Genomic DNA, 57,671 nt, shown 5'->3' on the forward strand with positions numbered 1-57,671 from the left:
GCTCGCTCATTCTCGAAACGCTTCACGCAGACGAGCGACGCCGAGTTGGCGGCAGCACTCGTGCAGATGGGCGAGCAGGTGCGTCAGTCGCTCGTCGACGATGGCGTCGCGAATGCTGAGATTGAGATTCGATTCGAGGCGGATGTTCGCTATCACGGCCAGGCGTTTGAGGTGCCGATGCCAATCGAGGTCGAGCAGTTTGCGTCGAACCTCGGCCTTGCCGATCTGGCCGAACGTTTCGACATTTCCCACAAGCGTCTTTTTACCTTCAGCATGGACACCGAGCGAGAGCTCGTGAATTTGCGTGCTGTTGCTTTGGGCCGGGCAGAAGAGCTACCCGCCCTCGAACTTGTGTCCGGTGACGGTGATCCTGTAGCCGCGAAGCTACGCGATCACGAGATGTGGAACGACGGGAAGTTTGTTCCGGCCGTGATCTACGATCGCAGCAAACTGCGCGCGGGCGATCGCGTTGAGGGGCCCGCTGTGGTCTGCGAGATGGATTCGACCACCGTCATTCTGGCCGGCTTTGTCGGCAACGTGGATCGTTTCGGCAACATCCTGATCAATCCGGTTTGAGCATTGGAGAGTTAAATGGCTGCAACCATCATCCAGACTAACGCGACGCCTTTCCAGCCCGCGAGCGTTGATCCAGTCACGCTCGATATTCTTGAGAACGCCTTGCGCAACGCGCGTGTAGAAATGGACGCGACGCTATTTCGCACGGCGCTCTCCCCGGGCATCCGTGAGCAAGGAGATGCGTTTCCCTTGATCGCCGACCGGCTTGGCCGGATGGTCGTGGGTCAATTTGGCTCGTTTATCGGCGGCTTCCTGAAGGCGTATGCCGGAGAGATTGAAGAGGGTGACATCATCCTCCTTAATGACCCGTATTCGTGCGAAGGTGCGATCAGTCATTTGAACGATCAACTGGTGATCCTGCCTATTTACCGTCATGGCCGTCTCGTCGCCTGGTCGGCGATGTTCGGTCATATGACAGATGTGGGCGGCAAAGTTCCGGGGTCACTGCCAACGGACGCCGGCTCAATATTTGAGGAAGGGTTCCGGATTCTTCCCGTGAAGCTTTATCGGCGTGGCGAGTTGCAAAGCGATTTGCTCGCACTTGCTGCTAACCAGTCCCGTATGCCTGAATGGTACAAGGCGGACCTGCATGCGTTGGTCGCTGCATGCCGGGTTGCTGCACGACGTGTGGATGAACTATGCGAACGCTTCGGCGACGACGTGTTCGACGCCGCACTGGGTAACTTGCTCGAGCGCAATCATCGCGCAATGAAGCACCTGATTACGACTTCGATCGGTGAAACTCCGGTTAGCTTCGAGGACTTCATCTGCGACGACGGCAAGGGTGTCGGGCCATTCCGGATCAAATGCACGATGTGGCGAGAGGCTGACAGGGTCATTCTCGATTTTGAAGGAACAGATCCGCAATCTACGTCTTCAATCAATTTTTATCTGAATGAAAACATGTTCAAGATGTTTTTTGGCATCTACATGATCATGGTTTTCGATCCTCAGATTCTTTTCAACGATGGGTTTTACGATCTGGTCGACGTTCGTATTCCGCAGGGCTCGTTGCTCAAGCCTGATTTTCCCGCGGCGCTGTCTTGCCGTACCCACGCGCTGGGCCGTATTTTTGATGTGTTGGGCGCGTTGCTTGGGCAGAAGACGCCGGACTTTCTGAACGCCGCGGGCTTCTCGTCCTCCCCCCATCTCATGTTCTCCGGATACGACAGCGCCGGCAAATGGTTCCAGTTGTTCCAGATCGGTTTCGGCGGCATTCCGGGCCGTCCGTTTGGCGATGGTCCTGATGGTCACTCACTCTGGCCTGGTTTTACGAACGTACCCAATGAGTTTCTAGAGCGCTATTTCCCCATGCGTATCGACCGCTACGAGACCATAGCGGATTCGGGTGGCGCCGGAAAGTTTCGCGGCGGTAACGGCATTCTGATGACCTATACCTTCCTGGCGGAAGGGGATATATCGATCCATGACGATCGCTGGTTTATTCCACCTTGGGGCGTCAATGGAGGGGAACCGGCAAAGCGTTCATCGAAGGTGCTCGAACGGGCGAACGGTGATCGCATTTCTTTACCGTCCAAGTGTGACGCGGTGCGCGTCAACGTCGGCGACCAGCTTCACTTTGTGACGTGGGGCGCTGGCGGATGGGGTGACCCGCTGGAGCGCGATCCTGAACTCGTTGCCCGTGAGGTGCGCCGCGGGCTCGTGACGCGGGACGGAGCGCGAGCGTATGGTGTCGCGCTCAACTCGACAGGCGACTGTGATGAGGTGGAAACGCGGCGCTTGCGGGAATCGTTGCGAAGCAGTCGCGCTCCGCTGCCGCTCTTTAACCGTGGACCGGATATCGAACAGTTGCGGGAACGCTGTCTTGAAGAGACTGGGCTGCCGGCGCCGGTGGCGCCATCGTGGTCGAGTAAAGAGAAACGCGCCTGATGGACATGGCCGATTTGGCCGCGCAACTTGCACGGATCGTCGGGGTGCAACACGTTCTCTCGGGCGACGCCGTGCGGCCGTTCGCGCATGATATTTATCGGTCGAAGGAATTACCTTGGCTGGTCGTGGCGCCCGGGACTGTCCACGAGTTGTGCGAGGTCGTTCGAGAAGCGGCCTCGGCTGGCCGGCCGGTATGTGTTCGTGCAGGCGGCAGTTCTTATACCGACGGCTATCTCCCCGCGCAAGTGGGCACGATCATGCTCGACATGCGCCGGCTGGATCGCATTGTCGAGATCAATCGGACCGATGCCTATGTCACCGTGGAAGCAGGCGTGACGTGGTCGAAACTTGCCGTCGTGCTCGAGGCGCAGGGTCTGCGCACGCCGTTTCAAGGCCCCTTCTCCGGACTTGTTTCGAGCGTCGGCGGGGCCATGTCGCAACACGCGATCAGTCATGGGACGGGGGCTCATGGCACTTCTGCCTCGTCGGCGCAGGCGTTCGATATCGTGATGGCCGATGGCAGCCTGCTGCGGACTGGTTCGGCAATGCGAGGTCTCTCCCCATTTGCGCGTGAGTATGGCCCGGATCTGACCGGCCTCTTTACTGGCGACTGTGGCGCTTTTGGCGTTAAAGCGCGCGTCACGTTGCCTCTTCTCGCCAACTCTGCAGCATCAGGCGGGGCATCATTTGCCTTCAACTCGTTCGATGCCATGCATCGGGCAATGCAGGCAGCCGCATGGATCGGCGTCGATGAAACGAATTTTTCGTTCGACTCCGCTATGCTGCGCGGCCAAATGGAACGGGTTCGTGGATTGCCTGCTCGCTTCGTCGCGCTAGCCGACGTGTTGCGCGGCGCAAGATCGCCGGGGGGACGGGTGGCAAACATACTCAGGTTCGGCCTATCAGGCAGACGTGCATTTCGACACTCGCCCTATATGTCGCATTTCATTGTTCATGGGGACGATGCTCGCGAAGTACGTGGGCGTCTTTGTCGCCTGCGTCAAGTGGCCAGGCCATTCGGATCGGAAATACCGCCGGCTGTGCCGTTCATTGTTCGGGCTAGGCCTTTCGAAAAGATGTTCAATGTAGTTGGCCCCGCCGGAGAGCGATGGGTGCCGCTTCATGGTGTATTGCCGCACTCTGGCGTGGCCGACTTCCATGCAGCAGTTCTGTCCTTCTTTACCGACCGGGCCGACGACATGCAACGTCTTGGTGTATGGAGTGGGGCGATGTTCGAGGCAATTGGCCGTGGCGCGATGAGTTATGAAATCGCGTTGTACTGGCCCGATTGCCTATCCGACTATCACCTCCAGGAAATTCAGCCCACAGTACTCGCGCGTCTTGGTCGCCACCCATCCAATCCTGAGGCCCGTGCTTTCGTCGATTCGCTGAAGCAAGACCTGATGACGCTCTACGACAAGCATGGCGCCACGCACTTTCAGCTTGGGAAGGCCTACTGCTATGCATCGTTACTTACGAGAGATGCATTTCGCACTGTTGTTCAAATCAAGCAAGCGCTCGATCCAGACAACGTAATGAATCCTGGTGCACTGGGCCTCTGACGCCTCTTGACGACGCCAGTTGGCAGCAGTCGAACATTCTTCTGACTTTAAATATACAGAGATCCATGATACCCACCTTCCAGTTTCGGAGTGTTCCCACGCTGATCGTTGAATGGGGCGTCACGGGCAAGCTAGGCGAACTCTTGCGTAAGCACTATCCCCGTGTCAGCTGCGTCGGGGTCGTCACAGATGGTTTCCTGCATGGAAGTGGATTGCTGGATCCCGCACTCGAAAGCGTCCAAGCAAGCGGTTTGCGCGTCATCATGATCAACACCGTCATAGCCGACCCGCCGGAACACGTGGTCCTGGACGCTGCAGATCTCGCCCGGAGCGAAGGTGTTGAAATTGTTGTAGGAATGGGCGGCGGATCGTCGCTTGATGTCGCAAAGCTCGTAGCGGTGCTGCTAGGTTCACATCAGACACTCGACACAATGTACGGAGTCGACTGCATTGAAGGCGTCCGACTGCCGCTGGTGCAGATACCCACGACCGCTGGTACCGGAGCAGAGGTCACCTCGGTCGCGATCGTGACGACAGGGCAGACAACCAAGGCGGGAGTCGTTTCACCAAAACTCTACGCGGACATCGCGATCCTCGACGCAGAACTTACCATTGGCCTTCCCTCGCATGTGACGGCGGCGACGGGAGTCGATGCGATGGTGCACGCGATAGAGGCTTTCACAAGCGCTCGCATGAAGAATCCATTGTCCGACATGCTCGCGCGTCGCGCCCTCGAACTGCTGTCCAGGAACATCATTGCCGCCTGTCGTGACGGTGCCGATCGCGGCGCGCGAGAGGCGATGCTACTCGGAGCGAGTCTGGCAGGACAGGCGTTCTCCAACGCGCCGGTGGCCGCCATACACGCGTTGGCATACCCGCTTGGCAGTGTGTTTCACATACCGCACGGTGTGTCGAATGCGCTGCTTCTGCCGCATGTGTTGCGTTTCAACGCGTCCCATGCGGCGCATCTCTACGCAGACGTTGCAAGTTGGATTGTTGTCCCCTATACGCATGACGGAGACACATCTTCGAAGACAAATGCGTTGATCGATTTCCTGGAAAGAATACTGGAAGAGATCGGTTTGCCGCGCACGTTGAAAGCGGTCGGCGTCACGCGCGACGATTTGCCAGGACTTGTCAACGACGCGATGAAGCAACAACGACTCTTGATAAACAATCCGCGCGCTGTGAGTAGAGAAGACGCACTCGCCATTTACGAGGCCGCCTTCTGAAATGGCTCGAACCTACTATTCAAACTGAACGATTGATCACCAGGCGAAGATGAAGTTCGTTATCGAAACGGCTAGGTAATTTTAAAACTGGTGACGCAGCCCAGCCTGAACAATCGTTTGCAACCTTCCGGACGAGGCTGTGGCAAAGGTCAGGGCGGCGACAGCAGCTCTCCCTGTCGCATCGGTGCCCGCTGCGCGCTCGTGCATCGCAAAAGCATAGACGTCTGTTCGTTTCGAGAGATGATAGTCAAGGCCCAGGTTGATCTGGTTGTAGTGGGCTGATGCCACGTTGTCGGCATTCCCGTTGTGTGTATACACATAAGACGCCATGGCCTGAAGTGAAGGCGTGATGTAGTACGCAGCGTTCAACTCGTAGCTATCGAGGGTAGCCGTCCCACGAAAACTGTTTTGCAATGCCGTAAGTCCAGTCACTGCTACACTTCCTAGTCCTTTGTACTGCGTGTTGCTATACAGTGCCTTCAAAACGGCGTCGCCGAGCGTGTAGGAAGCCGCTGCCACAATAATCTGCTGTGTTTTTGCGCTCGCGTATCCGCCGGTTGCCACGCTTGTAATGTTGGTGGCAGTCGCGCTGCTGCTTGTCGAATCGCCATAGACCGAGAAATTGGGATCATTAGCGCGTTCGTATCCAACCGCGAGAGCGATAGGACCCGTGGTGTATGAGGCGCCGGCGTCATACACAGAGTTGCGCGAGAAGTCCCCTGCGATGTTACCGAAGGCATAGGATCCGCCGAATTTGAAACCACGGTAAGACACACTTTGAAATTTGACCGAGTTGATCATTCGATTGAAGTTGTCAAGATTGTCGGCGTCGCCCGGGTGAGTCGCAAAGCCAGAACCGGCCGAGATGAGGGAGCTACCGGCTGCGAAGGGATAGACAAAGTCGTATTCGCTTGAGCTTTGGCGACCCATTGTCACGCTGCCGTACGGACTGGAAAGACCCACATAGGCATTGCGACCAAAGAATGTCCCACCTTGTCCGATCGAACCGTTGGTGCTGCTAAAACCGTTTTCCAATTTGAAGATCGCGGCCAAGCCTCCGCCGAGGTCTTCAGTGCCCGTCAACCCCCATCGATTTCCCCCCGCATTTCCACTATTGAGGAACCATTGGCTGCTGCCTTTGGCATTGGTGTTGTACGAAATGGCCGTATCGACGACCCCATATAACGTCACTGAGCTTTGCGCATACGATTGCTCAGCAATGACGCTGGTCCCGCTCACGATCAACACAGACAGTAGAAATTTGTTCATTTGTTCATCGCCCAAAAGCTTGTGGATAGAGATACACCTTGAATTGATCAGCGTTCCAGCCGCTCCAGACGTCGTGGGTCTGGATTCGTGTGAATGTGTGAGACAGGCTTATTCAATCGCAGGCGATATTTTTTACAAACTAGAAGAAATGAATTCCTACCAGACGGAATTCACTCGCCTAAATTCGACCGCCACGCATGCCAGTACGCGGGCCCGAAACGAGATTGCGCATCGAGAAGATTCAACAATTGCCAACGAGTGAAACGGACGCCGCTCTTGTCCGGCAGCCTGTCGCGATCCAGATTGACTCAGGCAGAGAAAAGTTGGCCGCCAAGCGCCAAAAGTTCTACCTGGTGAGCATGATTAAAGAAATCATAAGAGGGGGTTTCGAAAGCCCTGAGAATGAGATTTGGACACGCGCTGCAGCGCGTTGACGCGCAGATGCTGCGATGAACCGAACTTTGATCATCGACACCGAACGCGGCACGACATGCCCTGTTGTATAGCCTGTGAAGGCTGATTCTGCCGGCGAGGGAGAAAGTTTTGGGACGAGATATTCCAGGCGATGCTGTTCTCTGCGACGTCTTGACAGGCTACCTCGGGAGCGGGAAGACGACGCTGCTCAACCGCTATTTGCGCGGTTCTGAGGCATCAGGAACGGCTGTTATCGTCAACGAGATAGGTGCAATTGGTGTCGACCATCTAATCCTTGGTGAAGTATCCGACAACGTTGTCCTGCTTGATTCCGGGTGTCTCTGCTGCTCGCTCACTGGATCGTTGCGCGAGACCCTGCTTGACCTCTATCTTCAAGCGGAACGCATAAACATTTCGCTAAAAAAGGTGGTGATCGAGACAACTGGGCTTGCAGAACCTTTGCCAATTTTGCATGCCTTAATCGGTGACCGCATGCTCAAGGAACGATTCGCTCTGCGATGCGTCATCGTTACCGTAGACGGACAACAGGCACTAGAACAACTTGCTAACCGGAAAGAAACGGCAAGACAGGTTGCTGTTGCTGACGTCCTCGTGATCACGAAAGCGGATCTGGCAAGTCCGACAACCCTCGAAGCACTTAAGGTGGCGCTGTCTGCCATCAACGGATGTGCAGCTCAGATCGATTCATCCTCGCCCGGTGCGGTCAACGAGGCATTTGATACCAGTTTGGAGAACCACAATTTCATCCGTCAAACCCTCCAGATTGGTCAAGGCCCCTATCTCGAGCGGTCTCACCGAGTCAGTCTGGGAGGCCAACCTATTGGTGCTGAAAGTTTTTGGATTTCCGAGCCTACGACATGGCCGGGTATCGCAGCGTGGTGGAATCTCCTTGTCACGCATTATGGAAAGAACTTACTCAGGTGCAAGGGACTTCTTAGCCTAGCCGATCAACCGTCAATTGTATTGCTTCAAGGGGTGGGCACTTATTTGCACAAACCAGAGATGCTCGGTGCATGGCCCGGAGGCGACGATCGAGCGAGGTTGACCGTCATTGGTGAGGGGCTGGATCGACAGTGGCTCGCATCGAGCTTGCGAGCGCTGCGGCTAGTGGAACCCGGGCTTTTACCCACCACGCTTGCTGAACTTGATCAGCTAGGGACTTGAAATCTTATTCGAGCACCGGGCTAGTTTGCTTTCTAGGGGAATACTCAAATGGGCACTGACTATGTAATCCGTGGCGCCTCCGTCGTCGACGCAGCGTGCGATCCGAAGTTAATGGATTTGCTGATAAAAGACGGAAAGATTGCTGGCCGTTTGGCTCCTGGAACATCAGTTGACGCCTCCTTTGAGGTGCTGAATGCTGTTGGCCTTCATGCGTTCCCGGGGCTTATCGACACCCACGTTCATTTTGGCTTCGGAGAAAAAATCACCGAGTATGAAACGGAGACAAGTTACGCGGCGCAGGGCGGTTTCACTTCAATTCTTGGCTATTTTCTGAACAACGAAGCTTATGGGGATGTCTTTGAGCGCGAACAGGGGTACGCGCATCCCCGTGCTCACGTTGACTACGGTTTTCATTTCAGCGTCGCGAATGAACAGCACGTGAGAGATATGGCCTCGTATGTGAAGAACTATGGGGTCACCTCCTTCAAGTACTTCATGAACTTCAAAGGTGAAGAGGGGCGATATCTTGGGCTTGACGGCACCGATGACGGATACCTTTTCAATTTGCTCAGGACATCGGGCCAGATTGAGGGTGTCACAGTCGTCTGCCACACCGAAAATATAGAAATAGTGAATCGGTTACGAAAGGCTCTTCAGGAGGAAGGCAACAATGCGCCAACGCTCGCCGACTGGGCTGCGGTAAAACCTCCGTTTACCGAAGCGGAGAGCTGCATTCGGGCGATGTACTTTGCCGAGCAGTTTGGTGCGCGTATTTACATTCCGCATTTGAGCACCCGTATGGCGCTCAACGAAGTCCGTCGCTGGCGCAAGCGCTACCCGAATGTGCATGTTGAGACGTGCCCTCACTATCTAACCCACGATGACAGCTCGGAGTTGGGTGCGCTTGGGCGCGCAAATCCTCCGTTTCGCAGCAAGGACGATGTCGCGGCGATGTGGGAAGGATTGGAAGACGGAACAATCGACGTCGTTGCCTCTGACCATGTTCCTCGAAAGCGTGCAACGAAAGAACGTCCTTTTTGGCTTGCTTCGCAGGGCTTCCCCGGTACTGCGACCATCTTGCCGGTCCTGCTAAGCGAGGGTTATCACAAAGGCCGAATGAGCCTCGGGCGCATAGCACAAGTTTTAACCGAGGCACCGGCGCGCATCTTCAATATGGCTCCAACGAAGGGATCTTTGGAGATAGGTGCCGACGCGGACGTTACGCTCGTGGATCTCAACCGCTCACGGGTAGTTGTTGCCGCCGAACTCGGATCTTATTCCGACTACAGTTTGTACGACGGGTGGAACCTAAAGGGTTGGCCGGTACGTACGATTGTACGTGGAGAGACCGTCATGCTAGATGGAAAGATCGTCGGGCAGCCCGGTTATGGGCGATATCTTCCGCGCCATTTCAAGCCAGCGCTGATTTAAAAAAGTTCGCTTTCCATACGTGTCAACAAGGAATGGCCATGAGCACGCAACCTGTGTCTGATTTAGCGTCGACTGACCAAGCAGCGGTCGCTTCGCTCCCAAGTAGGGTGTCGGCCCGCGTGGTAATCGCGGGTGCTGTGGGATCTGTTGTCGAATACTTCGATTTTGGTGTGTATGGATATGTTGCAACGATACTTGCAACGCAGTTCTTTGCTGCGGGCGATTCAACATCAGCGCTGTTGAGCACGCTCGCCGCCTTTGCTGTCGCGTTCGTCCTTAGGCCGGTCGGCGGGCTGATCTTTAGCCATTTCGGCGATAGGTACGGTCGCAAGAACACGCTTGGCGCTACCGTATTGATGATGTCGGCTGCGAGCGGCCTGATCGGTGTCTTACCGACATACGCCGCTATCGGGGTGGGCGCTAGCGTTTTGCTCGTCTTGGCTCGCTGCTTGCAGGGCATTGCAGCAGGAGGGGAACTGGGCGGTGCAATTGCGTTTGTCGCGGAACACTCGCCCGCGGGTAAGCGAGGACTGCTTTGCTCGATGACGCAAACAGGCGCGCTAGCCGGCGTTTTGCTGGCATCGATCTGCGTTGCTTTGCTGAATCAATTTCTATCTAAGGAAAGCATGACGCAATGGGGATGGCGTGTTCCCTTTTTGGTTGCGATACCGGTAGGGCTCTTCGGCCTCTGGATTCGCACTGAGCTCAGCGAAGCGACCAGCTTCAAGATCCTCGAAAAGACGCAGGGTGTAGAGGCGGCCCCATTCGTTGAGCTATTCCGGTCTCATCTTCCCGCATTGTTAAAGAGTATCGGCTTGTCAGTACTACTTTTTTCGCTTTACTACATCGCGTATGTCTATGTGAACATTCACCTGCAACGGGTCGTCGGACTGAGCTCGAAGCTGGCATTTTGGTCTACAACTGTGACCCTGGCGGTCTCGGTGCTGTGTATGCCGTTATTCGGCACACTGTCAGATCGCATCGGTCGAAAACCTGTGTTCGTCTTTGCAAGCTTAGCGGCAGCTATTGCCGCGGCTCCGTGTTTCATATTGATGAATGACGGTGGCATGACCGCTGTCGCGATGCAGCTCATCCTGGGCGTTATCGAATCCGCGCTGATGGGCGTGGCATTCTCGACCTTCGCCGAGCTGTTCCCAACCCGTGTTCGATACACAGGAATTGCGCTTGGCTTCAATATCGGAGGTGTGGTCGCGGGCGGAAGCGCACCATTTATATGTACATGGCTTGTCGGGGCGTTGGGGTCTTCGATTGCTCCCTCATATTTCTTATGCTTTACAGCATTGGTTACGCTGTTAAGCGCCCTGACGCTCAAGGAAACTGCGGGATCCGCCTTGACGATTTAAACGAATTTGAACTTCAGCCAGGAGCTTCGTATGAAACCGTGGGACAACATCATTTCTGATGATGAACAGAACAAGTACCGCGCGGCGGGGTTCGGTCGACCGTCGGGACTGGGGATTCGTCCGGCTCTGCTTATCATTGATGTTCAATATCGGACGGTCGGGACAAAACGCGCGCCATTCTGGGAGTCGATCAAAGAGTTTCCGACAAGCTGCGGCGACGTGGGTTGGGCTGCGGTCGATAACATTGCCGTGCTCCTGTCGACGTTTCGCGCAAAAAACTGGCCGGTGCTGTATCCGCATGTAGCTCCGAAAAGGTCTACGGAAGGCGGCCGACTCGCCGACAAGGTGCCGGCTATTATGAATATTCCCGCGCGAGGCTATGATTTTGTCGAAGAAGTTGCCCCTGTTGATGGTGACATCTTGTTGCCAAAGAAACACCCCAGTGCTTTTTTCGGAACGGCGCTCGCGAGCCATCTCATTGATGCTCAGGCTGATACATTGATCGTAACGGGTTGTACCACCAGCGGATGTGTACGCGGCAGCGTGGTTGATGCATTCTCGCTTAACTTTAGAGTCTTCGTCCCACAGGATTGCGTCTACGACCGTAGCCAGACGTCACACGCGGTAAACCTGTTCGACATGTCGGAGAAGTACGCTGATGTTGGTGCGACAGCGGATTTGCTGGCGAAGCTGGCGGAAATACCGGGACGCGCCTAGTCGCCTGGCGACTCTTCAGCATTAGCTATTTCAGCGGAACCGCTTGATCTCGCGTCCTCGTCAGCTATTGCATCAGCTTTGCCGGCGAGCTCCTCAGAAATTTTTATTGACACAGCCTTCATGTCCGCTAAGAACCTTTCGACGGCCTGGGCGCGATGTCATTGCGGTTGCAAAATAGCTTAGCGTCATTTCAGCGATGTTGATGCCGCCATCAAAAATGGGTACCGATATTGACGAGGTCTTGCCTGGGTTGGCGGTCCTGACTGTCCGATCGAACAACGCAAATCCGTCATCGCGAATGCGCTCAACTAACTTGCCTGAGCGAAACAGGTCCAGGGTGACGCTAACTGCACCGAGGCGCTCCAATACCGACAACAACTGCTCTCGTGTTTGCGTATTCGAGAACGCGATATGCGCATGACCCGACGCACATTCGAGCACCGGGAAAGTGTATCCCGGATAATAGTTATTAAAGGCGAGGGGAGATTGGCCATAGGTGCTTTCTCGCAGCATCATTGACGTGCCAACTGCGGTCGAAATTGTCATCGGCCACCCGTGTTTTCGGGTGAGTTCGACCAGGTGCAGGCGACTGGTGGAGACAAGCGCACCGTGATCACGATAGCCCAAGGAAAGGGTCTGTGTGAGGCTGGTCGCCCGATAACTTTTACGCGCCTGTTCGCGCTCCACTAGCTGCTCGAAGACTAGCGTTTGTACAATGCGAGAAGCCGTAGGATAGGGAAGCCCCAAATCACGCGCAATCGCCATGATCGAGCACGAGCCTGCGCGATTGATATGTTGCAGGACTGCGATCGTTCTACTTACAGCTCGTATTGGGACGCCTTTTTCCATACGCTTTTTATTTCGGTCAGTGTTCGGCAATCATAGGAGGGTACGCCCGCAACGACAACAAGACAAATTCGAACATTGTCACGGGCTACATCTCCCGGTCCAGGAACGAACAAAACATTTCGACCGTTGCCTCCAATGCTTCAGGGGTGCTTGTGCCTGGAGTGACCAACGATTCAGCTTGAGGAACTAGCGCGCGTACGGCGTCAAAATATTCGAGGAACATGTCGGTCCTTGCACATGCCACGAGCATGGGTACCGTGATCGTCGAGAGGATGGGTTCCTTCTCGTAGGCAATCGCAGCTTGGTAGGCGATGTGGTACGTGCGCGCGGCCTTCAGAACTTCAACGACTTTGTCATGCAGTTCTTCAGCATTTGGCAAGCCAACTTTTCTTGCGTGCTCCGCGGATCGTTTGTACCAAGGCCAGAATAGGTAGACGTCACGTACAAAAGTCCATATCCATTGGAATTGAGATCCATTCAAGTCGATTTTAACGCCGGGGGCATAGTTTTCAAGCATATCCGCTCGCTCGTCTCTCGTGTAAAGCGAGATGCCATCCAACAAGAGACTGCGAACGCGATCCGGGTACTGATGAGCAATTGCACACGCGATATTCGCTCCAGTATGGCTCCCATAGAGATCGAATTCCACGATCCCAAGTGCCTCCAGGGCACGGACATGAGCGTCGGCGAAGTAATCAATCGTCAGGCGCTGACCGGGGAGCAATCCTCCAGTATCCGGGCCGATGGAGTCACCATTGCCCAGCGTATCGAGTGCGATCACCCGCCGGGTGCGACCGAACAACCCGATATAAGGCTCAAGCATCTTTGCCGATCCAGGTGACGCGTGCAGCATCACTAGCGGCGGGAGACCGCTCTCCTTATTCGCCTCACGATAATGCACTTGCCCTTCTTCAATCTCACAAAAACCACGGCGTATTTTGGCCACTGGAAACGTAAGTGTCATATGATTTTAAGTAGGTCGTTCATCCAGGCAGGTGCTCTTTATTTGCCTTACGACGGCATAGGCGGATCGAGCGACCTCTTTGAATCGCAAAATAGATCTGAAGCAACAGCACGGTCGCAGTGATTCCCATGAACACCGCGCTGATTGGCTTCTCCACAAAAACGCTGATTTCTCCGTTAGAGAGCAGGACGGCGCGCCGGAAGTTTTCCTCAACCATCGGTCCAAGGACATAGCCCAAAAGGATGGGTGACACCGGGAATTTCAACGAAACGAATACAACTCCGATGAGCCCGAAAAACAGCACCTCGCCGACTTCGAAGAGGCTGTTGTTTGTGCTGTAGACGCCCACGGCAATGAAGAACAAGGCTGACGGAAGCAAGAAGCGATACGGTACGCGTAGTAGCTTTACCCAAAGGCCGATGAGTGGCACGTTCAAGATGACGAGCAAGATGTTACCGATCCAGAAACTTGCAATAAGGCCCCAAAACAGGTCCGCATGCTGGGTGACGAGTTCCGGGCCAGGTGTTATGCCGTGGATGAGCAGGGCCCCAAGAATCAATGCCATGACTGCGTCGCCCGGGATACCGAGACTCATCGTTGGAATGAAGTCGACCTGTGTTTTCGAATGTGACGCGGCTTCCGGGCTTGCAACGCCAGCAATCGCGCCTTTTCCAAAACTCTCTGGGTTTTTCGATATCTTTCGTTCAAGTGCGTATGCGAGGAAGGTGGTAATGGTCGGACCTGTGCCGGGCATCGCGCCAAAGAGGGTGCCGACCAGGGTACCTCGCACCATCGGCCAAAATGCTTCTTTCATCTCGCCTCGACTAGGGCGCATGTCGCGCCACTTTAATGTCGGACCCGCGATGACAGCGTCCATGCGGTTGATGTTGATCAAAAATTCGGTGACACCGAACAGGCCCAAGGCGAGCGCAACTAATTCGAGCTTGTCGGTGAGCTCTGGAAATCCGAATGTGAAGCGCGCCACGCCGCTGTTGACATCTGTGCCGACAGCACCGGCAAGCAGACCGAACAAGGTCATGGATATGCCTTTCAACGCGGACCCTCGTGAAAGGGTGCCGCCGCATACCAGCCCAAGCAGCATGATTGAGAAGATTTCCGTGGGGCCAAACTTGAACGCAACCTTAAGCAAGAGAGGTGATGCAAACACCATCACCAAAATACCAAATGACGCAGCAAAGAATGACGAAATCATCGTTATTCCGAGCGCTGTCCCGCCCCGCCCCTGTTTGGTTAGTGGATAACCGTCCAGGCAGGTAACCGCATGGGGTGGATGACACGGTAAATTGAGCAGAATTGCGCCGATCGCCCCCCCATACTGTGACCCATAAAAGATGCCGGCAAGCATGAGCACGGCAGGTACGACGTGCAAGCCGTAAGTGAGGGGCAAGAGCATGGAAATCGCGGAAAGGGCGCCCATGCCGGGCAGTACGCCGATCAAATTACCTATCAGGACACCAATGAACGACCACATGAGGTTGTGCGGTTCACCGGCGACGGCGAAGCCATGCCAGAGATCAACAAGGGCTTGCTCGATCATCGAATGCTCCATTGGAACAGGGGTAGCTGTACCCGCAAAAGCAGTGAGAAAACGACAAAACAAACACAACACATAAGCGCTGCCAGAATTAAAGCCGATTTCCAGGTGTTTTCACGATCGCCCAAGGCCGATAGGAACACGATCGCGAAGGTGGCGGGCAGGAGTCCGCCGAAATGTCCGAGAACGACAAAAGCGACGATGCTCAAGCAGATGCAGATCAAACCCCGCCACTCGAAGACAAATGACTTCTCCGCTATCAAGTCCTTCGCGGGATGTCTTGCCCCGAGGGCGATTGTGATCCCCGTGATTGCCATCAAGGCGCCGATCGCAAACGGAAAATAGCCTGGCCCCATATCATCAAGCGTCCCGATTTGGTACGTTTGCGCTTGCATCATCGTTGCTCCACCAATGACTATCATCAGTATGCCTGCGTAATAGTCTTGAGGAATTTTCCTAAATACGATCATGATCGTCTGACTCGTCGGAATCGTCACGCTCTGTAACACTGAGCATTTAAAGAAGCGGCTTAGACTATCCGCATTGCGATATCAATTTGATTGAATGCCAGACGCTTTGATGACTTCGCCCCATTTCATATAGTCTTTTTGAATCTGAGCGGCAAACTGTGATGGCGATGAACCGACCGGTTCCAGGCCGTTGTCGTGCAGGCGTTTGACGATTTTTGGGTCTTTAAGAACATCTGATACTACCTTGTAGAGCTTGTCGATAATGGGTTGCGGTGTGCCCGCCGGCGCCGCTAGTCCATACCATGAGTTCACCTCGAACCCGGGAAGCGTCTCGGCTACCGTCGGTAGATCGGGAAGCAATGTTGATCGCTTCAGCGTACTTACCGCGATGCCGCGCAATTGGCCGGACTTTATGTATGGTGCCGCACCGGCAATGTTGATGAACGCCATGGAAATCTGACCACCAAGCAGGTCAGTCAAGATCGGCGCGTTTCCTTTGTACGGAACGTGAACCATCTTTGTGTCGCTCATTTTTGCGAGTAACTCGCCAGCAAGGTGTGTCGTGCTGCCAACGCCGATCGACCCATATTTCAATTGATTGGGATGCGCCTTGGCGTAGGCGACCAATTCAGAAACCGACTTTACCGGGATGTCATTGCGGATCACGAGGACCGTGGGTCCTGAAACGAGCTGCGTAATGGGTGAAAATGATTTTGTTGGGTCGTAGCTGAGCTTCATGATCCACGGGCTGATTGCGACCGGCCCGACCTGGTTGAAGTACAGCTGGTATCCGTTGGGTGGAGCGTTTGCCACCAGCGCGGCCCCGATAGTTCCGTTCGCGCCCGGCCGATTGTCGATCACGATTGACTGTCCAAGCTTGTCGGAAACCTCTTGCATGATGGGCCTCACGATGATGTCGCCGGCGCCGCCTGGTGCCCATGGGTTAACTACGTGGATTGTTGTGTCTGGGTAGCTGTCCGCAGCAGAAACCGGCTGGACTGATGTAACCAGAGCGAGGAACGCCAGGGCTCTGAAAATTTGGCTCGCAGTTCCCGACTTGTTCAATTTCATCAACATATTGCTCTCCAGCGATGGTCGCTTGCTTTAGCGGGATAGATGCAGACGCTTGTACAACCCAGCACGTAGTGCGTCGACAAGAGCCGTGCGCTGTCTGGACGTTCGGACGGCACTGGCTGGTCCGGCTCACTTCAATCGCTCGCTGTTCGTCTCAGTTCGCTACCTATTCGAGCGCAGCCGGAAAAACAAACCAAACCGATTAAATAAAGTTCTACCAGTCGGAATTTTTGGATCCAGGGATGCGGATGGACTGTGCCACCGGCACGAACGCAGGACCAATAAGATCGTCTATCGATACTGTTCTACCTGGCGGTTACGCGTTTTTTGGCGATTGACCGATGACCGATCGGGAAAGCACGATGGTCTGTGATCAACATCCCTCTCTGGCAGGCTACAGAATGAATATCTCCCACACTCTTCACCATCACGCGGCAACACGCGCCGACCATCCGGCGTTGATCCGCGGCGAAGAGAGGGTCACCTACGGCGAGCTCGACGCTCTAGTGAGCCAGACGTCAAGGCATCTTGGGGAACTGGGTTTGGAAAGGGGGGAGGTAGTGGGAGTCGCGCTATCTGACAGTATTGATCACGTCGTGATCATGTTCGCACTTGCTCGCGCGGGTATGGTGATGCTGCCGCTTGACTGGCGGTGGACGGCGGGAGAGCAGGCCCGTGCTGCAGTCTTCTTTGAAGCGCGGTTGGTTCTTGCTGAGCCGGGAGCCGAGCCGTTACCGCAGCCTTCACCTGTCGTCACGACCGTCGACATTGACTGGCATTCAAATGTGGCACTGTGTCCAACCGAAGATGTGTGGCCGAATGAAGGAGGTCCTCTCCTGATGTCGTTGTCGTCGGGTACGACGGGGGCGCCGAAAGGACCGTGCCTCACCCACGAACAATTCTGGCGGCGCTTCTTTGGACACTGGATTAACTTGGGATTTAACGCTCAAGACGTTTATATATCTGCTACGCCCCTCTATTACGGCGGAGGACGAACCTTCGCGATGCTCCTTCTGTACTCCGGAGCAACGGTTGTCCTATTTTCGCCGCCTTACAAGCCTGATGAATTATGCGCGGAAATCGCGAAGCGCAATGCGTCATCAACCTTCCTCGTCCCGACGCTCTTGAGACGATTGCTTACCCTCGACGACGCCACCCTCGAGCCCATGAAACGAATGCGGCTGGTGCTGTCTTCAGGGGCCGCCTTGTATCCCGAGGAGGGCAAAGTGATGAGAGACCGGATCTGCCCCGGTTTGGTCGGCTACTACAGTTCTTCTGAGGGCGGAGGCGTCAGTTACATGACGGGAAAGGATGCTGATTTGCGCCCGGATTCCGTAGGTCGACCCGTGTTTGGCGTGGAAGTCCAGTGCGTTGACGAGAACCACGCGCCCGTCGATCACGGGCAAGTCGGGAAAATTCGCTACCGCGGACCGGCGGTGGCCAGCGGATATCACAACGACGCAATCGCAAGTGCCGAGGCATTTCGCGACGGTTGGTACTATCCCGGGGATTTGGGGTCGATGGACCAGAGCGGCTACTTGTCGCTTAAGGGGCGCTCGAAGGACATGATCATCAGGGGTGGAGTCAACGTCTATCCCGGCGAGATAGAGGCCTTTCTGAACGCACATCCGGCCGTGCGTGAGAGTGCGGTCGTCGGATGGCCATCGCGAGAGTTCAATGAAGAGGTTGCGGCATTCGTCATCCTCGCGGGCGAAGTGGGCCCGGCGGATCTGAAGACCCATTGTCGAAAGGGGCTGGCTCCCTACAAAGTGCCGAAAGAGGTGTTCATCGTTGATGACTTGCCGCGCAGTGCATTGGGCAAGGTCTTAAAAGCGGAGCTCACTGCATCTCTGCCGCAGTTGTAGTTCGATCGCAGAAGCCACTAACACTCTACCGTCGTGGCGCGGGGAAACCCGCTCCCGCAAATCCTATGATCGATTTTTCGTTGACTGACGACCAGCTTCAGATGATGGAGGCCGTTGATCGCTATCTGAGTCATCGCCTGCCGCCGTCAGAAGTGCTCAGACGCGACGCAACGCATACGCCGCCCTATGACCTGCTCCCTGAACTAGGCGATCTCGGCATTCTCGGCATACCCTTCAATCCCGAACACGGCGGTTTGGGCGAGAATTGGATGACGCTCGCGCTTGTTCAGGAGCGCATGGCACGCCATGCCTACTTTGCGGCGTCAATTGTGTCTCGGGTGGTGGCGTTTGGGGGCATGTCGTTAATGACCTACGGCAGTGAAGAGCAACGCGCCAAGTATCTTCCTGAACTGATTGGGGGCCGCGCACTATTTGCTTTGGCGCTATCCGAGCCTCAGGCAGGTAGCGACGCGACGGGAATCACGACCCGCGCAGAAAGAGTCGATGGAGGCTGGCACATCATCGGCCGCAAGACATGGATTAGCGACGCAGACCGGGCAACTCATCTGGTGCTTCCTGCCCGTACCGAAAAGGGTGCGACGGGTTCGCGTGGCGTCAGTGTTTTCTTGGTGCCGAGACACTCTGCTGGCATCAACATGACCACGCTGAACAAAGTGGGCAATCACTGCATGCCAAGTTATGACGTTGGCCTTGACGATGTGTTTGTTTCGGATGACGCGATGCTGGGTACCGAAGGTGATGGCTTTAAGCATATTCTTTCGACGCTTCATTTCTCCCGTTCCAGCATGGCAGCCGCCGCCACAGGGTGTGCTCAGTCGGTCGTTGAGATGGCACTGGCTCACGCAAAGGAACGAATACAGTTCGGCAAGCCACTGTTCGCTAACCAGGTAATCAGGCACCGGCTTGCAGATATGCAAATGCGGGTTGATCAGTCAAGGCTGAGTGTTTATCACCTTGCGTGGATGCTATCGGAGGGGATGGACTGCAAGCGACAAGCGGCGCAAGCGAAAATCATCGCGACCGAGACGCTCCAGTTCGTGACCGATCACGGCATGCAGATTCTGGCAAGCGCTGGCTACTCAATGGACTCCCCTATGCAACGTATCTGGCGTGACGCTCGTTTGTATTCCTATGGAGAGGGGAGCAACGAAATTCAGCGTGAGCTTGTGTCCCGTGAACTTTAAACCGTAACTACGAACAGTGATAACTGAGTGAAATCTATCAATGACCCAATCTAACGGTATCGCTGCGATTGACATCGTTGTAAACATTTGGACTGAAGAGGCGAACCGCATCAGGCCGCGGCGCGACGACTTCTTTGGTGGAAAGATGAAAGTGCGAGACGATACGCTTGCCTTTATTTCCCACGAGGAAATGCTCAGACGCATGGATGCAGCGGGAATTGAACGATCTTTCCTGATAGCCAGCCGAGTTGGAAGAAAAGGTCATCCCGCCTGCTATCACATGCCGTACGAAATTGTCGCGGAAGCGATTAATCAATATCCGGATCGATTCTATGGACTTGCCGGAATTGATCCTTATGAAGGTATGCGGGGCGTCGCCGAGTTTGAACGGTCCGTAAAGGAATACGGGTTTATCGGCGCGCACACCTATCCTCACTGGTACGAGTTGGCGCCGGATCACGCAAAGTGGTACCCCTATTATGCGAAATGTGTTGAGCTAGATGTTCCCGTCCAGATGCAGGTCGGACAATCGATGATTTACGATCCGAACTATCCTCTGAAAAGTGTTGGGCGGCCGATTACTCTCGATGCCGTTGCATGCGATTTCCCTGAACTGAAGCTGGTCGGAATACATGTCGGGATTCCATGGACGGACGAGATGATCGCGATGGCATGGAAGCATAAAAATGTCTTCATTGGCACCGACGCTCATAGCCCGAAATATTGGCCTGAGGCGTTTCTTCATTACATCAATACATTTGGCCAGGACAAAGTCATGTTCGGGACGGACTTCCCGATTTTGGACTTTGAACGAACAGTGAGCGAGATCGAAGCGCTGAATTTCAGACCGGAAGCGAAGCGCAAAATGCTTCGCGATAACGCCGTACGGATTTACAAGTTGCCGATTCCGAGGGCGGACGGGTGCGGTTTGTGAAGATTTGGGTACCGGTCAAACCGCGGCCGGAAATTCTTGAGCGATCCACGTTGCCTCGAATGTCGGACATTGCCGCAGGGTCTCAAACCTGCCCGCCTTCGGAGCGGGAGTAACGTGGGGGCACAGCGACTACTCAAGGTTGCACGACTGTCGCTGTACACGTACGAAATTGATTGATAACGATATTCAATGCGGCGATCCTGCGCTCCATACCTTCAGGGTATGAAAGTAGTCGGAAGCGGTGTTGGACTTCCCGGTTCGTTTGTTTCTACCATGTGTGCTCCTGGAGGGAACGCACGATGGTGACAACAGTAAAAGCAGCGGTAAGAATAGAAAGCGTGGAAACGCTGCTGATAGACGTTCCAACGATCCGGCCGCACCGCCTGTCGGTCGCGACCATGAACTGCCAGACTTTGGTTCTGGTCAGGATTCGCTGCTCGGACGGTGTAAGCGGCGTAGGCGAGGGCACGACCATCGGTGGTCTCGCGTATGGCGAGGAGAGTCCCGAGAGCATCAAGGTCAATATCGATACCTACTTCGCACCCTTGCTCAAAGGGTTGGATGCAACGCGGCCGGGTGCCGCCATGGCGAAGCTGCGCAAGCTGTTTCAGGGCAATCGTTTTGCGAAGTGCGCGGTGGAAACGGCACTCTTCGACGCCCAGGCTCAACGGATCGGCGTGCCGCTGTCGGAGTTGTTCGGCGGCCGCGTGACCGACTCGGTTGAAGTGGCATGGACGCTGGCGAGCGGCGATACGCGGCGTGACATCGATGAAGCCGAGCAGATGCTGGACCTGCGGCGGCATCGCGTGTTCAAGCTGAAGATTGGTTCGGGAGCGGTAGCCGACGATGTGGCGCATGTCGTAGCAATCAAGAAAGCGCTCGACGAGCGTGGCGACGTTCGCGTGGATGTGAACCAGGCGTGGAGCGAGTCGGATGCCATCTGGGCGTTGCCGCGATTCGCCGATGCCGGCGTCAGTCTTGTCGAGCAACCCATCGCCGCCACGAACCACGCGGGCCTCAAGCGCCTCACCGACCTGGCCCGCGTGCCGATCATGGCTGACGAAGCACTGCATGGCCCCGCCGATGCATTCGCACTGGCGAGCGACCGTTGCGCCGATGTCTTCGCCGTCAAGATTGCTCAGTCCGGCGGACTGCTGGGCGCGGCAAGCGTTGCATCGATCGCGCTCGCGGCCAATATCGATTTGTATGGCGGCACGATGCTCGAGGGGGCAATCGGCACGATTGCATCGGCGCAACTATTCAGTACGTTCAGCGCGTTGAAGTGGGGGACGGAATTGTTCGGCCCGCTCCTGCTGACCGAGGAAATTCTCACCGAGCCCCTGCGTTATGAAGACTTTTCGCTGCACCTGCCACAAGGTCCGGGCCTGGGCATCACGCTCGACTGGGAACGTATCGAACGGCTGCGACGCTGACCCGCACTGATTCGCACTAACTGCACCGACCCCACACAACACACGGAGACAAACATGGACCACCAAGCTATTGATGCACTGCTCAAGACCATTAACGACAGCGCCACCAGCGAGGGCAATGCGCGCACGAAGGCGATCGTGAACCGCGTTATACGAGACCTGTTTTATACGATAGAAGACCTGGACGTACAGCCTGATGAGTTCTGGACCGCGCTCAACTATCTTGGCGAAGCGGGCAAGAGCGGTGAGCTCGGACTGCTTGCTGCGGGCTTGGGCTTCGAACATTTCCTCGACTTGCGAATGGACGAGGCGGAAGCAAAGGCAGGACTTGAAGGCGGTACGCCGCGCACGATCGAGGGACCGTTGTATGTGGCCGGCGCGCCGGAGTCGGTCGGGCATGCACGTCTGGATGACGGCACGGATCCGGGCGAACCGCTCGTGATGCGCGGTCGCGTGATTGGCGAAGACGGCGCGCCGCTGAAGGATGCGCTGGTTGAGGTATGGCATGCCAATCATCTGGGTAACTACTCATACTTCGACGCGTCGCAACCGGCGTTCAATCTGCGTCGAACCATTCGTACCGATGGCGCGGGTAACTACAGCTTCACGAGCGTCGTGCCGGTGGGCTACAGCGTGCCGCCCGCCGGCAAGACCCAGCAATTACTCGATCAGTTGGGACGTCATGGTCATCGTCCGGCGCATATCCATTTCTTTATCTCGGCGCCGGGTTATCGCAAGCTGACGACGCAGATCAATATCGACGGTGATCCGTATCTGTGGGACGACTTCGCGTTTGCCACGCGTGATGGTCTTGTCCCCGCGCTTAAAAAGGCGGAAGGGGCGCAAGGCAAACCGTATGGAGTGGAGGGTCAGTTCGTGCTGATCGATTTCGACTTCACACTCTTTAAGCAACGCGATGATATGAGGAGCACGGAGGTTGAACGCGCGCGCGTGGGAGCCTGAGCCTGATAGTCAGAGGCAACACACGTTGATGCTTGGTTCGCTGCCTACCGCTGCGATGCGGCGCAGCGAACGCTTCTCTTAGATGACTTCATGCATGCACGCTAAGTGCCGGCTGCGTCCGTAAAAGACTGGCCCAATCAACAGAACAGCCTGGCAATCAATTTATTCCACGCTGGCCACAATAAACGACCTCGAGCCAGAGGCCACGTTTGCCGATGCCAGGGCGGCAGTGACCGGCAACGAGGTTTCACGGCCGAACAGCGTGGCGGTTCCGCCTGCCGATATCTGCTTGCCAAGCGCCGTCAGGTCGACACCTTCCGGCTGACCGATCAGCGCATAGCCCAACTCGGCCTGCCGCCATGTGACAACGGTCATGGAGGCGACCCGCTGGTCAGCTACCCCAGCATCGGGCTTGACCTCCTTCATCACGCACAGCGCAATGGGCGCGCCTTTTTCGGGCAGGTAGACAATTTGCACGAGCGGTTTGTTGTTGAACCGCAGGCGCTGCACGCGCTTGAACGTGAGTCCGGCCGCGCTCAGGTCGGGAATGCGCAGCGCGAGGCCATCGTCCTGGCGAATTTCCTTGACGGTCTTGATCGACAGGTTGGCGTCGGTATCGACGTACGCCAGCGTATCGCGGGAATAGAGTTGCTGATAGCTGGCCGCCGCCATCACCCAAGGCGATACGCCCATGCCGACCGACGCTAGTGAAGCGCCTGCATTCGATGCCGGACTCACGCCGGGGCCTAGCCGAAGTACCAAGCCGCAGGCAAACGCACCAGCCAGGAAGGCGACGCCGAGCCACGCCGGTGCTACGCGTAGTCGCGAGCGGATGGGTGAAGAAGACGGACTGCCTGGAGCGCGAGGAACGACAGGGTCGTTGACGCTAACGTCGGGAGTGGCGACGGACTCGACGGTTTTTGCCTTCGCAGCACGCGCCATCTCTTCGATCTTCGCGCTAAGGCTACTCGGCACCGGTGGCAGCTTTTGCGCGGCGAACGCATCGCTGTACGGCAGCCGCGATGCCTGCAACAGCGCGACGCGTTCCGCCACGTCGGGAGACGTGCGAAGTTCGCGCTCGACTTCCTCGCGTTGGTGCGGCGGCAGTTCGCCGTCCACGTAGGCCATCAGCAGGATATCGTCCGATTTCATAAATTGGCTTAGGCGGCTGGCGGGAACAACGGTGAACTCGCTTTGCTAAACAACTGCTCCACCTCGCGATTCGAAATACGCTTGCCGAGTGCGTCCAGATCGACGCCTTCCGTCTTTCCGATCAACGCGTAGCTAAGCTCCGCTTGCCGCCATGTGACCACGTGCATTGTGTCGACCACCTGGGCGCTAACCGCTTGATCAGACTTCATGCCTTTCATGACGCATAGCGCAATGGGCGGTCCTTTCTCAGGCAGATAAACGATCTGCACGAGTGGCTTGTTGTTGAAACTCAAGCGGCGCACGGACTTGAAAGTCAGGCCGGCGCTGCTTAGGTCGGGAATACGCAGCGCGAGTTTGTCCTCACGACGAATGTCATCGATTATTTTTGTTGTCGCTGCCGGATTCTCGTCGGCGTAAGCCAGCGTGTCGCGCGTGTAAAGCTGCTGATAGCCAACCGCCGCGGTTACCCATGGCGAGAGGCCGGAGCTTGCCATTGTTGCGCTGCCGGAACTCAGCGTGCCCGGGCTGAGAAGAGGAAACATCCCGGGCCGCAAAAAGAGTCCGCCGCAAAACGCGCCGGCAACACAGGCCGCTGCGAGCCACGTGGGAACCGTGCGCAAACGGGAGCGAACCGGTGCGGAGGCGGGCGCAACGGAGGACAACGCAACCGAAGGATCGTTTGCGCCGAGAGCCGCGCTTTTAGCGCTGTGTGCGCGAGCCATCGCTTCGATCTTCTGTGTCAGCGAGTCCGGCACAGGCGGTAATTTTTGCGCAGCGAACGCCTGCTTGTAGTCAAGACGCGACGCTTGCAGCAGCGCTACTAACTCCGCGGCTTCCGCAGAAGCGCGGATGTGCTCCTCGACTTCCCGGCTCTGTTGCGCAGAAAGTTCGCCGTCCACATAGGCCATCAGGATGAGGTCATCGGTTTTCATGCGATGGAGTCCTTGCGCGTGACCGACGCCTTCGCTTTCGAATCAGGCGTGCCCAATAATGCCCCGACGGTCTGACGCGCGCGCGACAGGCGGCTCATGACGGTGCCAATGGGTACTTCCAGAACATCCGCCGCTTCCTGATAGCTCAAGCCTTCCACCGCGACCAGCAGCATGACGACACGCTGCGCTTCGGGCAGCCGTTCAACGGCGCTGATGATCTGGCCGTGCATGAGTTGGGCTTCCGGGCCTTTGTCGACCGGGTCGGCAACGTTTTCCAGGAAGTCATCGTCCCAATCCATGCTGGAGCGCTTGCGTACGCTGCGCGCTCGCAACTCGTTGATCCAGGTGGAATGGACGATTGAAAACATCCAGCTTAGCGGGGAAGTATCGGGCTGTAATTGATGCGCCCGTTCGAGCGCACGCACGCAGGCTCTCTGAACGAGATCCTCCGCGTCGTGCCGATCACCGGAAATGCGAAGCGCGAACGTCCAAAGTCGCGGCAGCATCTCGGGAAGCATGCCTGGTAAGTCTGCGCCGTTCATTGAACGAATGTCTCCCATGATCCCTGTGTCTACTCAAGTGCTGTTGAGCGCATACATGTGCGTGCTGCATCGCGTTAAATTCGCTCGTATTTTAGCGTGATGCGGCACATGTCGCTGGACGTGATGGGAGGCTTGAATGCTGCCGTTTGGGGGGCGTATGTTGAGCCAACCTCGATGGGTCGGTAAGCATTCGCAGGGCGATCCGCGCTCGCTGTAAGGTCAGAGTAATCAGGCGCTAACCATCGAGCGAGTGCGGCGGTCGCTGCCTGATTAACTGAAAATTCCTGCAACCGCGCTTGATTACCGGATCACAAGCGTGACGCAAGGCATCAGACGCCGTGCGCTTCCAGCCGCGTCGCGTACCAGCGTGAAAATCGTTCGAGATACGACTCGGTGAACGGCGAAAAAGGTCCGGGCCGGTAGCCGGGGTCTTGCGTACCCTGGTGATTGATTGCAACAAGGCGGGCGTCCTGAGCATTGGTCGCTTGCCATACCTCGATCAGATCGGACAGCGCATAGTCAACGCCCTCGATTGCATCCTCATGAACGAGCCATTTGGTTCTGACCAGCGTTCGATCCGGTGCAAGCGGGATGAGGTACGAGATGACCGCGTGGTCGCTCATGACATGCGACCACGAGTTGTGCGTCCACAAATGGGTGTCGCCGAGATCGCGGCGCGTGTTGTCGCCGAGCAGCCTGGTGCTGGCGACCTTTGTGTTCATCGTTTGCGATTCACCGTTGCCGGCAATGACCAGGCGCTGTGTCCGGAACAGCGTGGCTACGTCATCCAATCGTTCTACGGCTTCGCTGAGCAGTCCCTCCTTATGCCAGCTCGCAAGCGAAGCCGCATTGCGCGCCCGATATTCAGCGAGCGCGCGCTCCGATTCCTCACTCAAGCCGTCGGGGCAGAAGCCGAAATCTTCGGCCAGGAACGATACAGTAAGCTCAGGATGCGTCGCGCTGCAGTGGTAACACTCGCGGTTGTTTTCGATTGCCAGCTTCCAGTTGCCGTTTTCAATGATGTCCGTTTCGTAGGCGATCTTCGTGCGAGCCAGATCGAACGGTGCGAGGCGTGGTGTCATGGTCTCGTCAAGCGCGGCAATGTCCACGGGCGCTTCGTCGTTCAGGCACACGAAGATCAACCCGCCTATTACACGTAAGGGGACAGGCATCAGGCTGCGGCAGGACGGATCGAAATGCTGTCCCATATGCGCGGCGTGTTTAAGACCGCCGTCGAGGCCGTACGTCCACTGATGGTAGGGACAGACAAGCATTCCCACGGAACCCTTGCCTTGCTCGCGCAGGCGCGCGCCGCGATGACGGCACACGTTTCTATACGCTCGAACGAAGTTGTCATCGTCGCGAACAATGATGATCGAGGCGCGGCCGATATCGACCGCCGAGACATCGCCGGGCTCGCGTACGTCGGCGGTGACACCCGCCATGATCCAGTGCTTGTGGAAGAAGATATCGACGTCGTTCTCAAAGACGTCCTGCCGGCCGAACAGGGCGCCGGGCATGCCGTGACCTGAAGCCCGACTGCGAAACAAAGCGCCGTGCGTAGTGCCATTGATGCTCGACATCCGCTGGTCCTTATCAGATTCCCTACATTGCCAGGCGCGACCTGAGTCGCGGATTGAACGGAGTATCGATAGGCCAATTCGAAGCGTCAACGCGCTTTATTTTCTCGCTCGCATAACAATAGGTAATGTCAACGGCGGGTCGGCGAGACGCATCAGACTCACGCCACCGTCTCCTCACGAAGCCATTCGATGACGGCATCCACCGCCGGCGTGACGGCGTGTCCGTGCGGCACTACGGCGTAATACGCATCGGTCATTTTCACGCAGGCCTCGCCGAGCGGCACCAGGCGTCCCGACGTCAGCATGTCGCCCAGCATCCGCCGCCAGCCGAGCACAACGCCCTGGCCCTGCAACGCGGCGTGAATGGCATCGGTGTACAGGCTGCAACGCAGGACATAATTCAGGCGGCGGCGCTTGATGCCCACTGCGTCGAACCAGTCTTCCCAGCCCATCCAGCCCTCCGACGTGGAGTCGTAGGCAATCAGCGGGGCATCGCTCAGGTCATGCGGCGACTGCGGTTCGCCATGCGCCTCGAGCCATGATGGCGAGCAGACCGGCACCACCTCCTCATTGAAGAGCAGCGTTGAGTGACCGTCGCGCCAGTTGCCCGAGCCATAGCGAATGGCAATATCGACTTCGTTGTGACGCAGGTCCGCGGTGAACATCTGCGTGGTCAGGCGAAGCTTCAGTTGCGGCTGCGAGCGCTTGAGCAGCGGCAGCCTGGGCAAGATCCGGAATTGTGAAAACGCGGCAGTCGCCAGGATCGCGAACTCCTGTTCCCGTGTGTTGCTGCTGAGACTGTCGAAGGTGCCCGCGATCTTCTGGAGCGATTCCGACGTGACGAAAAAGAGGGCTTCCCCTTCTTTCGTGAGCGCGATCGAGCGATGCAGCCGATGAAACAACTGCAGCTTCATGGCGTCCTCGAGAAAGCGGATTTGCCGGCTGACGGCGGCCTGTGTGACGCCGAGTTCGTCGGCTGCAAGCGTGAAACTCTTGAGCCGCGCAACGGCTTCAAAGTCGACCAATGCGTTAAGCGACGGAATCAGGCGACGGTATCCTTTCATTTCTCGCGCTTCCAGTTTTCTTCGGGGGCCCGCTTGAGTTGCTCGCATGGCAACTTGCGTCCAAATGGCTGGCGTTCATATTACCTGTTGTTATGCGAGCGTGAAAATAAAGTGCGTTGACCGCGTAGTTTTGCCTACGGATACTCGCCGCGAGGTCGCTGCTCTGACCCTGTTGTCCGATAAGGGGGCGCCCGGATTCACCAAGCCGGCGCGAATCCTGATCCGACGCGTTGACACCATGAGGAGAAGCTCAAGCATGAAGCCGTTCGACGATCAAGGGGACTTGTTTGACCTGCCGCTGCATAAGAATCCGGATCGTCAGTCAAGTCACATAAGTCAGTCAAGTCACATAAGCCGCCGGCAGTTTCTGCAAGGCGCTGCAGCGCTGGGTGCAAGCGCGGGGCTTGGCCTCATCGTCCCGGCTAGCGCGTTCGCGGCGCCGCAGCCCAAGCGCGGTGGCCTGCTCAAGCTCGGCATGGGCGGCGGCAATACGACAGACTCGATCGATCCAACGCTGCTGCCGGATTGGGTGCCGCTCAACCAGGCGTACATGCTCATGAACGGCCTGGTCGAGATCGATGCAAAAATGCATGCACAGCCCGAGTTGCTTGAAAGCTGGGAGGCAAAACCCGGCGCTGCTGAATGGATTCTCAAGGTACGCAAGGGCGTGGTGTTTCATAACGGCAAGACGCTCGATGCAGACGACGTGATCTATTCGATCAACCTGCATCGTGGCGATGCGTCGAAGTCGGCGATCAAGTCGAGTCTCGCGGACGTGACCGAGATCACGAAGATCGACCCGCTGCAGATATCGATGAAACTGAAAAGCGGCAATGCGGATCTGCCATACCTGCTGTCTGATTATCACCTGCTGGTGGTGCCGAATGGCTTCAAGGACTGGAGCCATCCAATAGGCACCGGTCCCTTTGTATTCGGCGAGTTCACGCCTGGGGTACGGTCACTCTTCAAACGCAATCCGCGCTACTGGAAGAGCGATGGCCCCTATGTGGATGCAGTCGAGCTGATCGTGATCAACGACGCCACGGCGCGCACGAACGCGCTTATCTCAGGCCAGGTCCACGCGATCAACCGGGTCGACTTCAAGACAGTCGACCTGCTCAAGCGCAGCCCGGCTGTCAGTATCGTGCGCTCATCGGGTGGCCAGCACTTCACGTTCTTGATGGACTGCGCAGCATCGCCGTTCGCCGACAACAACGTGCGGCTCGCGGTCAAATACGGCATTGATCGCCAGAAACAATTGACGACCATCCTGCGCGGTTACGGGTCGGTCGGCAACGACCATCCCATTCCGAAGACCGACCGCTTTTACGCCGCGGATCTGCCGCAGCATGCGTACGACCCCGACAAGTCGAAGTTCTATCTGAAAAAGGCTGGCTTGTCGGAACTGAAGGTCGAGTTGTCAACGTCCGACGCAGCCTTCGCCGGTGCGGTCGATTCGGCTGCGCTGTTCCAGGGCGAGTGCGCGCCTGCGGGCATTCAGCTTTCCATCCGCCGTCAGCCTGCCGACAGTTACTGGGACAAAGTGTGGATGCAGGCGCCTTTTTGCATGGGCTATTGGGGCGGTCGACCGACGGCGGACCAGATGCTCTCGACCGCATACAAGTCCGACGCGAAATGGAACGACACGCACTGGCGCGATCCGAAGTTCGACGCATTGCTGCTCCAAGCGCGCGCGATGCTCGACGACACCAGGCGTCGCGAGTTGTACCGCGAGATGCAGCTTATGGTGAGCGACGACGGCGGCGCGATGATCCCGCTCTTCGCCGACTATATCGATGCGACCAGCAGCAAGCTTCAAGGCGCCACGCCGCATCCGCTGTTCAACTTCATGGGTGGCCGACTCGCGGAACACGTCTGGCTGGAGTCGTAATGAAGCGGCTTGTCTTGCAGCGGGTGCTGGCGGGTGTGTTGACGCTGTGGCTTGTTTCCGTGCTGATCTTCGTGGGCACCGAGTTGCTTCCCGGTGACGTGGCTTCTGCCATCCTAGGTCAGTCGGCGACGCCGGAAACGGTCGCGGCACTACGGGCGTCGCTCGGTCTCGACCACCCGGCGCTGCAACGTTACGGGCTATGGTTGCTGCATTTCCTGCATGGGGACCTCGGGACGTCGCTGACGAACGGACGTCCGGTCAGCGAGGACTTGCTGCCTCGGCTGTACAACACGCTGTTTCTCGCAGGCTATGCGGCGCTTGTCGCGGTGCCGCTGTCGGTGCTCGTTGGCATCGCGTCCGCAATATGGCAGGACAGTCTCTTCGATCGGGCGGCCAGCGTGCTGTCGCTTGCGAGCGTATCGATGCCGGAGTTCTTCGTCGGTTATGTTCTGCTGCTCTTGCTCGCGGTCAAGTTTCCACTGCTGCCGAGTCTGGCCGCCGTGTCGCCCGACATGGCTTTCTCCGAGCGACTCTATGCCACCACCTTGCCAACGCTCACCCTCTTGTTCGTCGTGGCCGCCCACATGCTGCGCACCACGCGAGCGTCCGTGCTCGCCGTGATGGGCAGCGCCTACACCGAAACAGCCATTCTCAAGGGCCTGCCCAAGTCATGGATCGTCGTGCGTCACGCGCTGCCCAATGCACTCGCGCCGATCATCAACGCGGTGTCGTTCAACCTGGCGTACCTGATCGTTGGCGTCATCATGGTCGAGGTGGTGTTCGTCTATCCGGGTGTCGGGCAGTTGATGGTGGACGCGGTATCAAAGCGTGACCTCCCGGTGGTGCAGGCTTGCGGGATGTTGTTTGCCACGGCTTATGTCGGGCTCAATACCGTGTCCGACGTGCTCGCTGTCTGGGCCAATCCACGCTTGCGGCATGCGAGGTAAGAGCCAATGAAAGTGTTCGGCAAAGAAGTGCCCATGAGCGCGGCGATCGGGATGTTGCTTGTCGCGGTCATTGCGATGGCCTCGTTGTGCGCCTCGTTGATCGCGCCGCATGGCGAAACCGAAACGGTCGGCGACGTATGGATGATGCCCGGTGCTGGCCACTGGTTGGGCACCGACAGCATTGGACGTGACATGTTTTCGCGCCTGTTGTACGGCGGGCGTACAACGCTCGGCCTGGCGCTCGCGATCACGCTGATCTCCTTCTCGCTTGGCATTGTGACGGGGTTCGCGGCCGCGGTGCTGGGACGCAAGGTGGACCAGGTGCTGTCGCGGATCGTCGACACCCTCATGGCGATGCCCGTCCTGATCTTCGCGCTGATGATCCTGTCAGTGTTGGGAACGTCGATGCCGGTGCTGATCGGCACGATTGCGATTCTCGATTCAACGCGCGTGTTCCGGCTCGCGCGACTGGTCGCACAGGGCATTGCCGTACAAGAGTATGTGGAAGCGGCGCGGCTGCGCGGAGAAGGGCTCGCGTGGATCATCCGCCGCGAAATCCTGCCGAATGCGGTGCCACCGCTGTTGGCAGAATTCGGCATGCGCTTTGGGTTCACGATCCTGTTCGTCGCGGGTTTGAGCTTCCTCGGGCTGGGCATCCAGCCGCCCTACGCAGACTGGGGGGGCATGGTCCGCGACAACGCGCAGGTGATCAACTTCGGCGGCATCGCGCCTCTGGTCCCGGCCGCGGCGATTGCGTTGCTGACGATTGGAATCAACCTGATCGTCGACTGGCTGTTGTCGGTGCGGGCAGTCGGGCAGGCGGGAGTGATCGCATGAACCCAGTCTTGAGAATATGCGCGTTGCGGGTCGAGGCACCCAACGCTCAGGTGCTGGTCGACAACGTCGATATCACGCTTGCTCAAGGAGAAGTGCTCGGGCTGATCGGCGAATCCGGCGCAGGTAAATCGACTATCGGCCTCGCCGCGCTCGGTTATGCGCGCGGCCGCTGCCGGATCACAGGTGGCGAAGTGTGGCTCGCCGGCGAAAACATCCTGGGCGCGACGCCGAAACGGCAACGTGCGCTGCGCGCAACCAAGGTGGCTTACGTGGCCCAGAGCGCAGCCGCTGCATTCAACCCGGCGTTGACCATTGGCGAGCAGGTCTGCGAAGGGCCAGTGCGACACGGATTGATGGGCCGCGACGAAGCGCGAACGTGGGCGCGCGAGTTGTTCGCGTCACTCGACCTTCCAGACCCGGATACGTTTGGGCGACGTTATCCGCATCAGGTCTCCGGTGGGCAGTTGCAACGGGCGATGGTGGCCATGGCGATGTCTTGCAAGCCGGAAATCCTGGTGCTGGATGAGCCGACTACGGCGCTTGATGTGACCACGCAGATCGAAGTGCTGGTCGTGCTGCGCAGGATCGTGCGTGAGTTCGGCGCTGCCGCGCTCTACATCACACACGATCTGGCGGTCGTCGCACAGGTCGCCGACCGTATCATGGTGCTGCGTGGCGGCCGGATGGTCGAGGAGGGGTCAACGGACGCGGTGCTCAACGCCCCGCGCGATGACTACACCCGGCGTCTGGTCGCTGAACGAAGCGCCGCGGACACCTTGCGAGCCAGTCCTGCGCATGCGGCGGAGCCGCTGCTGAGTATCGAAGGACTGAACGCGGGTTATCACGGCAAGGCGATCGTTCGCAATATCGCCCTGCAGCTTGCACGTGGTGAAACATTGGCGCTGGTTGGCGAGTCGGGTAGTGGCAAGAGCACGGTCGCGCGAGCGATCGTTGGTTTGATCGAGCAGCAGAGCGGTACGCTGCGGTTCGACGGCAAGCCCTTGCCTCATAGGCTGACTGAACGTTCGCGTGAACTGAAACGGCGTATCCAGCTCGTCTACCAGTCGCCTGACGTCGCCCTCAATCCGACGCACAGCGTCGGCGAGATCATCGGGCGTCCGGTGGAATTTTACTTCGGTATCCATAAGGATAAGATCCGCGAGCGCGTACTGGAGTTGTTATGCCTGACGGAGTTGCCGGAAACGTTAATTGACCGGAAACCGGCCGAGCTGTCCGGTGGCCAGAAGCAGCGCGTTTGCATTGCACGGGCGCTGGCGGCGCAACCTGACCTGATGATTTGCGACGAGGTCACGTCAGCCCTCGATCCCCTCGTCGCCGACGGCATTCTCTCGTTGCTGGAGTCGCTGCAAAAACGCATCGGGCTGTCATACCTGTTCATTACCCACGACTTGGGCACGGTAAGGCGTATTGCGCAGCGCGTGGCGGTAATGCTGCGAGGCGAGATCATTGCGCAAGGCGCTACGGCTGACGTGTTTAACGCGCCGAGTCATGCCTATATAAAACGGTTGTTGTCGTCGGTGCCCGAATTGCGGATCGGATGGCTCGACGAAAATCTCTTGCAGAGCGAACGGCCGGTTGAATCGAACACTTTGACGGGAGAGTTGAAGTATGCAGCGCAACAATGAGCGAGCGGTGCGCGTGATCGAGCACGTCTGGATTCCACTCGCTGACGGTACACGGCTCGCGGCGCGTATCTGGCTGCCTGACAATGCCGGGACCGATGCTTCCCCCGTACCTGCGATCCTCGAATACATTCCCTATCGCAAGCGCGACGGTACTCGTTCGCGCGACGAGCCGATGCATCACTACTTCGCATCGAACGGATTTGCGGCGGTGCGCGTCGATATGCGCGGCAGCGGCGAGTCCGACGGTCTGATGGCCGATGAATACGTGCTGCAGGAGCAGGATGACGGGTTGGAGGTGATTGAATGGATCGCCCGGCAACCCTGGTGCAGCGGCGCGGTCGGCTTGATGGGGAAATCGTGGGGAGGTTTCAATGCGCTGCAGATCGCGGCACGCAGGCCGCCGGCGCTTAAAGCAATCATCACGGTCTATTCAACCGACGACCGTTACGCGGACGATATTCATTACAAAGGCGGCTGTCTGCTCAACGACAACCTGTGGTGGGGCAGCATCATGCTCGCCTATCAGGGGCGTCCGCCTGACCCGTTACTGTACGGCGCCGAATGGCGGTCCGCATGGATCGAGCGGCTCGACAAGCTGCCGTTCTTCCCCGCATTGTGGATGGAACATCAGCACCGTGACAACTACTGGCGCCACGGCTCGATATGCGAGGACTGGTCTGCAATCCAGTGCCCCGTGTTTGCGGTCGGCGGCTGGGCCGACAGTTATACGAATGCCGTGTTCCGACTGATGGCGGGCTTGCAGGTGCCACGGCAAGGCCTGATCGGACCGTGGGCGCATATCTATCCGCACGACGGCGTACCCGGGCCTGCGGTCGGTTTCTTGCAGGAAGCCGTGGAGTGGTGGAACCGATGGCTGCGTCCGGAGCATAACGACAGTTCACGCTCGATGTCGAAGCGTCCAGCGTTGCGGGTGTGGATGGAAAGCGCTCGCGCTCCGCAGACCACCTACGCCATGACGCCGGGCAGATGGATCTCGGAGGCTGCATGGCCGAGCCCCTCAGTCGCCATGCAGCCGCTCTTTCTGGGCGATGCGACATTGACACGTACTGCGCCTGACACGGCGGCCCGTGTGCTGGTTCACACGCCTCAGGGCCACGGCGTGGCGGCCGGCGAATGGATGGGTACTGGCGTTGCAGGCGAGTCACCGGCCGACCAGCGTATCGACGATGGTCTCGCCCAGGTGTTCGACAGTGCGCCGTTGAGCGAACCGTTGGCGCTGCTCGGTATGCCGGAACTCGAGATCGATGTGTCGAGTGACCGACCCGTTGGGTATCTGTGTGCGCGGATTTCCGAGGTGATGCCGGACGGCTCGGCAACGCGTGTTTCTTATGGCGTATTCAACCTGACGCATCGTGACGGTTCCGCCGAACCCGTTGCCTTGATGCCGGGCGAGAGGATTCGCGTACGGCTGACGCTCGATGCGTGCGCGCATGAATTCGGCGTCGGCAACCGGGTCAGGTTGTCGTTGTCGACCACCTATTGGCCACTGATCTGGCCCGCGCCGGAGGACGTGACGCTTGAGCTGACGCTTGGCAACACAGCGCTTCATCTGCCGGTGCGCGAGACGAAAGGCGCTGATCTCCCGGTTGAGTTTCACGCTCCGGAGCGAGGTCCCGCAACGCCCACCGAGCAGGTGCGCGGCGGCAGCATGACACGCACTTCGTCCTATGATTTGACGGCCGGCGAATGGACGTACATTACCGAAGGGATCGGCGGCCTCTTTGGGGAAGGCGTGCAGCGGTTTACGGAAATCGATACGACTGTCGAGCACAATCTGAAACGCTCTCTAAAAATCCAGGGCAACGATCCGCTTAGCGCCCGCTATACGCTCACGCAATCGCTGCGCATGGGACGAGAAGGTTGGGACATTCTTGTGCGCAGCGAAGTACATATGTCAGCAGACAAGGAACACTTCTATCTGACGGGTTCGTTACAGGCCGAGGAGAATGGCGAGAGGGTGCGCGAGCGAAGCTGGGATGAAACTATCCCACGCCTGTTACTTTAGTTGCGGCCACCGAGCGGGGAAAGTCCTTGACCAAGCCCCGTTACAGATTTCTAACCCCAAGGGCAGGCTTAGCTCGACGTTTCGCAGGCTTCGGCTTGGGCGGCACGCGCGGCGGGAGTTCGGAGAGACGCATCAGATGGCGCAACGCCATCATCGCGCCGATCGCCTCAAGCACTCCGGCCGGTACCCACATGATCAGTCCGCCCAGGCTCTGGTCGAGCGTCGCCGGAACTGACGTGAACGCACGGCCGCAAAGCGAAAAGATCGGATAGAGGTCGTGCGTCGAAAAGGTAATGATAGCGCCGACCAGGATCTGAGGCGTCATGGTGATGACCGGCGACAACACCCGCAAGCCCGGCCGGGTAAGACTCGGCGGATGCGGCCGATGATCCAGCAGCATCCACCAATACAGCAGCCCGCTCACCGCGACCGACCAGTTCATGAACGTGTAGATGCGCCAGTCCAGCATGGCGACGAACTGCACGGATGGAATCAGCCAGAAGACAACCGAGATGACGAACGCCGCCGAGATGAACATCGGATTCAGCACAACGGTAGCGACTACACGCGCTGGCCTCCGGTATTGCCAACGCCGCAGCGCGCTACGCCAACGCAATGGCAGGCCGGTCCGAAGTGCGCTTCCCGGATAAGACGACATCAGGATCAGTGGGGCGAGATGGTGCAGCACCAGATGCTGGAGCCGATGCACAAAGAACTCGTGCTCGGCGTAATAGTCGAGTCGCGTGTGAAGCGCTATGTAGAAGAGTGCGAGACCCACCCAAAACGCTATGCGCCGGGCAATGCCGATACGAACATGGCGCGACCCTCGCGCATACAGCAGGGCTGTTATAACGAAGACTGCCACGAGCCCGAAAGAAGGTTCCCATGGGACGAGCAGGTTGAGCAGAGACATGGCAGGTCGGAGTATGTAAGAAAGGCTTGACGCGCCCGCGTCTGCGCCTCAGCGACCCGCATGTTAGCAGGTGCGTGGAGCGCTTGCTGGTGGTGGCAAGGGCTTGGTCACGGTAGCGTAGCGCTCACGTAAGATCGGGTGATGAAGCATTCTGAATCACGGTCATCGTTTTCCAGCCGCAGTGATCAGATGTGCCGTGCACTGATATTTCCAATGTCAACTGAGCCTGCGCGACATCGAGTAGTTGTTGTTCGAGTTCGGGGTTGTAGTCAGCTACGCCCCAAAGTAAGTCCCGTGCACTGATTGCAATAAATTCGGTGCGAGCTTCGCGGATCGTTTTGTTCCTGGGGGAAACGCGGCGATGGTTTCAAGATGTGTCTATCGGCGAAACGGCGGATCTGTCCAACGAGGTGCTTTTGACACATTCGGCGAAATATTCTGCCGCCGCGCCGAACACGCGATCCTTCCGGTACATGAGACTCAGCGTGAGTTGAGGCGGCTTGGCATCAGCCTCGATGCGCGTCAGGATTGCGCGTTCTATCTGCTCGTTCAGTAGAAAGTCCGGCCATACGCTCACTATGCCCGGTTCCTGCGCCAGTTCTGTGTAGAGCCGCTGCAGGGCGGTGTGTGCATCCACCACCCAGAATTCGATTTCAACGACGACGTCTTGCCGCTCGGAGTACGTTTGTTCGGCACGCTGACACTCGCACGTCTATCCGCCTGATTTCAACGAACCGGTCTCATCCGATATTTGTCATGCGACAAATATCGGATGACGCTCCCGCAGTGGCGTCTATCAATTTTTGCTTAAATCATGAGTCAACCGTTTTCATATCGAAAACTGGGTCGACGCAATACAGCAACTTGGCAAGCAATGAGCGTCACTTCAGCAGTAGGCTGCCGGCGTGGTGCCTGGAATCCGGCAGTGCTATCAAGATCCCCAATCAGGAACCGCCCTGCGCTTTTTTCGATGGCGCCCGGATTTCATCGATGAAAAACCGCAAGCCGCCCAGTTGCTGGGCGAAGTAGCCACCGCTTGCCATCGACTCAGGCGCGCGCCGATCTCCGGTAGGAAGGTACTCCGCCGAGAAGTCGGCCGTGCGAAACACGATGTCCCAGATCGGGAAAACGGCGCCGTAATTGCACGAGTTGCGGCCAGCGGCGCGCAGCCCATGATGCAGACGGTGAAAGCGTGGCGAGACAAGCAGCCTGTCGCCAAGCCAGCCAAAGGACATGCGGATATTGGCGTGACTCAGGCTTTCGATGAAACGCATGAACAGGAACAGCAGCGGAAATTGCAGTGGCGGAATGCCGATTGCCAGACCGACCACGCCAAACCAGATTGCCGCGATAAGATCGTCCAGCAGGTGATTCCGGTCGTCTGACCAGAAGCTCATCTGCCGTTGTGCGTGGTGCAGCGCGTGCAATGCGTACCAGCCGCGCCATGAGTGCGACAGGCGATGACGCCAGTAGTCTGCGCAATCGAGAATCAGCGCGTACGCCAAGAACGTGATGATCGGGTGTCCGAGCAGCGCCGGTATGACAGTCTCCAGCGTTGGCGGGATATAGCCGTGAGCGACCACAAAACCGTTCACCCACACCTGCACCTGATAAAACAGCAAGAAGCTGACGACGGGCAATAGACCGACGCGATTGAGCACCGTATAAAACGCGTCCGTCACCACTGTTTTTCGATCTTTCCAGTGTTCGATCGGGAACAGCGCTTCCAGCGGCCAGCAGACGGCATAGGTGACGATGACCGCGAACATTCCATACACGCACACGAGTACCCAGTCGAAAGACAGCTCCTCCCACTGCATCCAGCCGAAGTGATAAAGCAACGGCAGGACGAGGTATTGATCGATTTCGCCGGCCAGGGCGTTAAACAATCTGTCGAGGAATATCAGCATGGCGTTCTTTACAAGGTTTCCGCGGTGATCGGGCCCTTACGGCTCAATTCTGAACTAAGGAAAATGCCATGCGGCGAGCGCCCCACATCAATAGTCTCGTAAGCACCGCTCTTTGGGTCCAGCACCGCGACCTGTTCACGAAAGCGCAACGTAACCCATAGCTTGCCATCGGGCGCGACGCCGATGTCGTCCGGTCCTGCGGCGTGGAACGGATACGTGCGTTGTATGGCGAGGGTAGTGGGATCCATGGCGACCAGGGAGCCGCCGATGCGGTTGGATACGTAGAGCGTGCTGCCATCCGGTGAAAGGAAAATGTTGTGCGGACCGACTCCCGTCTTGACTCGCCGCAGCACGTCACCCGTGACCGGGTCGACCTCTGCCACGTGATCGCTACCCATGACGCAGACGAGCACCTTGCCGTTGTGCCATAGCACGCCGGCCGGGGTCGAACCCACCTTCGACTTCCAGCGTATCGCCATGGTGGTCAGATCGAACGAAACAAGCGTTCCCGAGCCTTGCATGGAGTTGAAGCTCCAGCGGGAGTCCGGCGAGAAGTCCAGATGGCTTGGCATGGAGCCGGGCGAGAAACGCTTGGCGAGGCTCAGGTCCTCAGTGTGATAGACATCGACATAGTCGAGCCGAAGCGCATTCACGACGAGGTATCGATGATCTGGCGTGAAGCCAAGTTGGTAGGGATCGGCAATGACTTTGTGGCCGAGCGCGGTACCGGTATGCGGATCGACGATGAACAACGCGTTGCCGCTCGCATCGGCGATATAGAGCTTGTTGCGGTCCTGCGAAAGTGCCCAGTGACTCGGCTCACGCAGCGTAGGTAAGCTACGAACGACTTTGCGCGATGCCATGTCGATGACCGAGACACTGGCTTCGCCGGAATTCATCACGATCGCCAGCGACGATGTGGCGGCGTTAGCGATTTCAGACCGGAGAGCCATAAATGGCGACAGACTCAGGCTTAGGGGAATGGCGAGGCTGCGGCCAAGTACTGCGCGACGTGAAAGCTTCATGGGAGTAGGCATTTCGTAAATCAGCTTTCTATTTTACGGGAAGGGGTACCGGCGAGCTCAGGTGGAATCATGCACGGAGGAAGATCGGCAAACTAACGACGCCCCAGATACTTTCAGTTCCGTAATCGAACTCGTGGATTCAGGCGAATGATGTGTGATTGTCGCATTTTTGCTTGAAACCATAGTGCGTCGACTATGTTGCTGACGCAGTCTTTGTTCGCGGTCGTCGTTCGGTGGACGACCGGGTCGAACCAGCGGGCACTGGGCGCCCGCATTTGGTTTATCAATGAAATTGCACCTACCTGTGCGGAGCCGACGCAGGTCCGCTCACCGGCTTTCCGTTACCCCGGACCAGCCCGGCAGATACCGAGCCTCTGGCGTGTGCGCGACAGCTTTGGCCTGATCGAGCGCCTTCGTAAAGCTCTTGCGGATCTTGCTCTGCGCGACGCGCGGACGCAGGAAATCGGCCCACAGGAATTCGCTGAACGGCGTCGCGTCCTTTGCGAAGCCACCCACCCGGCGCAGTTCGCCAGCGAGGCTTCTATACGGATCGTCCGCCAGCCCGGTTACCATCTTGGGGAGATGTTCGTAGTCGTATCGCGAGCCGTCCGCACCGAACGGATGCACCCACTGGTTGTGCTCCATCATGCGCCAGAAGATTGCCTCGTCCAGCCACGAGAGGTCCTTGAGCATTGCCACCTTCACTTCCTTCACGCCCTCTTCGAGCAACGCCAGCCCGAGGTGATGATGATCCACGATGTAATAGAGCTTCTCCGGACCGAGTACCGCGGGGAACCAGTGCGAAGCAATGGCCTCGCTGCGCGCCTTCTTGCCGAGCGTCTTCCAATGCTCGCGCTTCTCGATGACTTCGCGATAACCCACTGTCATCTGTGTGGGCCGCAATGCGGCGAGTTTCGCGGGGATCAAGTGATTGTCGGGATGCTGGACCATGTTCGCCTCATAAATTTGAGTTGCCGCAACAATAGCGCGGTTCCCTTACGCCGACAATTTGTATGCCACGCGGGCGAAGGGCAGTGTCAGCGGCGGCGATTGCGCAAGATCAAGCCATAAAAAATGCGATGTGCGTTATCAAGGTCATGGGTTGGTCGGAAGCGACTGATCGGTTTCACTCTACGTTATTCATCAATGTTTTAATTCGGTATGCGAATCAAATAGGTGAGACAACGTGGTTTTACGTTTCAACACCGGTGCTAAACGAGTGAATGGCGCCCGTCACGGGTAAGAATAGTCGGGAAACGTACCCTCACAGGGCTGTTGGGGTTCGCACACGGCGACACTAAACGCAACCGGCGCCTGACCACCAAGGGCGAACGTTGACCTACGCCGGGCCACCCACGACGAGTCCCCTTCCTCTATTTCCAGACCGGTGCGGACTGGGCGTCACGTGTGAAGGAGAGGGGGCTCGTTCATTGCGGACCTTGTGGCGTTGTTCCCACGCGGCGTACCGGCTGAGCGCAGCGTCGAAGTCGATCAAGTAGTCGTGATCCTTGACCGCGCCCAATTCGTTTTCTTCGCGCAGTTCAACCGCCATGAGCCATGCTCGTCGCCCGAATTCAGCGCAATGCCCTTTGATGGTTGCGGCGAACTCGTCAACATCTGAGCATCGATCGTTTGTCTGGATCCGCTCGGCGTTATGCGTTTGATCAGCGCTGAAGGCCCGAAGGTAAGACGCCTTTCCGGCTTCGAGATCACGCCATTGGATGTCATTTGAAAATGCAAAAGGGGGTATCTCTATGTCGCCCATCTGCACGTGCCGCTGCTCTGACAGATCTCTGCGTTCTGCGCGATCGATGGTTACCTGACAGCGATGGGCAAACTCTTCGAGGGTGATGGCTGCGGCCAATGCAGTATGACGACCGGCATGGACACGCTCGGTGGCGTTGCGCGCTGAGTTGCGCTTGCGCGCAATCGTATTGCAAGCCACGTTGACGACCGCGCTGAAAACTCCAGCGCCCAAGGCGACGGCTAACCAAGGCGACATAGTGCTCTCGCTAGATTTGACCGGCGCGTTGTCGGCCGATCTTTACAGATGCCAATGCATAACGAGACGACTCCCTGCGCGCGGTGCAAGTCCGGTCACATCGGAAGCGGCCCAGTCAATTTAATCATTTTGCTGTGAACCATGTCACTTTATTTCACGAATGACGCTTGCAGTGTTGTGAAGTTTTGACACAGTGGAAACCCGCTCGTGCGGTCAAGGCAATGGCTTATGGGTGGCGCGGCGAGTCTGCCAGGCGGCCGTCAAGAAAAAAGACAGGTCTTTCTGTTCACGCCCTCTTTAATTTTGGCATCGGGTCCGCTGCGCCAGATTTAAGGCGCTCGAGCCGCTCGCTGGCTGCACCGAGTGCGCCCAACGGAGCGTTGTGGAGTTGCGCATCGTGCACGCATACGACGCGTGCGAGCTGCTCGCAGCTTTCCTCGTCGAGTTTCCAGACCCCCGTGGCGTGGCCTTGCGCAAACGCGGCGTTAATCGCACTCTCGCTTTCCAGCCACGCCTCGCGGGTGATTTGTCCATATCCGGCCTCGGCGACGTACGCCGTCAGGATCAGGACTTCTGCAAGGGATTGGGTTCCGGCCATCCATCCGGTGCCGTCGCGCAGCGCCTGCAGTGCGCAATGAGCGTGCAATGAAAGTGTGTCCGCGTCCGACTTGGGCATCGGAAGAAGCTGCATTTTGGACAAGCGGACGCGCGTTGCTTGCGCGCTGCGGTCAAACGGTAGGGTGCGGGCCATGGAGTCGTCGGGAGAGTTGTCCCCAGGTTAACGTACAGGTCGCGGTTATTCTGAAGGGCTCGCAGCCCGGCGATTTTGTTCGAATTGCTCTATTACGCCGACTGCCGCCCTGCATTGCTCCAGGTCCAGCAAATTGATGTTGCAAGCTTTGGGCTCTATTTTCAGTTCCCCTGCCAGCCACTTATAGCCCTTTGATCTTGCTTCGAAGATGCTTACGCCGTCGCGTCTGGCCTTCGCCTCGGCCATGGGTTCCAGCGCGGCGTGGAGTTTCGCTTTCCATTCCCGCAGTTCGGCATTCGCCAGCCGTCCGAGCGGGAGGTTGCGCGTACTGCGCGCGAATATCCCGATCCAGGCCTCGCACGGCACGCATAACCACAGCGGCCCGTGTCCGTCTTGATACGGGTAAGCCGCTTCTGCGGGCCGCACAAGCGTTGCCTTTGCGCCGCAATAGTCGCAATCTGGATGGGGTAGGGCTTGAACCGGACGGCCGACTCGCATGAGTTAGAGGTTGCCAGAGAAAACACGAAATATAGCAAACTCCTGTTCGTACATAACGAGATTGGGGGCAAGGCGGCTGGAATGTCGGCGCGAGCCGGGATCGAGTTTCTATACGGCGGCCGCGGAGGTTTCAACGCCCGGGTGAAGCCGGCGCCGCGATTGAAGCCAGCAGCGAGGAAGCTGAACATTCGATCACGAGTTCCGCAATCTGGTCGCTGCGGTGGGGTTACTCCCTCGGACTTCCTCGAATTCTTACGGGCAGAAAGAAACTCGGCTGACGTAGTGACATGCATTGTCTTGCGGCATCGATCCGGCAGAACAGCGGGAACGATGCCGCAAAGAGCGCGCGTTTGGCTCAGACCACCTTGATCACAATATCAATGTTGCCGCGTAAGGCTTTGGAATAAGGACAGGTCTGGTGAGCGGCATCAGCGAGAGACTGGGCGACTTCCGGGGCCAGCCCGGGAAGGCTGACATTCAGCCGTGCCTGAAGGAAATAGGCGCCCGCAGTCGTACCAAGATCCACTTCGGCGTCGACTGCCATGGCGGTGGGCACGGCAATCTTCAGTTTGGCTGCCGCAAGACCCATTGCCCCAATAAAGCAGGCAGACCAGCCTGCAGCGAGTAGTTGCTCGGGATTGGTGCCGGCGCCTTTGCTCCCGGGAACGGAGAGGGCGATGTCCAGATGGCCGTCATCGCTGTGGGACGCGCCGTCACGGCCGCCCGTAGTGTGGGTCTTGCCCGTGTAAAGGACTTTTTCAAGCTGTGTCATGGTTGACTCCGTATTTGGTTGTGTTGAGCACCGATGTTCCTTGCGAACCTTGTTGCAGTAATCTCATTGCGCTATGTTGTACTAACTGAAGTAGCTCAATGATGAACGCGAAATCACATGCCTCCTCTGTAAAGCGTGCTGTTAAGGTAAGCGAGCTGTCCGTCCCGTTTCGCTTCAACCAGTTCCTGACGAATTTGAGAGCGGGTCTTGGGGGCAATGCCATTGGGGGACGCTGACCAATTTTTTGTCTGAACGACGCTGGTCGCGTCTCCGGCCGCGTTAACCGTACCGGCTGCATGAGCCCATCCGGAGACTGCGCAGACAGCCAAAGCCAAGGTAATCATCGAACGTTTCATATCACTCTCCTGAGAAGGTTTGATCAGTGCCGGCGAATCCGGCGTTGATGCATTAGAACCTCCACAGGTATCCGGTTTGTGTCTCTAGAACCGGGAAAATACCGTGTTTTGTATCGATGCGACTCCTGGATACCTTGGGATACAAATCTGCCAGGTGATGCCCGACGAGGCGAGGTCGCACATCTCCCGCACCGGATGGTCGCGGCTCATGCGATGGTCGAGAATGTCTATCCAGTACTGGGGGGGCGAAGCCAGATATAAGAAAGACAACGCTAAAACAAGCAAGGCCTTGACCCATGGGAGCGCGAACTCCGACGGGTCAAGGCCTTGCAGTGGTCACGTTATTTCGCGCAGACAGATAAGTTGTTTCTTTGTCGGTTTCGCCTCGAAGACAGCGGGCGACAGATCGCCAAAAGTCGGGTACAAGCCCGCCTCATCCCAGATGGCGTGACTCGCCAACCGGGACGGCGTTGATTAGAAATTTACGAATTTTTTCTCGGTGAGTGCCGAGTTCTTGAATAGGAATACCACATGAAGTTGACCGGAGGCGCCACCGACGTAATCCCATCGGCTCAGGTCACCAGCGGAACGGGTGGCGAATGGACTTCCAAGCTTCTCGAACACTTGCGTCTCTGAAGTCCCCACGGGAAACCGTTGATCGAAGCTCTCATGCGTCCAGCCACGTACATGTACTTCGTCATAGGTGTACATTGGGGTGACGCAGCCCCCCAGTCCTGCTAAGCACGCCGTGCTCATCGCCAGAATGGCAAACGCTTTCATGTTGCTCTCACTTCAATTTGGATGCGTTCACGATCTCATGTGCAGGGTTGCAGGACGATCAGACACATCTCAATCCGTCGTAGCCGCGGCGAATTGCTGCATTGCAGGTTCAGGCGCAGCCGATATCTCTCCATCAACGACTTGAGTGACTACGCCCGCTTCCGCCACGCCGCAGCGCGACACTGATGGATGGTTGTGACTGATCGAGCAACGCGGCAGTTCGTGACACACTCGACTCCATCAGCAGCGTAAGTAAAACCTTGATCAGGTAGGAGTCCATTGTTTCTTGGCCAGACATGCGCACACACTGTAATTTGCACGGAAGCTGACAGTATTTTCTCCCCAGGCCTGCTTTTTCCGAAGGACGTTTAGGGACGTTTAAGGACGTTGATGACGATGACGTTCAAGATATATGTTCGAATATAACGCCCGTCAATTTTGGCGTTCGTTCGAAAATTCATGCAATCCCGCCAGCATTGACTCATGCGGTGAATGACATGCTTCGTATGCGTGCGACGCTATGTTGCGTAACCCTCAAAGTTGTCATCATCGTCGAGCATTGACGCTGGCCGTGCGTGTGCGATGTTAGCCACGTGTGGTCAGACCAATTCGAACCGCAGGGCGAATGTCAGCCATGGCGACCGACGGTGGCCCGTAGCGACGGATGTTGTCCGCATAACATCCTGGAAAGACGCGTCGGCCTACCTCCAGCCCTTCCCACCGCCCGTCACTTATCGCCGCAACGATATGACGCGCATATCTCCCCCGCTATGGGTTCAAAATCTTGACAGTGATACTTTTCGAAGCGTCACTGCGGCGGCGGTCAGGCCAGCCGGTAAAAGCCGTGGAACGACACTACAACGACACTGCAACGACCCGAAAAGCAGCAACGCAAACCAACGCGAGCAACGAGACATGAGCCAGCCCATCCGCTTCTACCACCGCAACGCGATCCGCGAAGTCAGCGACGCATCCGTCACGCGCACCGTCCTCCAGTACCTGCGCGAAGACGCGCTCTGCACCGGCACGAAAGAAGGCTGCGCCGAGGGTGATTGCGGCGCGTGCACGGTCGTTCTCGGCGAACGAGACGAAGCGGGCGGTGTCAAGTTCAAGGCGGTCAACGCGTGCATTCAGTTCCTGCCGACGCTCGACGGCAAAGCGCTGTTCACCGTCGAAGATCTGCGTCAACCTGACGGTTCGCTGCATCCAGTGCAGGAAGCGATGGTCGAATGCCACGGCTCTCAGTGCGGCTTCTGCACGCCCGGCTTCGTGATGTCGATGTGGTCGTTGTACGAAAAACACGGCCACGAACATTCATGCGCGAACAAAACCGTGCCGTCACGCGCAGATATATCCGACGCGCTGACCGGCAACCTGTGCCGCTGTACCGGCTACCGGCCTATCGTCGATGCGGCGGTGCGGATGTTCGAAGTTCCAGCGCCAAAGGCGCCGGTCGATATCGCCGCGTTGTCGCGCACGCTCGCCACGCTCGAACGCGACGACACGTTCCGTTACGAACACGCGGGCCAGCGCTTCGATGCACCGCGCACCGTTGAAGAACTCGCGCGTATCAAGGCCGCGAAACCGTCGACACGTATTCTGTCCGGCAGTACCGATATCGGCCTGTGGGTCACGAAACTGATGCGCGATCTCGGCGATATCGTCTACGTCGGGCGAATCAGCGCGCTGCAGAAGATCGAAACGTCGGCCGACTGGATTGAAATCGGCGCGGGCGTCACGGTGGAACGAGCCTACGAAGAACTCGCGAAGCACTATCCCGAACTGAAGGAAATGTGGAAACGCTTTGCGTCGCTGCCGATCCGCAACGCGGGTACGCTCGGAGGCAACATTGCGAACGGTTCACCGATTGGCGACTCCATGCCCGGCCTGATCGCGCTCCGCGCACACGTGATAGTTCGCGGAAACGACATCGAGCGCGTGATGCCGCTCGAAGACCTGTACCTGGCGTATCAGAAGAAGGACATGGCCGAGCACGAATTCGTCCTCGGGTTGAAAGTGCCGACGCGCACCGGCGTGCGCGCGAATCTGCAGTTCCGAACCTATAAGTTATCGAAGCGTTTCGACTCGGATATCTCGGCGGTGTGCGCGGCGCTTTCTTTTATCGCTGACGGCAACACGATTCGCGATCCACGCATCGCGTTCGGTGGAATGGCCGCAACGCCCAAGCGCGCGACGCACGTTGAAGCCGTACTGCGCGATGCCGACTGGCACGAAGCTACCGCGCAGGCAGCGATGCTGGCGCTCGCGAAAGATTACGCGCCATTGTCCGACATGCGCGCGTCGAGCGACTACCGGCTCGAAGCTGCGAAGAACACGTTGCATCGCTTTTGGCTCGAGACACGTCCAGATAATCCGTTGCCGAAATCGGCGCTCGACGTACGCGCAGTGACTGCTTCCTGAACCTTGAAGGACACGGAGAACAACAGAATGAATCAGCAAGCAGAACCGTTCCTGAAGGACATGAAGGAAGCGAAGGATCTTCTGGAAGCAGACTTCACACAGGTCCATGTTTCGCGTCCGCACGAATCCGCACATTTGCACGTCAGCGGCCGCGCGAGCTACACCGACGACATTCCAGTGGTTGCCGGCACGCTGCATGCGGCGCTCGGAATGTCGGCGAAGGCGCATGCAAAGATCGTATCGATGTCGTTCGATGCCGTGCGGGCCACGCCCGGCGTTGTCGCCGTCCTCACCGCCGAGGACATCCCCGGCGTGAACGATGTCGGCCCCATCATTCATGGTGACGACCCGATCCTCGCCGATGGCGTCGTGCAGTTCGTCGGTCAGCCGATGTTCATTGTCGTCGCGATGTCGCACGACATCGCCCGCCGCGCCGCCCGCCTGGCGGAGGTCGTGTATGAGGAGTTGCCGGCGATCCTCACGCCGCAACAGGCGCGTGCGGCGAACGCCCACGTGCTGCCGCCAATGAAGCTCGCGCGTGGCGACGCCGGGGCGAAGATCGCATGGGCCGCGCATCGCGAAACCGGCGAAATGCTGCTCGGCGGCCAGGAACAGTTTTACCTGGAAGGTCAGATTTCGTACGCCGTGCCGAAGGACGACGATGGCATGCACGTGTGGTGCTCGACGCAGCATCCGTCGGAAATGCAGCACATGGTCGCGCATATGCTCAACGTCGCGTCGCACAACGTGCTGGTCGAATGCAGGCGGATGGGTGGCGGTTTCGGCGGCAAGGAGTCGCAATCGGGACTGTTCGCGTGTTGCGCGGCGCTCGCCGCATGGAAGCTTCTGTGCCCCGTGAAACTGCGTCCGGATCGCGACGACGACATGATGATCACCGGCAAGCGGCACGATTTTCACTACACATACGAAGTCGGCTATGACGACACCGGCCTGATCGACGGCGTGTCTGTCGACATGACGTCGCGTTGCGGTTTTTCGGCCGACCTTTCAGGTCCCGTGATGACACGCGCGTTGTGCCATTTCGACAATGCGTACTGGTTGCCGCACGTTTCTATCGACGGGTTCTGCGGCAAGACCAACACGCAGTCGAACACAGCGTTTCGCGGCTTTGGCGGACCGCAGGGCGCGTTCGCGATCGAATACATTGTCGATAACATCGCGCGTTCAGTGGGGCTCGATTCGCTCGATGTGCGCCGCCGGAATTTGTACGGAAAGACTGACCACAACGTGACACCGTACGGGCAGGCGGTCGAAGACAACGTGATTCACGAACTGCTCGACGAGCTTGAAGCCACCAGCAATTACCGCGCTCGTCGCGAGGCTGTGCGCGAATTCAACGCGAACAACGACGTGCTGAAAAAGGGACTCGCGCTGACGCCGGTGAAGTTCGGCATCGCGTTCAATGTGACTCACTTCAACCAGGCCGGCGCGCTGGTGCACATTTATACCGACGGCTCGGTACTCGTGAATCACGGCGGCACGGAGATGGGCCAGGGGCTCAATACGAAGGTTGCGCAGGTAGTCGCGCACGAGCTCGGCATCCGTTTCAACCGTGTCCGCGTCACAGCAACCGACACGAGCAAAGTCGCGAACACGTCGGCGACCGCGGCATCGACCGGCAGCGATCTGAACGGCAAGGCGGCACAGGACGCCGCTCGCCAATTGCGCGAACGGCTTGCCGCGCTGGCCGCCGAGCACTATGGCGAGGACCAAGTCGATGCGCGCGACGTGCGTTTCGTGGACGACCGGATTGTGGTTGGCGACAAGGCGATCCCGTTTGACGAAGTGATCATGCAGGCGTATCGCGCGCGGGTGCAGTTGTGGTCCGACGGTTTCTACAAGACGCCGAAGCTCTACTGGGACCAGGCGAAGATGCAGGGTCGACCGTTCTCTTACTACTCCTATGGCGCGGCGGTTTCTGAAGTGGTGATCGACACGCTGACCGGCGAAATGCGCGTGTTGCGCGCTGATGCATTGCACGACGTGGGCGCGTCGCTCAATCCGGCTTTGGATGTGGGGCAGGTCGAAGGCGGTTTCATCCAGGGAATGGGCTGGCTGACGACCGAGGAATTGTGGTGGAACGCGGGCGGGAAGCTGATGACCCATGCGCCGTCGACTTACAAGATCCCGACTGTCAATGATTGCCCGCCCGTGTTCGACGTCCGGCTGTTCAAGAACCGCAATGCGGAGGACAGTATCCACCGGTCGAAGGCTGTCGGCGAACCGCCCTTGCTGCTGCCGTTTTCGGTGTTCTTCGCGATCCGCGATGCAGTGGCAAGTGTAGGCAATAACACCGTGAATCCGCCGCTCAATGCACCTGCGACCAGCGAGGAAATCTTGAAAGCAGTGGGCGCCGTTCGCGCTTCAGTGGCTGCAGCTGCTGCCGCTCGTTGATTCGAGGCTTGCCATGGAAATGCTTCGGGATTCTGTCGTCATCGGCCGCCGTAGCGGGTTGTCGACGTCGTTGGCTGCACCGCCCACGCCTATCGTCCTGTTTGGCGCGGGGCACGTCGGGCATGCTCTTGTCAAGTTGCTGGGCATGCTGCCTTGCGTGGTTCAGTGGGTCGATGCACGGGACGAACTTTTTCCCGAAGAAGTACCCTGCAACGTACAGGTCGAAGCAACTGATACGCCGGACGCGATTGTCGATTCGGCGCCTGCCGGCGCTTGTTTTCTGGTGATGACGCATGACCATTCGCTGGATTTTTCGCTAGCGATCCGGATCATGCGACGCAACGATTTCGCTTACTTCGGCATGATCGGGTCGAAGACGAAACGCGTGAAATTCGAGCGGCGATTGGTCGATCGAGGTGTGGACCCTGGACGATTGACGGAGATGACCTGTCCTATCGGCGTGGAGGGGATTGTGGATAAGGCTCCGGCTTCTATTGCCGTCGCAGTCTGTGCGCAGTTGATGCAGGTCAGGGTTTTATCGCAGTATGGCGCGCGGCTATGCTTGGGGCGCGAAGACGAACGGATTTATGGTGAACCGGCGACTGCAAAGGCGTAACCGTCCTGAACGCAGCGAATGGAGCGCCGTTGGCATCGCCTTCCGGGGATCGTGGGTACGTTGATCACATGCGCTTCGGCAAGCCGTTTTCCAAGCGAGTCATATTCCGACTTGCGCCGTATGCCGAGAATTCATAGCCCCACAGCGGTGGCATCCAGGGTCAAGGTCCTGTCTTTCCGGCTAGCGACAGGTCCTCCTTCCACGAATGAATCCCGCTATGGTTTCGGTAAGGATTCGCAATTCCCGTGAACCCGCTCGCCCGCAAATGCCCTTGCGACGAACTGTGTGGAATCGGGAAGCGAGCCGTTGACGGTTCCGGAATGGTCAAGCTCCGGATAGAAATGCCATTCGATCCGGTCGCCAGCTTTGCATGCGTTGGTGACGAGCGCGACCTGGCCAGGCACAAACACGTCGCGATCCTTTCCACCCGTTCCAATGAAGATCGGGATATCCGACTTCAGCGTCGGATACGCCGCTTCGCGGCTGATCGCAGCAAGCGCCGGCTTCGGCGAGCGCTTGAAGCTGCTGTCGAACGTAAGCCCGTCCGTAACGATCCTCTGTTCAATTGCGTGCAAGCATGCGCGCTGACTGGTTTCGAACGCCGGCATCGCGCGGTCGTTCAGGTAGTCAGCGGGCACGAACGACGGATCGAGCAGCGTTGCGGTGCTGAGTCGCAGCATGTCGTACGCGAAGGTCGGGACGATCGACCTGCGCGCGTTCGCCAGCTCCGCGTCATCCGCACGCTCATGGACAGCCGCGTACGGCGTGCCGGTCGCGACCACACCGACAATGTTCAGCTCGGGCGCATAAGTCTTCGCATAGACGGCCGTGGCGAATGCGGCGCGCCCCCCTTGCGACTGCCCGAATACGACCACCCGCGCCGACAGGTCGAAGCCGCCACGTATGACCGCGCGGATGCTGTCGAGGACGCCGTACGCGAGAGGGCGTGTGAGCCCGTATGGATGCAGGCCGGGTGTCCCGAGACCCTGGTAGTCAGTCGCGACGATTGCGTAGCCCTGCGCGAGCCAGTAGTTCAGGTAGCGCGTGTCGCGTTCGCTGCGGCCGGCGAACGACGGCGCACACACGTCGGCGCTGCCGACCGTGCCGTGCGCCCACGCCATCAGTGGCCAGCCGCCTTGGGGCGGCGTTCCCTTCGGCACAAACAGCGCACCGGACACGACAACCGGCATGTGGTTGTCGAGACCGTCGGTCGACGTATAAAGGATCCGGATATTCCGGCCGGCTTCCGTGAGGCTTTGTTGTGGCGTCAACTCCTCGGTGCGCAGCATTTGCCCAGGCGTTAATGGCACTTGGTCGGTCCAGGTGTCGAACGCGGAAACACCGCCGTCGCCTATGACGGGCAGCGGTGCGGCAACTACTACCGATGCGCCGATGGCAGTCGCGATGGCCAGCATGAATAGTCGTCGGAGTTTTGCACTAGACATCAGATGGTTTTCCTTTGTTTTGAGGTGGCATGGGCCGACTATGCGTTCCACCCGGACATCGAGGATGGTGATACCAGTGATTGATTTTATTTTAAGGTCGTTACATTAGGTGAAGGCGTTTCCATGACGGTTGAAGCCCTTTTCAGCCGATGAGTTGCGGGGAAACTTCCCAAAGGCGTTCAGCGTTGGCGGCATCAAGGGCGTAAGGCGCGACATCTCCACTGAAATCTGTCGGCAGCTTGGTGACTGCGGGCGTTTCGGCGCAATCCTCGATCACGCTGGTCTTCACAGAACAATGCATATGCAAAGCTGAAATCGATAGAGCGACGCAGTGAACCCGCGACTACATTATTGCGCTGTCACAGTGAGATCTACCCTCGGGATAACAGTTCAAGTGACGTCTTGCCGACTGCGCGTTGTAGGCCCGGTAAGCTACTAGAAGGATTGAAAGTTATGAATGCACCCTCTGAAGTTCCAGCAACGTCACGACTGCATGCTGCGTTGGCCGCGCTGCCGGGGCTGGCACATGAAATAGGCGAGGACGCCGCCCAGCGCGAGGCGCGACGCGAATTGCCGTTCGATGGTTTCGCGCTGTTTCGCCAGTCCGGCCTGGGCTTGCTGCGACTCCCGGTCGAATGGGGCGGACTGGGCGGTTCGCTGGAAGACCTCTTTCATGTGATCGCAACCCTCGCTGCAGAGGAATCAAACGTAGCTCATGCGTTGCGCATCCATTTCGACCTGACCGAGTCGCTTCTTCTTTCACCGCATTCAGCGTTCAACGACACGCAGATCCAGCGCTTGCTGGACGGCGCGATATTCGGGGGCGCTTCAACCGAGCGCGGCACATCGAGGCCGGGTGAAATCGGCACGATATTACGACGCGACGGCGACAACTACCGCGTGACGGGCAAGAAATACTACTCGACCGGAACGGCATTTTCCGACTATGCGCGCATCAACGTGCAGGATGAAACGGGCACCAACGTGGTTGCCGTCGTTCCTGTTACTCGAGAGGGCATCCAGGTACTGGATGACTGGGACGGCATGGGCCAGCGAATGACCGCCAGTGGCAGCCTGGTTCTCGACAACGTGCAAGTCTATGCAAGCGAAGTCGCACCGCGCGGCAATGCGACCCTGGCAGCGCGGCATGGCGGGGCGCTGCGGCAATTGCACCTGGTCGCGGTTGCCGCCGGCATCGTCCGCAACATTCTTGCGGATGCTGAACACTACGTGCTCAAGCATGGACGGCCAGTGCTTCACAGCCCGGCGGCATCCGCGCGTGAGGATCATTTCATCCAGCAGGTAGTGGGCGATCTTGCGGCCCACAGTCACGCGATCGATGCATTGGTGCAGCAGAATGCGCGCGTACTGGACCGCTCGGCCAACGCCATCCGAGCCCAGGCTGACGATGCGGAAGCATTAGTGTTGCAGGGCGCGCTGGCTACGGCCAAGACACAGTTGGTAGTGAGCAAGCTGGCGTTGCATGCGGGAGAACGTTTGTTCGAAGCGGGCGGGGCGTCTGCCACGTCGCGTGTGCACAACTTCGATCGTCACTGGCGCAACCTGCGCACGATCTTCAGCCACAACCCGCTGCTGCACAAGGCGCGGGTGATCGGCGGTTATCAGTTGAACGGCGATACCACGCATCTGACCGAAGGCCGCGTGTTCTGAAGATTCACAGCGACGCCGTTTCAATGAAGCGGAGTCGCTCAATTCGTCTCTCTTCTTCGAGGATTATCAAATCGTGAGCCAAGACCTTTTACTGCTGCTGGAACCGGGTTTCGCCGATCCGAAATATCCTGGTGAGCGTTTCATCTGCCCGGATGGCGCACCTATCGAGGGCCTGCTGGCCAGCGATCCGTCGAAAACCTCACGCCTCGATATTCATCGTCTGCCGTTTGCGCGCCCGCGCGAGGCGGTCGTCGCTGCGCTTGACGAGGACCACCAGAGCTTGCCCGTGCTGATTCTCGGAGACGAGCATCCCGTACCCGCCGATGCACAGACGCTCGGCGACAGACGCTTCGTGACCGACACGCGTCGTATCCTGGATTTGCTCGCCGAGCGCCACGGTTTCCCCAAGGTCCACTGATGAACCGGGAGCCAGCCGGCAGCGATGGCATATCGCTATAACCAGCCTTGGCGCCCTGGACCAATCGCTTCATGCGGACCGCTGCAAGCCGTTGCCAACCTGTTGCCGGTTGACCAGCTGGGCATAGACCGAGTTGTTCGCGAGCAGTTGCGCATGGGGACCCGCTTCAATCACCGAGCCGTGGTCCAGCACGATGATCAGATCGGCCTCGCGTACGGTCGCGAGACGGTGCGCGATGATCAAAGTCGTGCGGTTGGCCATCAGCGTTTTTAGCGCGGTATGTACTTGTGCTTCGCTGATGGCGTCCAGATGTGACGTTGCTTCATCCAGAACCAGTACCGGGGCGTCCTTGAGAAAAGCCCGCGCGATAGCAACACGCTGACGCTGGCCTCCCGACAATTGCACGCCCCGTTCACCAACCCGCGTGGCGAGTCCTTCAGGCAGCGTCGCCACGAAGTCGCCAAGCGACGCCTGGTCCAACGCGAGTCGTAGTGCTTTCTCACTGGCGTCAGGCCGGGCGAGACGGATGTTGGCCTCAAGCGTGTCGTTGAAGAGATACGTGTCCTGTGACACGAGGGCAACGTGAGAGCGTAGCGAGTCGAGCCGCAAGCGCCGCAAGTCGACACCATCCACTTGCACCGAACCTGCGTCCGGGTCCCAGAACCGCAGCAGCAGATTCGCAATGGTGCTCTTGCCGGCGCCAGAGGCTCCCACAAGCGCCGCGGTAGAGCCGGCACGCACGCAGAAGGACACGCCGTTTAATACGGGTTGCGTGCGCTCGGCGTAGGCGAAACGCGCGTCTGCAAAGCGAACCTCTGAACCGCCCGGCGCGGCCTGCAAGTCGCGCTCTCCGTCGAGCACTAGAACCGGCTCGTCATGCACGACCCTCAACCGCCGTGCCGATGCGATCGTATCGGCCAGTTGCCTGCCCACCTGCGCGATCTCCGCCACGGGCATGAAGGCTGCAACGGCGAGCAGAATCAGCAACGGTAGCCAAGCCGCAGAAAGCTGCCCGGCCGAGACGAGAAACGCGCCTCCTATCGCGATTGCCAATCCGCCGAGGCCGGTCGCGACATCCAGTAGCGCGGTTTGCCGAGCCAGATCCGCCAGCAACGCGAGCCGGGTCACGCTGTATTCGCGTGCCAGCGCCATGAACGCTTCCCGCCGGCGCCCGGTCGCCTGGAACGCGAGCAGATCGGACAGACCCTGAATGGTCTCGGTCATATGCGCGCCGAGCAGGCCCAGAGATTCGCGTGCCTTGCTGCCCAACGCATCGATACGGCTGCGCCCGCGCACCGGCGAGAGCATGGCGTACGCCAGGAACGGCAGCAGCCCGAGCGCAAGCGGCCACGCGGCCAGTGCGAGCACGGTGATCACCGCAGCCGGGACGAGCACCGCGACGATCGCCGGGGCGACCGTATGCGCATAGAAATATTCGATGGTCTCTACGTCTTGCGTGGCCAACGTGACGAGGTCACCGGAGCGGCGGCGAAGCAGGTAGCCAGGCGCGAGGCGATCAAGCTGTGCGAACAGGCGTATTCGCAGATCCGCGAGCAGCCGGTACGCCATGTCGTGCGCGAGCCAGGATTCAAGCCAGTGCAGAATGGCCGCCAGCGGGGCCACGAGCAACAGCCACATCTCGATCGTCTGATGCGGGCTGCCGGCGCGCAGCGCGGCGACCAGCCATGCGCCCAGCACACCGACGCCAATGAAGGCCGTCACTCGCCCGACGCCCAATAGAATGGTCAGCACCAATCGTACTCGCCAAGGGTGGATCGCCGTGACCAAGGATGCAAGGGTCGCCTTCCAATCCAGGGTTCTCGCATCGGCATCGAGCTCGCGTGGACCTTGTACGGTATCTTCTTCCGTCTCGGCTGTTAGCGCGGGTTTCGTTCCAAACGCCGCGTCAGGCACGCCTGGCTGACGGCTGGTGGTATCGGAGCGCAATGCCGATACATTGTCAGGCGTCGCTTGCGCCCCCATCAACCGATGATAGAGCCCGCTTCTTTTCATCAGTTCGTCGTGCGTACCGGTCTCCGCGACAAGGCCGTCGTCCAGCACGAGAATACGATCAGCGTCAATCACGCTCGATAGCCGATGCGCGAGAATCAGCGTGGTGCGGCCTTGCATCAGACGATCCAGCGCCCGCTGAATCAGCGCCTCGTTTTCCGCATCGACCGCCGAGAGCGCTTCATCCAGGATCAGGATCGGGGCATCGCGCAATAGTGCCCGGGCAATGGCAAGCCGTTGGCGCTGGCCGCCTGACAACTGAACACCGCGTTCGCCGATAGAGGTCTGATACCCGTCAGGCAGGCCCGCGATAAAGTCGTGAGCGTAAGCTGCCCGCGCGGCCGCTTCCACTTCTTCAACGGTGGCGTCAGGGCGACCTAGCCGAAGGTTTTCCTCGACGGTCCCCGCGAACAGCATGGTGTCCTGCGCGACTACTGCAATCTTCGCACGCAGCGCGTCAGGGTTCAGTGTACGTACGTCCTGTCCCGCAATGCGGATACTGCCGCTTTGAGGATCGTACTGGCGCAACAGCAGGCGCACGATCGACGACTTGCCGGCGCCGCTTGGCCCCACGATGCCGATGCGCTCGCCAGCCGCCACCGAGAATGTCAGCCCACGGTGCGCGAGACCCCGGCCGCCGGCATAGGCAAAGCTTACGTTCTCGAAATCCAGCGATGCCGGAGTGTCGCCCAACTTATCCGTGCCGGCTTCAGGCATGGACGGACTTGCCTCGAGCAGCGAGCGAATGCCCGCCGTCGCGGCCTGCCCGAGCATGCCCTGGTGCAAGACACTGCGCAGGTCGCGCAGCGGCCGGAAAATCTCCGTCCCCGCCATCAGGACGATCAGGAGCGTGGTCAGGCCCATCTGCCCGTGGGTCACGCGCCACGCGCCAAGAACGAGCGCCAGCGCGGCGCCCAGCGCTGCCCCAAGATCGACGATACCGCGTGTAAGCAGGCCTGCAGCGAGCACCCAGAAGGTGTTGTCGGAGACAGCGCGTGCCTGCGCGGCAAGGCGTTCGCCCCATACGCGGCTTTGCCCGAACGCTTTGAGCGTCGGCAGGCCCTGGACCGCGTCGAGAAACGTTTCACCGAACTCCTTGAATGCCTGGGCGCGTGCAAGGCTGGTGCGGCGTTCATGCATATGCACAGCGATCGGTCCGAACAACGCCACCAGCGCTGCAACCAGCAGCACGGTGGCCACGGGCAGATCCCAGAACGCGATGAAACCGAAAATGGCAAACGGGGCGCAGAGGGCCACGGCCAGTTGCGGCAGATACTGCCCAAAGAAGGTCTGCAGTTGCTCGACGCCGTCGATGACCGACAGCATCACGCCTCCCGTACGTTGCTCGGCGAACCAGGCCGGCCCAAGCGTCACGATGCGGTCAAACAGTTGGCCACGCAGGGTTTCCTGGGCTCGTGCTGCGGTGCGACAGGCGATGCCCGCGCGCCAGTGATCCAGCAGCGCGCGCACTACGATAGCGGCCGCTACGGCCACGGAAGGCGCAATCCACGATTGCCACGGACTGCCGCGCAAGACCAGTGCAAGCAACTGGCCGAGAAACACAAAGCGGGCGATCCCGGCCAGCAGGGCCAGCAGTCCGACGACAATGCTGAGCAGCATGTGCCCGCGTAACCCTTTAGTCAGTTGCCAAAGGCGAAGATCGAAATACATCAGGGAGACTCCTCAAGGTATTGGATCATCGTGGCATGGACCCGCGTTGCGCGCGAGCGATGCTTTCTCAACCAGGGTTGAGATAAACTTGACCCATCATGCCAAGACTATCTCCGCACATTCCACCGTTACCCGCCCTGAAGGCGTTCGAAGCCGTTGCCAGACTGGGCAGCCTGAGCCGCGCCGCGGAAGAGCTCAACGTGACCAAGAGCGCCATCAGTCATCAATTGCGCGCACTGGAATCGGCATTGGGTACAACGTTGATGCACCGTGGCGGTACGACTTCACGCGCGCAACCCACGGCCGCCGGGCAGGAGTTGCTGGCGGCTATTGAATCCAGCCTGATTCCGTTGGGCGAAGCTTGCGAGCGGTTCACCGTGCGACGGCGCAAGCGTCGCCGCACGTTGACGGTTTCCGCCAATGCG

50 protein-coding genes and 1 pseudogene (2 of these 51 cut by a window edge) are annotated in these 57,671 nt (G+C 58.3%); 25 read left to right on the forward strand and 26 right to left on the reverse strand.

Translation table 11 applies throughout. The annotated features are described in order from the left end of the window. From BSU04_RS36440 to BSU04_RS36455, 4 genes are all read left to right on the forward strand, one after another. A protein-coding gene (locus tag BSU04_RS36440; protein WP_089165077.1) for a hydantoinase/oxoprolinase family protein crosses the window boundary here: on the forward strand, nt 1–576 show its 3' end. The gene continues 1,476 nt to the left of window position 1, outside the view; the window shows 576 of its 2,052 coding nt (coding positions 1,477–2,052); its start codon lies off the left edge, out of view; the stop codon is at nt 574–576. A gap of 15 nt (nt 577–591) precedes the next feature. Next, the gene (locus tag BSU04_RS36445) at nt 592–2,466 is read left to right on the forward strand and encodes a hydantoinase B/oxoprolinase family protein (RefSeq protein WP_089165078.1); all 1,875 of its coding nucleotides are present in this window, start codon (nt 592–594) and stop codon (nt 2,464–2,466) included. Further along, a complete protein-coding gene (locus BSU04_RS36450) occupies nt 2,466–4,028 on the forward strand; it encodes an FAD-binding oxidoreductase (protein WP_089165079.1) in 1,563 nt (520 codons plus the stop codon). The genes BSU04_RS36445 and BSU04_RS36450 overlap by 1 nt, the downstream gene beginning before the upstream one ends. 68 nt (nt 4,029–4,096) lie before the next feature. Continuing rightward, a complete protein-coding gene (locus BSU04_RS36455) occupies nt 4,097–5,260 on the forward strand; it encodes an iron-containing alcohol dehydrogenase (protein WP_089165201.1) in 1,164 nt (387 codons plus the stop codon). 81 nt (nt 5,261–5,341) lie between these two features. Here BSU04_RS36455 and BSU04_RS36460 read toward each other — a convergent pair whose 3' ends face one another. Further along, on the reverse strand, nt 5,342–6,529 hold the full coding sequence (locus tag BSU04_RS36460) for a porin (RefSeq protein WP_089165080.1): 1,188 nt from the start codon (nt 6,527–6,529) through the stop codon (nt 5,342–5,344). A gap of 224 nt (nt 6,530–6,753) precedes the next feature. Between BSU04_RS36460 and BSU04_RS36465 the strand changes: the two genes are divergently transcribed. From BSU04_RS36465 to BSU04_RS36485, 5 genes are all read left to right on the forward strand, one after another. After that, nucleotides 6,754–6,963, forward strand: a complete 210-nt coding sequence (locus BSU04_RS36465) for a hypothetical protein (RefSeq protein WP_144021464.1) — start codon at nt 6,754–6,756, stop codon at nt 6,961–6,963. A gap of 109 nt (nt 6,964–7,072) precedes the next feature. After that, a complete protein-coding gene (locus BSU04_RS36470) occupies nt 7,073–8,128 on the forward strand; it encodes a CobW family GTP-binding protein (RefSeq protein ID WP_089165082.1) in 1,056 nt (351 codons plus the stop codon). Between the two features lie 48 nt (nt 8,129–8,176). Next, the gene (locus tag BSU04_RS36475; protein ID WP_089165083.1) at nt 8,177–9,559 is read left to right on the forward strand and encodes a dihydroorotase; all 1,383 of its coding nucleotides are present in this window, start codon (nt 8,177–8,179) and stop codon (nt 9,557–9,559) included. A 38-nt stretch (nt 9,560–9,597) separates the two neighbouring features. Then, on the forward strand, nt 9,598–10,923 hold the full coding sequence (locus BSU04_RS36480; RefSeq protein WP_256983727.1) for an MFS transporter: 1,326 nt from the start codon (nt 9,598–9,600) through the stop codon (nt 10,921–10,923). A gap of 30 nt (nt 10,924–10,953) precedes the next feature. Beyond that, entirely contained in the window at nt 10,954–11,640 is a 687-nt protein-coding gene (locus BSU04_RS36485) for an isochorismatase family protein (protein WP_089165085.1), read from the forward strand. Between the two features lie 93 nt (nt 11,641–11,733). On the opposite strand, the gene BSU04_RS36490 is transcribed toward BSU04_RS36485, so the two are convergent. From BSU04_RS36490 to BSU04_RS36510, 5 genes are all read right to left on the reverse strand, one after another. Next, a complete protein-coding gene (locus BSU04_RS36490) occupies nt 11,734–12,489 on the reverse strand; it encodes a helix-turn-helix domain-containing protein (RefSeq protein WP_089165086.1) in 756 nt (251 codons plus the stop codon). 85 nt (nt 12,490–12,574) lie between these two features. Beyond that, on the reverse strand, nt 12,575–13,453 hold the full coding sequence (locus tag BSU04_RS36495; protein WP_089165087.1) for an alpha/beta fold hydrolase: 879 nt from the start codon (nt 13,451–13,453) through the stop codon (nt 12,575–12,577). A 19-nt stretch (nt 13,454–13,472) separates the two neighbouring features. Next, nucleotides 13,473–15,011, reverse strand: a complete 1,539-nt coding sequence (locus BSU04_RS36500; protein ID WP_089165088.1) for a tripartite tricarboxylate transporter permease — start codon at nt 15,009–15,011, stop codon at nt 13,473–13,475. Then, a complete protein-coding gene (locus tag BSU04_RS36505; RefSeq protein WP_089165089.1) occupies nt 15,008–15,478 on the reverse strand; it encodes a tripartite tricarboxylate transporter TctB family protein in 471 nt (156 codons plus the stop codon). The genes BSU04_RS36500 and BSU04_RS36505 overlap by 4 nt, the downstream gene beginning before the upstream one ends. 81 nt (nt 15,479–15,559) lie before the next feature. After that, entirely contained in the window at nt 15,560–16,555 is a 996-nt protein-coding gene (locus BSU04_RS36510) for a Bug family tripartite tricarboxylate transporter substrate binding protein (RefSeq protein WP_089165090.1), read from the reverse strand. Between the two features lie 338 nt (nt 16,556–16,893). Between BSU04_RS36510 and BSU04_RS36515 the strand changes: the two genes are divergently transcribed. The 5 genes from BSU04_RS36515 to catA all read left to right on the forward strand — a co-directional run bounded on the left by BSU04_RS36515 (nt 16,894) and on the right by catA (nt 22,952). Next, a complete protein-coding gene (locus BSU04_RS36515; RefSeq protein WP_089165091.1) occupies nt 16,894–18,417 on the forward strand; it encodes a class I adenylate-forming enzyme family protein in 1,524 nt (507 codons plus the stop codon). A 65-nt stretch (nt 18,418–18,482) separates the two neighbouring features. Beyond that, nucleotides 18,483–19,622, forward strand: a complete 1,140-nt coding sequence (locus tag BSU04_RS36520; protein ID WP_089165092.1) for an acyl-CoA dehydrogenase family protein — start codon at nt 18,483–18,485, stop codon at nt 19,620–19,622. A gap of 40 nt (nt 19,623–19,662) precedes the next feature. Then, nucleotides 19,663–20,556 carry an amidohydrolase family protein gene (locus BSU04_RS36525; protein ID WP_089165093.1) on the forward strand — a complete coding sequence of 298 codons (894 nt, stop codon included), beginning with the start codon at nt 19,663–19,665 and terminating at the stop codon, nt 20,554–20,556. Nucleotides 20,557–20,855: 299 nt separating this feature from the next. Beyond that, nucleotides 20,856–21,989 carry a muconate/chloromuconate family cycloisomerase gene (locus BSU04_RS36530; protein WP_089165094.1) on the forward strand — a complete coding sequence of 378 codons (1,134 nt, stop codon included), beginning with the start codon at nt 20,856–20,858 and terminating at the stop codon, nt 21,987–21,989. 54 nt (nt 21,990–22,043) lie between these two features. Beyond that, nucleotides 22,044–22,952 carry a catechol 1,2-dioxygenase gene (gene catA / locus BSU04_RS36535; RefSeq protein WP_089165095.1) on the forward strand — a complete coding sequence of 303 codons (909 nt, stop codon included), beginning with the start codon at nt 22,044–22,046 and terminating at the stop codon, nt 22,950–22,952. 162 nt (nt 22,953–23,114) lie between these two features. Here catA and BSU04_RS36540 read toward each other — a convergent pair whose 3' ends face one another. The 5 genes from BSU04_RS36540 to BSU04_RS36560 all read right to left on the reverse strand — a co-directional run bounded on the left by BSU04_RS36540 (nt 23,115) and on the right by BSU04_RS36560 (nt 28,225). Then, nucleotides 23,115–24,104, reverse strand: a complete 990-nt coding sequence (locus BSU04_RS36540; RefSeq protein WP_179258561.1) for an anti-sigma factor family protein — start codon at nt 24,102–24,104, stop codon at nt 23,115–23,117. Between the two features lie 8 nt (nt 24,105–24,112). After that, nucleotides 24,113–25,036: an anti-sigma factor family protein gene (locus tag BSU04_RS36545; protein WP_089165096.1), complete on the reverse strand. Its 924-nt coding sequence runs from the start codon at nt 25,034–25,036 to the stop codon at nt 24,113–24,115. Then, nucleotides 25,033–25,578, reverse strand: coding sequence for an RNA polymerase sigma factor (locus BSU04_RS36550; RefSeq protein ID WP_089165097.1), 546 nt, complete (start codon nt 25,576–25,578; stop codon nt 25,033–25,035). The genes BSU04_RS36545 and BSU04_RS36550 overlap by 4 nt, the downstream gene beginning before the upstream one ends. A 329-nt stretch (nt 25,579–25,907) precedes the next feature. Next, nucleotides 25,908–27,161, reverse strand: coding sequence for an aromatic ring-hydroxylating oxygenase subunit alpha (locus tag BSU04_RS36555; protein WP_089165098.1), 1,254 nt, complete (start codon nt 27,159–27,161; stop codon nt 25,908–25,910). 158 nt (nt 27,162–27,319) lie between these two features. Continuing rightward, a complete protein-coding gene (locus tag BSU04_RS36560; RefSeq protein ID WP_089165099.1) occupies nt 27,320–28,225 on the reverse strand; it encodes a LysR substrate-binding domain-containing protein in 906 nt (301 codons plus the stop codon). A gap of 256 nt (nt 28,226–28,481) precedes the next feature. Between BSU04_RS36560 and BSU04_RS36565 the strand changes: the two genes are divergently transcribed. The 5 genes from BSU04_RS36565 to BSU04_RS36585 are packed head-to-tail and all read left to right on the forward strand — an operon-like array spanning nt 28,482 to nt 35,572. After that, on the forward strand, nt 28,482–30,116 hold the full coding sequence (locus tag BSU04_RS36565) for an ABC transporter substrate-binding protein (protein WP_089165100.1): 1,635 nt from the start codon (nt 28,482–28,484) through the stop codon (nt 30,114–30,116). After that, nucleotides 30,116–31,063 carry an ABC transporter permease gene (locus BSU04_RS36570; RefSeq protein ID WP_089165101.1) on the forward strand — a complete coding sequence of 316 codons (948 nt, stop codon included), beginning with the start codon at nt 30,116–30,118 and terminating at the stop codon, nt 31,061–31,063. Before BSU04_RS36565 ends, BSU04_RS36570 begins: the two co-directional genes overlap by 1 nt. Nucleotides 31,064–31,096: 33 nt before the next feature. Next, nucleotides 31,097–31,900, forward strand: a complete 804-nt coding sequence (locus BSU04_RS36575; protein ID WP_256983728.1) for an ABC transporter permease — start codon at nt 31,097–31,099, stop codon at nt 31,898–31,900. Continuing rightward, on the forward strand, nt 31,897–33,546 hold the full coding sequence (locus BSU04_RS36580; protein WP_089165103.1) for an ABC transporter ATP-binding protein: 1,650 nt from the start codon (nt 31,897–31,899) through the stop codon (nt 33,544–33,546). Before BSU04_RS36575 ends, BSU04_RS36580 begins: the two co-directional genes overlap by 4 nt. Beyond that, a complete protein-coding gene (locus BSU04_RS36585; RefSeq protein ID WP_089165104.1) occupies nt 33,530–35,572 on the forward strand; it encodes a CocE/NonD family hydrolase in 2,043 nt (680 codons plus the stop codon). The genes BSU04_RS36580 and BSU04_RS36585 overlap by 17 nt, the downstream gene beginning before the upstream one ends. A gap of 40 nt (nt 35,573–35,612) precedes the next feature. Here BSU04_RS36585 and BSU04_RS36590 read toward each other — a convergent pair whose 3' ends face one another. The 12 genes and pseudogenes from BSU04_RS36590 to BSU04_RS49210 form a co-directional block, all read right to left on the reverse strand. Beyond that, nucleotides 35,613–36,485: a cytochrome c oxidase assembly protein gene (locus tag BSU04_RS36590; protein WP_089165105.1), complete on the reverse strand. Its 873-nt coding sequence runs from the start codon at nt 36,483–36,485 to the stop codon at nt 35,613–35,615. 367 nt (nt 36,486–36,852) lie between these two features. Continuing rightward, nucleotides 36,853–37,125 carry a hypothetical protein gene (locus BSU04_RS36595; RefSeq protein ID WP_089165106.1) on the reverse strand — a complete coding sequence of 91 codons (273 nt, stop codon included), beginning with the start codon at nt 37,123–37,125 and terminating at the stop codon, nt 36,853–36,855. Between the two features lie 304 nt (nt 37,126–37,429). Next, nucleotides 37,430–38,395 (reverse strand): sterol desaturase family protein, encoded by a 966-nt coding sequence (locus tag BSU04_RS36600; RefSeq protein ID WP_089165107.1) that lies wholly within the window; start codon nt 38,393–38,395, stop codon nt 37,430–37,432. An 8-nt stretch (nt 38,396–38,403) separates the two neighbouring features. Then, nucleotides 38,404–39,420 carry a YncE family protein gene (locus tag BSU04_RS36605; RefSeq protein WP_256983729.1) on the reverse strand — a complete coding sequence of 339 codons (1,017 nt, stop codon included), beginning with the start codon at nt 39,418–39,420 and terminating at the stop codon, nt 38,404–38,406. Between the two features lie 327 nt (nt 39,421–39,747). Next, complete coding sequence (locus BSU04_RS36610) at nt 39,748–40,371, reverse strand: ParB-like protein (RefSeq protein ID WP_089165109.1); 624 nt, start codon at nt 40,369–40,371, stop codon at nt 39,748–39,750. 388 nt (nt 40,372–40,759) lie between these two features. Then, nucleotides 40,760–41,422 carry a hypothetical protein gene (locus BSU04_RS36615; RefSeq protein WP_089165110.1) on the reverse strand — a complete coding sequence of 221 codons (663 nt, stop codon included), beginning with the start codon at nt 41,420–41,422 and terminating at the stop codon, nt 40,760–40,762. Nucleotides 41,423–41,708: 286 nt separating this feature from the next. Then, nucleotides 41,709–42,098, reverse strand: a complete 390-nt coding sequence (locus BSU04_RS36620) for a hypothetical protein (protein WP_144021466.1) — start codon at nt 42,096–42,098, stop codon at nt 41,709–41,711. A gap of 120 nt (nt 42,099–42,218) precedes the next feature. Next, nucleotides 42,219–42,671, reverse strand: coding sequence for a zinc-finger-containing protein (locus tag BSU04_RS36625; protein WP_089165112.1), 453 nt, complete (start codon nt 42,669–42,671; stop codon nt 42,219–42,221). Between the two features lie 355 nt (nt 42,672–43,026). Then, entirely contained in the window at nt 43,027–43,443 is a 417-nt protein-coding gene (locus BSU04_RS36630) for an organic hydroperoxide resistance protein (protein WP_089165113.1), read from the reverse strand. Nucleotides 43,444–43,556: 113 nt separating this feature from the next. Beyond that, on the reverse strand, nt 43,557–43,799 hold the full coding sequence (locus tag BSU04_RS36635) for a DUF4148 domain-containing protein (protein ID WP_089165114.1): 243 nt from the start codon (nt 43,797–43,799) through the stop codon (nt 43,557–43,559). A gap of 474 nt (nt 43,800–44,273) precedes the next feature. Beyond that, a complete protein-coding gene (locus BSU04_RS36640) occupies nt 44,274–44,579 on the reverse strand; it encodes a hypothetical protein (protein WP_089165115.1) in 306 nt (101 codons plus the stop codon). Between the two features lie 166 nt (nt 44,580–44,745). Further along, nucleotides 44,746–44,877: pseudogene (locus BSU04_RS49210) on the reverse strand (LysR family transcriptional regulator); the annotation flags it as partial. Between the two features lie 617 nt (nt 44,878–45,494). Between BSU04_RS49210 and xdhA the strand changes: the two are divergent. Genes xdhA through xdhC form a run of 3 tightly spaced genes read left to right on the forward strand, consistent with a single transcriptional unit; the run spans nt 45,495 to nt 50,031 of the window. Further along, nucleotides 45,495–47,000, forward strand: coding sequence for a xanthine dehydrogenase small subunit (gene xdhA, locus BSU04_RS36645; protein ID WP_089165116.1), 1,506 nt, complete (start codon nt 45,495–45,497; stop codon nt 46,998–47,000). Between the two features lie 27 nt (nt 47,001–47,027). Then, nucleotides 47,028–49,415, forward strand: coding sequence for a xanthine dehydrogenase molybdopterin binding subunit (xdhB, locus tag BSU04_RS36650; protein ID WP_089165117.1), 2,388 nt, complete (start codon nt 47,028–47,030; stop codon nt 49,413–49,415). Between the two features lie 13 nt (nt 49,416–49,428). Next, nucleotides 49,429–50,031 (forward strand): xanthine dehydrogenase accessory protein XdhC, encoded by a 603-nt coding sequence (gene xdhC / locus BSU04_RS36655; protein ID WP_089165118.1) that lies wholly within the window; start codon nt 49,429–49,431, stop codon nt 50,029–50,031. A gap of 215 nt (nt 50,032–50,246) precedes the next feature. Here xdhC and BSU04_RS36660 read toward each other — a convergent pair whose 3' ends face one another. Further along, nucleotides 50,247–51,476 carry a lipase family protein gene (locus BSU04_RS36660; RefSeq protein ID WP_179258562.1) on the reverse strand — a complete coding sequence of 410 codons (1,230 nt, stop codon included), beginning with the start codon at nt 51,474–51,476 and terminating at the stop codon, nt 50,247–50,249. Between the two features lie 142 nt (nt 51,477–51,618). Continuing rightward, nucleotides 51,619–51,765: a hypothetical protein gene (locus tag BSU04_RS46835; RefSeq protein ID WP_179258563.1), complete on the reverse strand. Its 147-nt coding sequence runs from the start codon at nt 51,763–51,765 to the stop codon at nt 51,619–51,621. Between the two features lie 164 nt (nt 51,766–51,929). On the opposite strand from BSU04_RS46835, the gene BSU04_RS36665 reads away from it, so the two are divergent. Both BSU04_RS36665 and BSU04_RS36670 read left to right on the forward strand, forming a co-directional pair. After that, entirely contained in the window at nt 51,930–53,147 is a 1,218-nt protein-coding gene (locus tag BSU04_RS36665) for an acyl-CoA dehydrogenase family protein (protein WP_089165120.1), read from the forward strand. Nucleotides 53,148–53,220: 73 nt separating this feature from the next. After that, on the forward strand, nt 53,221–53,565 hold the full coding sequence (locus BSU04_RS36670) for a DUF3088 domain-containing protein (RefSeq protein WP_089165121.1): 345 nt from the start codon (nt 53,221–53,223) through the stop codon (nt 53,563–53,565). 69 nt (nt 53,566–53,634) lie between these two features. Here BSU04_RS36670 and BSU04_RS36675 read toward each other — a convergent pair whose 3' ends face one another. Then, nucleotides 53,635–57,246: an ABC transporter ATP-binding protein gene (locus BSU04_RS36675; protein ID WP_089165122.1), complete on the reverse strand. Its 3,612-nt coding sequence runs from the start codon at nt 57,244–57,246 to the stop codon at nt 53,635–53,637. 98 nt (nt 57,247–57,344) lie between these two features. Between BSU04_RS36675 and BSU04_RS36680 the strand changes: the two genes are divergently transcribed. Beyond that, nucleotides 57,345–57,671 carry the beginning of a LysR substrate-binding domain-containing protein gene (locus BSU04_RS36680; RefSeq protein ID WP_089165123.1) on the forward strand. Its footprint extends 612 nt past the window's final position, so 327 of the gene's 939 nt are visible here — the first part of the coding sequence; the start codon lies at nt 57,345–57,347; its stop codon lies beyond the right edge, outside the window.

Origin of the sequence: Caballeronia sordidicola (genome assembly GCF_002220365.1) — a bacterium.
GTDB lineage: Bacteria > Pseudomonadota > Gammaproteobacteria > Burkholderiales > Burkholderiaceae > Caballeronia > Caballeronia sordidicola_C.

Excerpts from the sequence above, each read along its gene's own strand:
- BSU04_RS36445 (WP_089165078.1), top strand. The coding sequence starts at position 592 with ATGGCTGCAACCATCATCCAGACTAACGCGACGCCTTTCCAGCCCGCG.
- BSU04_RS36450 (WP_089165079.1), top strand. The coding sequence starts at position 2,466 with ATGGACATGGCCGATTTGGCCGCGCAACTTGCACGGATCGTCGGGGTG.
- BSU04_RS36460 (WP_089165080.1), bottom strand. The coding sequence starts at position 6,529 with ATGAACAAATTTCTACTGTCTGTGTTGATCGTGAGCGGGACCAGCGTC.
- BSU04_RS36475 (WP_089165083.1), top strand. The coding sequence starts at position 8,177 with ATGGGCACTGACTATGTAATCCGTGGCGCCTCCGTCGTCGACGCAGCG.
- BSU04_RS36480 (WP_256983727.1), top strand. The coding sequence starts at position 9,598 with ATGAGCACGCAACCTGTGTCTGATTTAGCGTCGACTGACCAAGCAGCG.
- BSU04_RS36485 (WP_089165085.1), top strand. The coding sequence starts at position 10,954 with ATGAAACCGTGGGACAACATCATTTCTGATGATGAACAGAACAAGTAC.
- BSU04_RS36490 (WP_089165086.1), bottom strand. The coding sequence starts at position 12,489 with ATGGAAAAAGGCGTCCCAATACGAGCTGTAAGTAGAACGATCGCAGTC.
- BSU04_RS36495 (WP_089165087.1), bottom strand. The coding sequence starts at position 13,453 with ATGACACTTACGTTTCCAGTGGCCAAAATACGCCGTGGTTTTTGTGAG.
- BSU04_RS36500 (WP_089165088.1), bottom strand. The coding sequence starts at position 15,011 with ATGATCGAGCAAGCCCTTGTTGATCTCTGGCATGGCTTCGCCGTCGCC.
- BSU04_RS36505 (WP_089165089.1), bottom strand. The coding sequence starts at position 15,478 with ATGATCGTATTTAGGAAAATTCCTCAAGACTATTACGCAGGCATACTG.
- BSU04_RS36510 (WP_089165090.1), bottom strand. The coding sequence starts at position 16,555 with ATGTTGATGAAATTGAACAAGTCGGGAACTGCGAGCCAAATTTTCAGA.
- BSU04_RS36515 (WP_089165091.1), top strand. The coding sequence starts at position 16,894 with ATGACCGATCGGGAAAGCACGATGGTCTGTGATCAACATCCCTCTCTG.
- BSU04_RS36520 (WP_089165092.1), top strand. The coding sequence starts at position 18,483 with ATGATCGATTTTTCGTTGACTGACGACCAGCTTCAGATGATGGAGGCC.
- BSU04_RS36525 (WP_089165093.1), top strand. The coding sequence starts at position 19,663 with ATGACCCAATCTAACGGTATCGCTGCGATTGACATCGTTGTAAACATT.
- BSU04_RS36530 (WP_089165094.1), top strand. The coding sequence starts at position 20,856 with ATGGTGACAACAGTAAAAGCAGCGGTAAGAATAGAAAGCGTGGAAACG.
- catA (WP_089165095.1), top strand. The coding sequence starts at position 22,044 with ATGGACCACCAAGCTATTGATGCACTGCTCAAGACCATTAACGACAGC.
- BSU04_RS36540 (WP_179258561.1), bottom strand. The coding sequence starts at position 24,104 with ATGAAATCGGACGATATCCTGCTGATGGCCTACGTGGACGGCGAACTG.
- BSU04_RS36545 (WP_089165096.1), bottom strand. The coding sequence starts at position 25,036 with ATGAAAACCGATGACCTCATCCTGATGGCCTATGTGGACGGCGAACTT.
- BSU04_RS36550 (WP_089165097.1), bottom strand. The coding sequence starts at position 25,578 with ATGAACGGCGCAGACTTACCAGGCATGCTTCCCGAGATGCTGCCGCGA.
- BSU04_RS36555 (WP_089165098.1), bottom strand. The coding sequence starts at position 27,161 with ATGTCGAGCATCAATGGCACTACGCACGGCGCTTTGTTTCGCAGTCGG.
- BSU04_RS36560 (WP_089165099.1), bottom strand. The coding sequence starts at position 28,225 with ATGAAAGGATACCGTCGCCTGATTCCGTCGCTTAACGCATTGGTCGAC.
- BSU04_RS36565 (WP_089165100.1), top strand. The coding sequence starts at position 28,482 with ATGAAGCCGTTCGACGATCAAGGGGACTTGTTTGACCTGCCGCTGCAT.
- BSU04_RS36570 (WP_089165101.1), top strand. The coding sequence starts at position 30,116 with ATGAAGCGGCTTGTCTTGCAGCGGGTGCTGGCGGGTGTGTTGACGCTG.
- BSU04_RS36575 (WP_256983728.1), top strand. The coding sequence starts at position 31,097 with ATGAGCGCGGCGATCGGGATGTTGCTTGTCGCGGTCATTGCGATGGCC.
- BSU04_RS36580 (WP_089165103.1), top strand. The coding sequence starts at position 31,897 with ATGAACCCAGTCTTGAGAATATGCGCGTTGCGGGTCGAGGCACCCAAC.
- BSU04_RS36585 (WP_089165104.1), top strand. The coding sequence starts at position 33,530 with ATGCAGCGCAACAATGAGCGAGCGGTGCGCGTGATCGAGCACGTCTGG.
- BSU04_RS36590 (WP_089165105.1), bottom strand. The coding sequence starts at position 36,485 with ATGTCTCTGCTCAACCTGCTCGTCCCATGGGAACCTTCTTTCGGGCTC.
- BSU04_RS36600 (WP_089165107.1), bottom strand. The coding sequence starts at position 38,395 with ATGCTGATATTCCTCGACAGATTGTTTAACGCCCTGGCCGGCGAAATC.
- BSU04_RS36605 (WP_256983729.1), bottom strand. The coding sequence starts at position 39,420 with ATGAAGCTTTCACGTCGCGCAGTACTTGGCCGCAGCCTCGCCATTCCC.
- BSU04_RS36610 (WP_089165109.1), bottom strand. The coding sequence starts at position 40,371 with ATGGTCCAGCATCCCGACAATCACTTGATCCCCGCGAAACTCGCCGCA.
- BSU04_RS36615 (WP_089165110.1), bottom strand. The coding sequence starts at position 41,422 with ATGTCGCCTTGGTTAGCCGTCGCCTTGGGCGCTGGAGTTTTCAGCGCG.
- BSU04_RS36620 (WP_144021466.1), bottom strand. The coding sequence starts at position 42,098 with ATGCCCAAGTCGGACGCGGACACACTTTCATTGCACGCTCATTGCGCA.
- BSU04_RS36625 (WP_089165112.1), bottom strand. The coding sequence starts at position 42,671 with ATGCGAGTCGGCCGTCCGGTTCAAGCCCTACCCCATCCAGATTGCGAC.
- BSU04_RS36630 (WP_089165113.1), bottom strand. The coding sequence starts at position 43,443 with ATGACACAGCTTGAAAAAGTCCTTTACACGGGCAAGACCCACACTACG.
- BSU04_RS36635 (WP_089165114.1), bottom strand. The coding sequence starts at position 43,799 with ATGAAACGTTCGATGATTACCTTGGCTTTGGCTGTCTGCGCAGTCTCC.
- BSU04_RS36640 (WP_089165115.1), bottom strand. The coding sequence starts at position 44,579 with ATGAAAGCGTTTGCCATTCTGGCGATGAGCACGGCGTGCTTAGCAGGA.
- xdhA (WP_089165116.1), top strand. The coding sequence starts at position 45,495 with ATGAGCCAGCCCATCCGCTTCTACCACCGCAACGCGATCCGCGAAGTC.
- xdhB (WP_089165117.1), top strand. The coding sequence starts at position 47,028 with ATGAATCAGCAAGCAGAACCGTTCCTGAAGGACATGAAGGAAGCGAAG.
- xdhC (WP_089165118.1), top strand. The coding sequence starts at position 49,429 with ATGGAAATGCTTCGGGATTCTGTCGTCATCGGCCGCCGTAGCGGGTTG.
- BSU04_RS36660 (WP_179258562.1), bottom strand. The coding sequence starts at position 51,476 with ATGTCTAGTGCAAAACTCCGACGACTATTCATGCTGGCCATCGCGACT.
- BSU04_RS36665 (WP_089165120.1), top strand. The coding sequence starts at position 51,930 with ATGAATGCACCCTCTGAAGTTCCAGCAACGTCACGACTGCATGCTGCG.
- BSU04_RS36675 (WP_089165122.1), bottom strand. The coding sequence starts at position 57,246 with ATGTATTTCGATCTTCGCCTTTGGCAACTGACTAAAGGGTTACGCGGG.